We start from the raw sequence: 54,550 nt of genomic DNA on the forward strand, positions 1-54,550 counted from the left end.
GGCGCAACGCCCGCCGCGCCTATCCGGTGCCGCCGCACGTGCTGGACGATCAGGTACGCCGGTACGTCCCGCCATATCCAGGTCAGGCCCATCACACCTGGTACGTCGGAGCGTCCGGGACCGTCGACGACGTGGACGGCGCCTTGGAAGGGGAAGAGGCGTGATGCGTACCAGCGAGGAGATCTACCACTGGGTCCGCTGGGACCCCCGCTTCGACCCCTCGCGTTTCGTGCTCGGCGTCGGCCAGCGGGACGCCGCCCCCAAGCGCATCCCGCTGCCCACTTTCGTACCCGGCGGCGACGTCCCGTGGCACCGGGTGCTGTTCGTCGAGGCGGACGGCGAGCTGATCTGGGACCGCGCCACCGGACTGGACCGGATCGACACCTGCGACGCGGGCCGGGTACGCGCCCCGCGCCGCCTGCGCGCGCCCGTCTTCAGCGCCAGAACCCCGCACACGTGGGACCCGGCCGCCGGCTGGCGGCCCGGCTCGGGGCAGGAAGCGGCGCGGGCGTCCACAGGTGCGGCCGTGCGCGTCCTGACCTGGAACACCCTGTGGGACCGCTACGACAGCGACCGCATCGACACCGCGCGGCGCCGTCCCCTGCTGCTGGCGGCGCTGGAAGCGGCCGACGCCGACGTCATCGCGCTGCAGGAAGTCGAGCCCGCGCTGCTGTCGCTCCTGCTGGCCGCCCCGTGGGTGCGGGCCCGCTACACCGTCGGCACCGACCCGGGCGGCGAGGACATCGCCGACAGCGGGTTGCTGCTGCTCAGCCGACTGCCCGTACGGGAGGCGGCCTGGCACCGGCTCGGCCCGCACAAGGCGGTCGCCGCCCTCGCGACCGAGACGGCCGCCGGCCCGCTCGTCGTCGCCACCACCCATCTGACCAGCGACCACACCGCCGACGGCGCGGCGCGGCGGCGGGCCGAGCTCGCCCGGATCGCCGAAGGGCTGGCCGGCGTCGAGGGTGACCTGGTCCTGATGGGCGATTTCAACGACGGCACGGACGTTTCCGCGTCGGCGCTGGGGCTGCGCGACGCCTGGAGGGAGGCGTACGGGTCCGGCGACGACACGCCCACCTTCGACCCGCGCGCCAACCCGCTGGCGGCGCTGTCCTCGCTGTCGGGGCGGGCCGCCCGGCTGGACCGCGTGCTGGTGCGCGGCCGCTCCCGGACCGTCGCGGCCGTCCTGCGCGGAGACAGTCCCGATCCCGGTGGGCTGTACGTCTCCGACCACTACGGGGTGGAGGCCGTCCTTGACGTCACGGGCAGCGCGCCCGCCGGGGTGCTGGACATGGCGCCGACCGCGCGTACGGCGGTGGCCTGGATTCCGCCGGAGGAGCTGTGGGCACCCATTCAGGCGGTGCGCCGGACGCACGATCCGCAGGTGCACCGGTGGCCGCCGCACGTCAACCTGCTCTTCGGGTTCGTACCGGAGTCGGCCTTCGACGCGGCGGCGCCGCTGCTGGCCGCGGCGGCCGCTGAGGTCCAGCCGTTCGCGGTACGGCTGGAGGGGATCCGCTCCTTCCGGCACCGCCAGGACGCGACCGTCTGGCTCGACCCGGCCGCCGCCGACCCCGCCCCATGGGCCCGCCTGCGCCAGGTCCTCCACCAGCGCTTCCCCCGCTGCGTGGGCCGCGCGGAGGGCTTCACACCGCACCTGACCCTGGGCCGCGTGAACGCGCCCGACCATGCGGGCATCCGGCTCGACGCGATGACCGCCCGCGTCGGGGCCGTCGTGCTGCTGTCGCGGCGCGGGGACGAACCCATGCGCCCGCGCGCGGTGATCACCCTGGGCACGGGCGAACTCCGCTGGCTGCCCGAGCCCACCGTCCCCGAGCGCACTGCCGCCGCGCCCGCGCTGGTACCCGAACCCACCTCGCCCGAGCCTGCTGCTGCCGCGCCCCAACTCGTACCCGAGCCCACCTCCACCCCGTCCGCGCTCGACCCCGAGCCTGTTCCGGACCTGGACGGCCTGGCCGATCGCGTCACTCGCCGACTGGCGGAGGCGCTGCGCCCCGGGATCGTGCACGTCGCGGGCTCCCGACGTATGGGCTGCGCGCTCCCCGCAGCCGACTTGGACCTGGTGGCGGCACTCCCCGACGGGGAAGAGCCCGGCCTGGACGTGGCGGCGCGGGTGCGGGCGGCGCTGCCTGAGGCCGTCCGGCTGCGGCAGGTGGTCGGCGCACGGGTGCCGGGCCTGCGCCTGCGAGTGTCCGGCCTGGACGTGGACCTGATCGTGGTGGCAACCGGCCAGTTCCCTCCGGCGCAGCTGGTGTCCCGCCGCGCCGAACTGGGTGAGGCGGCGGCCATCGCCCTGAGCGCCGTCAGCGACGCGGACGCGATCCGCGCCGCGGTGGGCGCCGCGCACGAGCGTTTCGCCCGCCTCGCCCGCCGGGTGAAGGCGTGGGCTCGGGCGAAGGGCCTGGACGCGGCCCCGTTCGGTGGCTTGCCCGGTCTGGCTTGGACGGTGCTGGCCGCCCGCACCGTCCTCGATGCCGCAGACGGATACGACACCGATCTCCTACGTCACTTCTTCAGCACGTGGGCCGCCTGGGACTGGCACGAACCGGTCACCCTCACCCCCGCCGCCAACCCGCCGACCCCCACCACGATGATGGTGATGACGCCCAGCGCTCCCGTACGCAACTGCGCCCGCCACGTCACCTCCGGCGGCCTGGACCTGCTCACCCGGGAGCTCTACCAGGCATGGGAGCTCACGGAGAGCGGCCGGTTCACGGAGTTGCCCGCCCCGCCGCCCCTTCACCGCCGTCACGTGGCCTGGGCGGTGCTGACCGTACGCTCCGACCGCCCCGAGGAGCTCGACGCGGTGCTCGGCCGCGTCAGAGGGCGCATGCTGGAGTTGCTCACCTGCCTGGAAGAGGCCGGGGTGCCGGACGTACACGCCTGGCCGCGCCCGTTCGAGCGCGGCCCCCGACAGGCCCGCTACGCGATCGGCCTGGGCCACACGCCTCCGCAGGCCACCCAGCTCAGCGAGATCACCGGCCGATGGGCCAGGCACATGTCCGGCGTCACGGTCGAACGGGCCGAGGGCGGCGCCGTACCGACCCTGAGCTAGAGGCCCGCATCTGCCCCCATGCGGGCCTCGACACTCACGTCAGGCCGGGACGTCCCCCAGGCGGTCGGCCCAGCCCATCCGCTCCAGCGCCACCCGCAGGAGCGGCTGCCCCTTCTCCACGACCTCGTACTGCAGCAGCTCGGCGGTGTCCTCATTGATGATCATCTGGAACTCCACCCCGTCGTCCCCCGCCGTCGAGAGGGCGACCCCGGTACGCCCCACCGCGTCGGTGACCCGGCCCCGAGAGGTGATGCCGTCCTGGCCGGCCAGCACCTTGAACAGGGCGGAGCGGGTGCCGGGCGTGATCGGCGCGGTCATCAGGTCCACGCCCGTCTGCCACAGGTAGACGCCTCTGTCGAGCCGGGCGCTGTTGGGGCTCTGCTTGAACAGGGTGTCCAGGCGGCGCCGCAACGCGTTCTCGTCGGTGGGCAGCCGCGCGATGTTCTGGATCGTCAGAGTCGGGTTGTCGATCGACAGGATCCGCTCGCTGCTGTCGTCGCGAGTGGTGGGCCGCTTCTCCGTCAGGGCGGGTGAGCCGGCGGCCTTCCAGTCGGCCTCGTCCTGCGGGGAGCCGAAGGTGACGCTCACGTCCGGGTCTCGTACGAAGCGGCTGGCCGCGCCCGGCTTCATCGCGCGCCAGGTGTCCTGTGTGTCGGTGGTGAACGCCAGGTACGGAAGCTCGGACTGCTTGAGCTCAGTGATCTTCCCGGTGATCTCCTTGCGCAGGGCGGCGAGCTCGCCCGGCTTGTCCTTGAGCTCTTTCTCCTTCCGCTGCTGCTCGGCCAGCAGGGCCTTGACCTGGGTCAGGTAATCGCCCGGCACGACGTGCACCTTCGCGAAGGTGCGCTCGCGGAGGTACCAGTAGCGGCCGGACGTGGCCGGCTCACGCACCGCGGTCGCGGCCGCCGCGAGCAGGAACGTGCGGGCGTCCACCGGTTTGTCCGCGATCGCGGTCCGCGCGGTGCGCGGCAGGGTGGGAGATGTGGTGGCGGTCGGGGGCGCGGTGCTTGAGCCGGTCACGACGATCACGGCCGCCGCGGCCACTCCGGCCGCGGCCGTGCCCGCGACCAGCAGGAACGGGGCCCGGATCCGGCGCCGGGACGGGCGCGCGGAGCGGGGCGTCCGGAAGGCGGCGGCCAGGTCGGCCGCGCGGCGCCGCCGGTGGGCCTCTTCTGTCATCTCGTCCAGGTCCATCGGCTTGAGCTGGGCGAACAAGCGGTCGGTCATATCATTCTCCGATCAGGTCTCTGGGTGCTCTTGGAACCGGCCACCGGCCGTACGGGTCGCAGAGGTCGTACGGCCTTGCGGGCGCGTGCCGCCCGGCTCCAGGCGCAGCGCGGTGGCGAGCCGTTTGCGCGCGCGATGGAGCCGCACGTTGTACGTCCGGACCGAACAGCCCATGACCGCGGCCGCCTGCTCGGGCGGCAGGCCGTACCAGGTGGCGAACACCATCGCCTCCACGTCCTGCTCCGGCAGGGCCGACAGCGCGGCCAGCGCGCTCTCCCTGTCGATGACGTGGTCGGCCACGTCCCAGCCGACATGGTCGCGCGAGGTGGTCAGCGCCGTGATCCGGTCGACCAGAGCCTGCCGGCGATGGCGTGAGTCGCGCTGCTTGGCCAGCAGGTTGCGCGCCACGCCGAGCAGCCACGGCAGCGGCGGCTCGGGCAGGTCGTCCAGCCGCCGCCAGGCGACGAGGAACGTCTCACTGGAGACGTCCTCGGCCGCATCACGCTCGGCGCGCAGCAGCGCGTAGCCGAGCACGCTCCGGTAGTGCCGGTCGTAGAGGTCGGTGAATCGTTCTTGAGGATCGTCCACACCCAGTAGTCCCTCCGGCCGCTCCCGGATTACCGCACCCCACCCGAAATCTCGTCACCCACCCGCTTTGCGGGCCCAGAACAAGGCGTGCCCGCTGTCTCCTTCCGGGACGAACGCCTCCGAGGTGACCTCCAGCCCAGCCTCCCGCAGCCAGGTCCGGTAGGTGGCCGCGTCCGCGTGACTCCACCACATCGTCGTGGCGCCGCCGAGCCAGCCGTCCTCGGTACCGGTCCAGGACTCCCAGCCGGTGGTGACCAGGAACCGGCCCGAGGGCCGCAGCCAGGCGGCGACGCGCCCGATGAGCGCGGGCTGGCGCTCCAGCGGCATGTGGATGAGGGCGTACAGGCACACGACCGCGTCGAAGGAGGCATCCGGCAGGTCGAGGGCCGTGGCGTCGCCCCGGACGAAGGTGGCGGCGGGCACGAGACGCCGGGCCCGCTCGATCTGGACGTCACTGAGGTCGACGCCCGTCACGTCGTGCCCGGCCGCGGCCAGCGAGCGGGCGACGGGAACCCCACAGCCGCAGCCGAGATCCAGCACGCGGGCCCGTGGCGGCAGCCGGGAATGGAGCTCTTCGAGCCACGGCGCGTACTGGCCGTCGCCGTCCTCGTCGCCCCGGTAGCGGTAGGACAGCGCGTCGTAGCCGCGCCGGACCAGATCGGTTTCCTCGCTCATGCGGGTCAGGCTATGAGTGGATCACATGCCAGGGGTGGAGAACGGCCGGCCGTCGCAGCGGCGCCTGGTCGTCTCGCAGGTAGGCGGTGGCGGCGGCGCTCGCCTCCCGGCCGGAGGACTGACCCACCTGGTACTTCGGAGCTACGCCAAGGGTGCACTCCCCAGAGGGAAGCCGACCACAAGGGGCGATCCGTAGCTTCGCCGCCATGTCATCCTCCCAGCTCATCCAGCGGATCGAGGCGTCGACACCGGCCGGCCGCGACCGGGGTGTCGACGCGCTGCGCGCCCTGGCGATCCTCGGGGTGGTGCTCGGCCACTGGCTGGTGACCGCCGTGGTCGTCGGCGACGGAACGGTGCGCGCCGCCAGCCCGCTCAAGCACCTGCCCGAGCTCACCCCCGTCTCCTGGGTGCTCCAGACGCTGGCGGTGTTCTTCCTGGTGGGTGGACAGGTGGGGGCGAAGGGTTACACGAGCGCCCGCGCTCGCGGCATGACGTATGGACGCTGGCTCGGCGGGCGGATGGCCCGGCTGTTCCGGCCGGTCGTGGCCGTGCTGGTGGTGTGGGCCGTGGTCGCGGGCGCGCTGCTGGCCTCCGGGGTCGCCCTGGACACCGTGCGCGTGCTGGTCAAGCTGGTGCTGTCGCCGATGTGGTTCCTGCTGGTGTTCGCGGTGCTGACGGCGCTGACCCCGCTGGTGGCCCGGCTGCGTCCGTTGTGGCCGCTCGCCGCCGTCCTGCTCGTCGACCTGATCCTGTACTGCCTGGACGGGCCGGCCTGGCTCGGCTGGGTCAACGTGGTGGCCGGGTGGCTGGTGCCGTACTGCCTCGGCGCGGCCTGGGCCCGCGGCGACCTAAGCGGCCGTGGGATGGGCTGGGCGCTGCTGCTCGGCGGCGCGGCCACCGCGGCCGGGCTCGTCCTGTGGGCGGGGTATCCGGCCGCCATGGTCGGAGTGCCCGGCGCCCCGGTCTCCAACCTCGACCCGCCCTCCCTCGCGGCCGTCTGCTTCGGTCTGGCCCAGTGCGGGGCGGCCCTGCTGCTGCTCGGCCCGCTACGGCGGGCGTTGCGCCGCCCGGCTGCCTGGGCGGCGGTGGCGCTGGTGAACCAGTCGGCGATGACGATCTTCCTATGGCACCAGACCGCGCTGATCACGGTCACCGTGGCCGGGCTGTTCGTGAGCGACGCGCTGCCCGGTCTGCACACCGCCCCTGACGGCTTCGGCTGGGTGCTCGCCCGGCTGGGCTGGCTGCCGGTGTTCGGGGCGGCGTTGCTGGTGTGCTGGGCCGTGGCCCGTACCTACGAGCAGAGGTGACGCGGTCACACGGGTACGGGCTGCCGCAGCCCGGGGGCCAACGTCAGGGTGACCGCGACCGAGGCCGCCGCCAGCACCGTTATCGCCGTCGCGGGCGAGGTCAGCTGCGCGACGGCACCCGCGAGCGCAGCGGCCACGCCCTGCATGGTGACCATCCCCGAGGAGTGCAGCCCCAGGGCGTGCCCGCTCAGCTCCTCCGGGGTCAGTGCCATCAGGCGCTCCTGGAGCAGCAGGCTCGCCGAGTACCCCGCCGAGGCGAGCACGATGGCCGCCACCGCGACGGGCAGCGCCGGGCGCAGGACGAAAATCAGGTACGGCAGGGCGAGCAGCAGGCACAGCGGCACCCGGAGCCGCTCCCTCCACAGCGGCGGCACGAACCGGCCGGCCACGACGTCGCCGGCCAGCATGCCGAGCGCGGCACACGCGAACAGGAGTCCCGCCTGCTCAGGCGCGTACGGCACGAAAAGGGACTCGCAGCCGACGATCAACCCGTTGGGCACCCACATGGCGAGGTAGACGTAGCGGCGCGGTTTGGCCGACCACAGCCGGGCGTTGTCCCGCCAGGTGTCGGTGATCGACGGCCGTCCGGCGGCCCGCGGCGGCCGGCGGCTGAGGCCGAAGCGGGCCACGGCCGCCGCGGTGAGGTACAGGGCCGCGCCGGTCAGGAGCGCGCCGCGCGGCGACAGGAGGGCCACGAGCACGCCGCCCAGCGCGTACCCGCAGATCTGCACGGCGCCGTCGGACATGTTGAACATCGAGCGGCCGAGCAGGTACCCCTCCCGTGTGAGGATCTCGTTGAGCAGCCCGTAGCGCACTCCCCCGCCCAGCGAGGCGATCAACCCCTGCCCCAGCAGCAGCGCGAAGACGGCCCACACCGCCAGCCCCGGAACAGCCTGCGCGGCGGTGACCAGGCCGAAGACCAGCGCCAGACCCGTCAGCGCGGCCCGCGGCGGTAACCGGTCGGCCGCCGACAGCAGCGTGGCCGCCCCGATCACCTGAACCAGGGCCGGGCCGAACATGGCCAGAGCCGACAGCAGCGGCGACCCGGTCGCCGAGTAGATCAGCGTTCCCCGGGCCAGCCCGCTCACCGTGTGGCCGGCCCCCTGCGCGGCGGCGGTCAGGAACAGCGGCGTGAACTCGGGCGTCCGGAAAAGATCGCGATAGGTGCGCATGGCGGAAAGTGTCGGGGGCTCCCCCGGCGAGGCGTTAATGTTTCGCAGGGGGGCGAAACCATGGGCTGGTGGCAGGTCAACGCGGACACGCTGGCGGGCAGCCGGTTCGTCGTCTCACCCCTGGCCGAGGCCACCGCGAGCCTGAAGACCCTGGAGCGGGGCACGGCCGCGCATCCGGGCGAGCGCGCGTGGCTCGACGCCCACCTGCCCGCCTACCGCGCCCGGCAGGCCCGCGACCCGATCACCGCGCTGCTCATCCGGGCCGCCCTGGGCCGCAACTGGAACGCCGACTTCCTCACCCCCACCCCCTCCGACGACGCCGAGCCCGTCTTCGAACAGGAGCTCGCGCGCATCCGCGACACACCGCCCGAGGCCGCCCGCGCGGACCTGACCGTGTCGCTCGGCGGTCCCCTGCCCGCCCGGCTCCACCGCGCCGACCTGCCGCGACGCACCGCCGACGTGCTGGAGTGGGTGTGGAGGCAAACGGTGCTCCCCTACTGGCCGCGCCGCCGGCGGATCATCGAGGCCGACGTCATCGCCCGCACCGCGCGGCTGAGCCAGGGCGGCTGGGCGGCGACCCTCGACGACATGCGCCCCGGGATGCGCTGGCTCGGCGAGAGCCGGCTGCAGATCAGCACCTACGACTACCCGCCGCGCGAGCTGTCCGGAGCGCGGCTGATGTTCGTCCCCGTCACTCCGAGCCAGACCTGGGTCTCGTGGGACACGGCGCACCGGCACGCCGTGGTGTACCCGTGCTCTGGGGCGCTGGCCGAAGCCGGTGGCGCGCCGGTGCCCGAGGCGCTGGGCAGGCTGCTCGGGCCCGCGCGGGCCAATGTCCTGATGCTGCTCGACACCCCGAAGAGCACGACCCAGCTCGTCGCGCTGACCGGTCAGGGCCTGGGCTCGGTGGGCCGTCATCTCAAGGTCCTGCTCGACTCGCGGCTGGTCCGGCGCCGGCGGGCCGGACGGTCGGTGTTCTATGGCCGTACGGACGCCGGGCAGGCGCTGGTGAGCGCGCAGTCAGGCGGCTGAGTCGTTTGCCGTTGTGGCAAGGTGGATTTCATGGACGATGACGGGCCGGCCTTGGACGATGTTCTGCATGCCGTCGGGCCGCGGCTGCGGACCCTGCGCCAGCAGCGCGGAGCCACCCTGACCGAGCTGTCGGACTCGACCGGCATCTCGATCAGCACGTTGTCGCGGCTGGAGTCCGGGCAGCGCCGGCCGACCCTGGAGCTGCTGCTGCCCTTGGCGCGCGCCCATCAGGTGACACTGGACGAGCTCGTCGACGCGCCGCCCACCGGGGACCCGCGCGTGCAGCTGCGCTCGTTCCAGCGCTTCGGCTCCACCTTCATCCCGCTCACCCGCCGGCCCGGCGGGCTTCAGGCGTTCAAGCAGGTCATGCCGCCGAACTGGCCCGGCACCGAGCCCGATCCCCGCGTACACGAGGGCTATGAGTGGCTCTACGTCCTGGCCGGGCGGCTGCGCCTGGTCCTCGGCGAGCACGACGTGATCCTGACGCCCGGCGAGGTGGCCGAGTTCGACACGCGTATCCCGCACTGGTTCGGCAACGCCGGCCCCGAGCCGGTCGAGCTGCTGTCCCTCTTCGGCCCGCAGGGCGAACGCCTCCACGTCCGCGCCCAGCCCACCGGGAAGTGAACGGTCTGCGTCATGTGCTCGCGGCGCGCTGCTTCGCCGCGAGCGTCTTGCGCCAGTGCTCGGCCAGCTGAACCATGTCCTCACTCGTGTGCTTGAGGAACTGGCCCACATACTCTGACCGGGAGCCGGCGGGTGTGGTGGCGCCCAGGATCTCGGCTCCCTCCAGGGCGGTGTTGGCCAGCGTGAGGTTTCTCTGCGCGCTCATCAGGAACGCCTGGTACCAGACGTCGTCGTCGATGATGTAGCGCTCACGCCGCCGCCGGGCGTCGCGCTCGCGCCTGATCAGCCCCTGCTCCTCGAGGTAGGCGACGGCCATGGAGACCGACGCCGGGCTGACCCGTAGCCGCTGGACCAGCTCGGCGGCGGTGAGGCTGCCGCTGTCGGTGATGTACAGGCAGCTCAGCACTCTGGCGATCATTCGCGGGAGTCCCTGCTGGACCAGCAGCGCCGTGACGCGTTCGGTGAAGTCGTGCACCGCTTTGGGGTCGCGTCCGTATGCGGCGGTGGCGGCGGGCGCGGCCGGCGCCGAGGGGGTCCGGCGACGGCGCGCGCGCCCTTCGGTCGCCTGATGCGCCTGATCGGCCCGGTAGCCGCCCGACCCGCCGTTGCGCATGACCTCCCGCGTGATGGTCGACGTCGGCCGGCCGAGGCTCCTGGCGATCTCGGCGTAGGTGAGCCCATCGGCCAGTCCCGCGGCGATCTGCCGGCGGTCCTGGTTGGTCAGCCTGCCTCCTGGCATCTGTCTTCGCCTCCTGCGGCTCGATCCGGTGGACATTATTGCGTTCGCCTCCACTCCATTGCAACTTAGTAGTTGCATTCAGGCGCAGATCCATTGCAACTCTTGTCGCCTTTCACCAGTACGAACGCCAAAATTCCCGGTGGAACACATTGACATTTATATGAATGCAACGTAGCTTTTGGCGAGTTCTGAAGGCGTACTATCGCGACTTGAAGGAGTAAAGATGACCGACCTGGCAGGGCTTCCCATGGCGCGCCCCGCAGGCTGTCCCTTCGACCCGCCCGAGGCGCTGACGCGGCGGCAGCCGCTGAGCCGGCTGGCCTTCCCCGACGGGCACATCGGCTGGCTGGTCACGGGCCACGCCCTGGTCCGCGCGGTGCTGGCCGACCCCCGCTTCAGCTCACGGCACGAGCTCATGCGCTCCCCGATGCCCGAAGCGGGCACCATGGACCAGCCCCCGGCCGCGCCGCCTGGGATGTTCATCGGGATGGACCCGCCCGAGCACACCCGCTACCGCGGCCTGCTCACCGCGAAGTTCACCGTCCGCCGGATGCGCCTGCTCACCGAGCGCGTCGAGCAGATCACCGCCGAGCTCCTGGACGCCATGGAGCAACAAGGCCCGCCGGTGGACCTGGTGACGGCGTACGCGCAACCCATCCCCGCGCTGATGATCTGCGAGCTGCTCGGCGTCCCCTCTGCCGGTCGCGAGTCCTTCCAGCGTCACGCGGCGACGGTGAACGACAACGACACCACGCTGGAAGAGCGCTACGGCGCCTTCGCCGCGCTGCAGGAGACCCTGCGCGAGCTCGTACTCGCCAAGCGCGCCGAACCCACCGACGACCTGCTCAGCGACCTGACCACCGGCGACCTCACCGATGAGGAGCTCACCAACATCGGGGCGCTGCTGCTGGGCGCAGGTCTCGACACCACCGCCAACATGCTCGCCCTGGGCACCTTCGCCCTGCTGTCCCACCCCGGCCAGCTCGCCGCCCTGCGCGCCGACCCGGGCATCACCGACCAGGCCGTCGAGGAACTGTTGCGCTACCTGAGCATCGTCCACAGCGGGATGCGGACGGCGCTGGAAGACGTCGAGCTGGACGGTCACCTGATCAAGGCGGGTGACACGATCGTCGTCTCGGCTCTGGCCGCCAACCGCGACCCGGCGAAGTTCGCCGACCCCGACCTCCTCGACCTGCGCCGGGACGCCGCCGGGCACACCTCCTTCGGCCACGGCGTCCACCAGTGCCTCGGTCAGCAACTGGCCCGCGTCGAGATGCGGGTCGCCTTCCCCGCGCTGGTCACCCGCTTCCCGACGCTGCGCCTGGCCATCCCGCCGGAGGACGTGCCGCTGCGCGACCACTCTGATGTGTACGGCGTGCACCGGCTACCGGTCACCTGGGACGAGGCCTGACCGATGGAAAAGATCTTCTCGCTCACCCGCACGGCCCGCGTGATCGTCGGCATGGCGACAGTAGCGGCGAGCATCATGGCGGCCCCCGAGGCGTCCTCAGCGGCCATCGCCCCCGGCCATGCCGAGGTCCAGCGTGCGCTCGACCGGGCCGTGACCGAAGGCGGTCTTCCCGGCATCCTCGCCGAGGTCCGTGACGGCCACCGGTCCTGGTTCGGCTCGGCGGGGGTGGCCGATACCCGAACCGGTCGAAAGCGCCTGCCGCAGGAGCGGTTCCGCATCGGAAGCGCCAGCAAGGCGTTCACGGCGACGGTGATCCTGCAACTCTCGGCCGAACACAGACTGAGCCTCGACGACACGGTCGAGAAGTGGCTGCCCGGGGTGGTGAAAGGCAACGGCAACGACGGCGGCGAGATCACCATCAGACAGCTGCTCAACCACTCCAGCGGGATCTTCAACTACGGCAATGACGAGGAAGCGTTCGCCAAATTCGTGGGTCCGGAGTTCTTCAAGCACCGCTACGAGAAGTACCGTCCGGAACAACTCGTGGAGATCGCCATGTCCCATCCGCCCTACTTCGGGCCGGGCCAGGGCTTCGGGTACTCCAACACCAACTACATCCTCGCCGGGATGATCATTGAACGGGTGACCGGCCGGACGCTCGCCGGCGAGATCTCGCGGCGGATCGTCCGCCCGCTGGCTCTGACCGGGACGTACTTGCCGGGCGACGACACGGTGATCCGCGGGCCACACGCGCGGCACTACTCGACGCTGTTCGTCACCGGCCCCGACGCCAAGGTCTACGACGTGACCGAGATGAACGCGTCCACGGGCTGGGCGGCCGGCGGCATGGTGTCGACGGTCGGGGATCTCGACCGGTTCGTCAGCGCGCTGCTGCGCGGCCGGCTTCTCGCGCCCGCCGAGCAGCGGGAGATGTTCACCACCGTCTCGACAGGGGGCGGATGGATCCCCAACACGACGTATGGGCTCGGCGTCTTCTCGCAGAAGCTGTCGTGCGGCGTGACGGTGTGGGGTGCCGCGGGCGCCATCAGCGGCTCGTATTCGTACGCGATGGGCAGCCGCGACGGCAAGCGCATGGTGGCGAGCAACGTGAACGGCGACTGGAACAATCCGATCGGCACACTCACCGACGTGCTTCAGTCGGAGTTCTGCCCAGCCGATCCGGCCTGAGCGGCTTCGCGAGGCGTTGACGTCCTGAGCGAGGTGGCGCCCAAGGGCCAGGTACAGGTGGACGAGCACCTCGTGGCGCTTCGGCTTCGCCATCGACGACACCGCGCTGCGGCCGCCCGAGCCGGACAGCACCGAGGCCGCCTTCGCCCCCAACCTCACCCTGCACACCGACCAGGGCATGACCAGCGTCGCCAACCTCCTGCACCCTGCCCGGCCGATCCTGCTCGACCACGCCGACCGCCCCGAACTCCGCGAAACCGCCCAGGACTGGCGGCAACGCGTCGACATCCACACCGCCAAGACCGATCAGAGACCCGTCGATGTCCTGCTGATCCGGCCGGACGCCCACATCGCCTGGGCCGCGACCCTCGACGAACCCGCCGGCGACGCCGTTCCCGCGCTGCGCGAAGCACTATCCGGCTGGTTCGGCGCACCCTGAATTCGGCCGCGCCGCCGCCCTTGGGCTGCCCTCTATCGGGGTGCGTGGTCGCCGGTGGCGATGAGGGCGGACAAGGCGGTGGTGAGGGTGGCGGTGTCGAGGGGCTGGTCGTGGATGAGAGCGTGGAGGAGGACGCCGTCGATGAAGGCGGCGATGGCCTGGGCGGTGGCATGACCGGTGCGGGGGGCGAGCAGGTCGGTCAGGCCGTCGAACCACAGGCGGGCGGCGGGCCGGAGTTCGGGCCGGTGGCTGGCGGCCAGATACAGCTCGTCTTGGATGCGGTGGCGCTGGGGCGCGGCGAGGTAGGCGGTGGTGAGCTCGGCCAGGGCGGCGGCCAGATCGGTGGCCTCCCGCAGGTCACCGGCCATCTCCTCCAGGCCCTGGCGAGAAAGGGCGGCGATGTGTTCCAGAGCCGCTTGGACGAGGTCGGCCAAGTCGGTGAAGTAGTAGGTGGTAGAGCCCAGGGGGACCTCGGCGGCCGCGGCGACCTTGCGATGGGTGAGGCCGCTGACGCCTTCCCCGGCGATGAGTCCGGCGGCGGCCTCGACGATGGCGCGACGCCGGCCGGATGGATCGCGGCGGCTCGACGTGCCGCTCCCGGTTTCGCTCAATGCGCCCCTCCCAGGTTCAGCGTGACCACTCCGGCGATCACCAGCGCGACTCCGAGCACCTTGGTCGCCGAGATCGGCTCACCCAGGAGCAGTACGCCGATCATCACGATCAGCGCCGTGCCCAGCCCGGCCCACACCGCGTAGGCCACTCCGATCTGCAGCCCTCGCGCGATCCCCTGCGCCAGGGCCACGAACGACACCGCATAGCCGGCCAGGCAGGCCACCGTCGGCCACAGCCGGGTGAACCCTTCCGTGCTCTTCAGCAGGCTGGTGGCCACCACCTCCGCCGCGATCGCCAACGCCAGGAACGCGTACATCACCATGATCAGACGCCTTTCGTGTACGTTTGTACATGTACAAACGTACACGAAGCTCGGCGGCGGCCTTCCCTCAGGGCAAGGCAGGAGAAGGGCTGCCGGAAGGAGATCGTCATCAGGGAGATCGGCGTTGTGCGTCGAGGCGGGCTCTGTCCAGCTCGCAGAACTGGGCGCCCTCATACGCCTGAGAGCGGCGATAACCGTAGGGCAGGCCCCGGGCTCGGCCAAGACGTTGGGAGGGTTGTTGGGATAGGTCAGAATGCCTGATGTGATTGTGGACAAAGCGATCTACTGCAACGGCGTGCGCGAGACCATCAGCGGCGACATCAGCGATGCTTTTGGTGACGCCCGAGCCAGAGGCGACTGCTTCTTGTGGATCGGCCTGCACGAGCCCACCCAGGAGGAGTTCGACCTCATCACCCGCGAGGTGAAGCTGCATCCGCTGGCCGTGGAAGACGCCATCCACGCCCACCAGCGGCCCAAGCTCGAACGCTATGACGACACCCTGTTCGTGGTGCTCAAGCCGCTGCTGTACGTGGAGGAGAGCTCTGACATCGAGGTCGGCGAGATCAACCTGTTCCTGGGGAGCGACTTCGTCATCAGCGTCCGCCACGGCAAGGCCAACCCGCTGGCCGGGGTGCGCCGGCGCATCGAATCCGATCCCGAACTGCTGGCCGCCGGACCCTCCGGGGTGCTCTACGCGATCTGCGACCAGGTCGTGGACACCTACTCACAGATCTCCCACGAGATAGAACACGACCTCATCGTCCTGGAGCGACGTGTCTTCAGCGGCGAGCAGGCCGATGTCACCGAGGACATCTACTCCCTCAAGCGCGAGGTGCTGGAGTTCCGCACCGCCCAAGATCCGCTGGTGCCGGTGCTGGAGGAGATCGTCAAAGGCCGGGTGGAGTTGTGCACCGCCGTCCGCGACCAATTCCGTGATGTCCTGGACCACCTGCTCCGCGTGGACGCCCAGGTCGACGAGCACAATGAACTGCTCACCAGCGCCCTGAGCGCGCATCTCGCCCTGGTGAGCCGGGAGCAGAGCGCGGCGGCCATTCAGCAGAACATCGACATGCGCAAGATCTCCTCGTGGGCGGCCCTCATCGCCGTCCCGACCATGATCGCCGGGATCTACGGCATGAACTTCGACCACATGCCCGAGCTGCACTGGCTGCTCGGCTACCCGCTCAGCCTGAGCCTCATGGTCATCGCCACGTTCATCGTCCACCGGTTGCTGCGCAAGAGCGGGTGGCTGTGAAACCCGCCAGCTTCTCGCTGGGCCGGCTCCTCACGCCGCGGTTCTCGCCTGGATCGTCTTGCAGACCATCATCGTCTTGCTCGACCCCCGCGGCTCCGGTCCTGTGCTCTGATCAGGGCGCCCAGCCGGCGCGACGGGCGAGGTCTCCGCGGCCTGGCATCGCCTGTCGGCATAGAGGTGAGGGGTTGGCGACCAGGTCGCAGCGATGCCCGTCATCCCCGAGGTGCGGGCCCGCCCAACGGCGCGAGCGGGCCCGCATCCACGGCGAGAAACGCATCCTAGGCAGGGCGGTCGATCGGCAGGCCGAAGGAGGGGAACAGGTCTGCCCGGTGGAATGCGAGCACTGAGGAGACTCCCGCCTTGGTCAGCGTCAGCACCTGCAAGTAGCGCGCGTGAAAGCCACCGTCGCGACCGCGGGCGTACAGGGCGAACGCGGGCTGGCCGTTCGCCGATGTCTCCACCATGATCCGCAGCCCCTCGCCAGGAGCCACTTTCGCCGCAAGCAGGCGCAGTACGTTCTCGCGGCCGTTGAACCAGGTGGGGATCGGGGGCATCTCCCACCTGATGTCCTGAGTCAGGAGGCCTTCCAGAGCGACCAGATCCGCCTGCTCGAAGGCTTTGGCGTACTGGTCGAGCAGAGCACGGCGCCCGGGCTCATCTGGCTCGCTGAACTGGTCTTCGGCGGGTGTGATCTTGGCGAGCTCCGCACGTGCGCGCTGCAGCGAGCTGTTGACCGCCGCAGTTGTCGTGTCGAGCAGCGCGGCCACCTCCGACGCCTGCCAGGCAAGGACATCACGGAGAATCAGGACTGCGCGCTGTCGCGGCGGGAGGTGCTGCAACGCGGCGACCATCGCCAGCCTCAGGCTCTGCCGAGTCCCGACGACCAGAGCCGGGTCAGTGCTCAGCAGGTGATCCGGGAACGGCTCGAGCCAGCTCGTCTCCAGCGCCGGCGCGTCCACATCGTCCGGATCGGTGCCGGGAGCACCCAGCGCTGAGGGCACCAGGCGGCGACTGCTGTGCCGCAAGGCGTTCAGGCAGAGCCGTGTGGCGATCCTGTAGAGCCACGTCTTGACCGACGAGCGCTGCTCGAACTCCGCGAATCCCTTCCAGGCGCGCAGGTATGTCTCCTGTAGTACGTCCTCTGCGTCGTGCAGCGAGCCGAGCATCCGGTAGCAGTGCGCGACCAGCTCACTTCGGTATTGCGCGAACTCGTCCTCCAGGTTCACACCGGCTCCTCGACTGGCTCCGGCCGAGCGCTCGGAGCGCCGGGTTCTACGCTACGTCGCACCCAGCGCTGCTCGACGGTCGTCCGACTCTTGCAGCTCACGAGAGGTCCTCCAGAAAGTCGCTGTCACAAGTACTGACAACGGCGAAGGCCCCGGCTCATCGCGGCGATTAGTTGTCGGCGCCCGTGTTGTCCACACCAGTGACAGCGAACCAATCGAGGAGAGCCTGATGAGCTCAGCAGTGATCCGCTACCAGACCAAGCCGGAATCGGCCGAGGAAAACCAGCGACTGATCGAGAACGTCTTCGCCGAACTGGCCACCGCGGCGCCGGCCGGGCTGCGCTACACCAGCTTCCGGCTGGCCGACGGAGTCACCTTCGTCCATGTCGTGAACGGCGAAGGCCTGCCTGAGCTGGCCTCCTTCGAGGAGTTCCAGCGTGAGCTCGGCTACCGGCTGGCCGACAACGTCACCCGCGAGGAGGCCACCCTGATCGGCTCGTACGCCGGCGCGGTGGTGACCGCCCGCACCCAGGGGTCGTCTTAAAGATCGTTAGATGACCGCCATTTCAGCCGGCCGGGAACGAGGCAGGTCACGACTCCAGGAAACGCAGCACGGCCAGCACGCGGCGGCTGTAGCCGGTGTGGTGAGACAGGCCGAGCTTGTCGAAGAGCGAATTGACGTGCTTTTCCACAGCGCTCTGTGACACGTGCATGGCGTGGGCGATCGAGGCGTTCGTCAGGCCCTGGGCCATGCGTTCGAGCACGTCTCGCTCCCGAGGGGTGAGCCGGGCGAGCGGATCGAGCTGGGTGGTGCGGGCCAGCAGTTGGCGTACGACCTCGGGATCGAACGCCGCTCCCCCGGCGCCCACCCGGTCGAGCGCGTCGAGGAAGTCGGCCACCTGCGCCACCCGGTCTTTGAGCAGGTAGCCGACGCCTTCCACGTCGCCGCTCATCAGCTCCGTCGCGTATTTCTTCTCCACGTACTGCGAAAGGACCAGGACCTTGACGGCGGGCCAGCGGCGCCTGATCTCCAGTGCGGCGCGCAGGCCCTCGTCGGTGTGGGTCGGCGGCATCCGTACGTCGACCACCACGATGTCGGGTTCGTGCGCGGCCACCGCTTCGACCAGAGCGGGGCCGTCGCCCACGGCGGCGGGCACCTCGTGGCCCTCCTCCACGAGCAGCCGGAGCAGGCCCTCGCGCAGCAGCGTCGAGTCTTCGGCCAGGATCACCCGCACGGCAGCTCCGCCACGATCGTCGTCGGGCCGCCCGCCGGGCTGACCAGCTCGAACCTGCCGTCGAGCGCCGCCACCCGGCGCGCCAGGCCCGACAGCCCGCTTCCCGAGGCGGTCGCGCCGCCCCGGCCGTCATCTTCGACCCGCACGACGATCATTGTGCCCTCCCGGTGCACGTCAACGGTGATGAGCGTGGCTCCCGCGTGCTTGGCGGCGTTGGTCACCGCCTCGCAGACGACGAAGTAGGCGGCCGTCTCCACCCCCATCGGCGGGCGCGCGGCCAGCTCGCAGGACACCTTGACCGGCACGCTCGATCGCTCGGCCACCCCCGCCAGCGCCTCGCCGAGGCCGAGGGAGTCGAGGCCGCTCGGGTAGACCCGCCAGGCCACCTCGCGCAGCTCGGCCAGCGCCTGCTGCGCTTCCTCGTGAGCCTGGTGCAGCAGCTCGGGACGGCCGCGCCGGGATCGGCCGATCAACATCGACAGGGCGACCAGGCGCTGCTGGAGGCCGTCGTGCAGGTCGCGTTCGATCCGGCGGCGCTCGGAGTCGACGGCCGCCACGATCCCGGCCCGGCTCTCGGCCAGCTCGACGATCCTGCGTTCGAGTCTCTCGGTGGGGTCGGGGCCGAGCACGCGCTGGGCCAGCCGCCGTTCGAGCGAGTAAACGCCCACCAGGCCCGACAGGTTCAGGAAGAGCAGCAGGATCCCGGCCAGGGTGAAATAGAGCAGGATCGGCAGCGTGGGTGCGATGCCGTCGAAGGTGTCGCCGCTCGCCCAGGCCCAGGCGAGCCGGCCGACCATCACCACCCCGAGCAGGAGCAGCCCCACGACCAGCCCGCCCAGCAAGCCCGCCGGAACGCGAAGCGCCAGATAGCGTGGGGCCCGCCCGCTCACGTCGAACTCCGTCGCGTCCAGGCGCAGGCGCCGTGTCTCCAGCAGGACCAGCCGCCTGGCCGCCGCCCGCGTGTTGGGAGTGCCCAGGAAGGGCAGCGCCACCACCAGGAACACCATGTCGACCAGGGCGGTGGCGGCGCCCAGCGACACCGCCGCCAGCAGCCGCAGGCCCTCAGCGACGGGACGCATGCCGCCCCTTGCGGCGCTCCGCCACTCGCACGCCGATGAACACGAGCACCGCCAGCACGACCACGCCGATCACGACGTTGGTGCCGACTTCTACGTATGCCTCCACCAGTGACCAGTTTTCGCCCAGGTAGTAGCCGGCGAGCACGAACACGGTGTTCCAGATGAGGCTGCCGACGGTCGTCAGCAAGGTGAACGTGAGCAGCGGCATCCGTTCCACCCCCGCCGGGATGGAGATCAGGCTGCGGAAGATGGGGATCATGCGCCCGAAAAAGACCGCTTTTTGGCCGTGCTTGAGGAACCACGCCTCGGTCTTCTCGATGTCGGAGACCTTCACCAGCGGCAGCTTGGCGGCGATGGCCAGCGTGCGGCGGCGGCCGAGCAGCGCGCCCACCCAGTAGAGCGCCAGCGCGCCGGACACCGACCCCGCCGTGGTCCACACCAGCACCTCGAGCAGGTCCATCTGGCCCCTGCTGGCGGTGAAGCCCGCCAGCGGCAGGATCACCTCGCTGGGCAGCGGCGGGAACAGGTTTTCCAGCGCGATCGCCAGGCCCGCCCCAGGGGCGCCCAGAGTCTCCATCAGCGCGATGAGCCATTCAGTCATGCTGTAGAGGCTAATCAAGATCCAAAGTGGTGGTAATGAGGTGGGCGGCAGATCTGGGCTGTGGTAAACCACAGGGTGATTCGTACCGTACACTGTACGGCCGTGAGCCCAATGACGGATCTGGTACGGCAAGCGGTCGTCTTCGAGCCCGGCGACCCACCCAGGCAGGGGCGGATAGCCTTCCTCGACCCGGACGGGGACGCCACGGTGACCGTGGTCGAGGAGCATGGCGGTGAGCTGCGGGTTCTGGAGGCCCGGGCCACTCGCGTCCCGGTCGCCGACGCCGTGGCCGGGCTGGCCAGAGCCAGGAGCTACGCGGGCGCCGATCCGGCGGCGCGCTTCTGGGGCGCGGTGGCGCTGGTCGCGCTGCAACTGGTCGCCAGGGGGCGGATCCTGCCGGGGGTTTCGGCGGGCGACTTCGACTCGTGGCGGGCGGGGCCGTTCGACGCGGCCGATGTACAGCGGATCCGAGAGCTGGCGGACGCCATGCCCGCCGCCGCACGGTCCGTACCTCTAGAAGACCGGACCACCGAGAACGGCGGGCAGACCGTCCAAGGCGGCGGACATGGCGCGGGGGAAGCGACGCCGAGGGACGCGGAGTCGCGGCGACGCGACGGACGCGGCACGGATGAGGTGCGGCTGAGGGACGCGGAGTCGCTGGTGCGGGCGTTCCTGGACGCGGTGGCCGACGCGATGCCGCGCTCCCCCGGCGCCGTCCGTGCCACCGGCACCTCGGCGTTCGCGGCCGTCAAACCGGTCAAAGTGCCCCGGCTGCGTGCCTGGGCCGACGAGGTGTCGGCGGGGCTGGACTCCGGTGTACGCCTGTCGCTGCGTCTGGAGGCCGACAGTCTGGAGCAGGCGGAGTTCCGGGCGGTGGTCCAGCTGCACAGCCTGGCCGACCCGTCCCTGGTGGTGGACGCCGCCGACCTGTGGGCGGGCACGGACCCGGGGTTCGGCCCCCGGGCCAGGATCGACGCCACGCTGGCCATCAGGCGGGCCGCCCGCGCCTGGGCCCGGCTGGAACGCCTGCTCGACAGCGCCGTCCCCGACGAGCTGACCCTGTCAGGCGAGGACGTGGAGGACCTGCTGGCCGGGGCCGCGGAACGGCTGGGCGCGGCCGGTGTCGAGGTCCACTGGCCAAGGGAGCTCGTACGCGGCCTGAGCGCCCGCGCCGTCGTCGGCGAGCGTGACAGTGCTCCGTCCGACCTGCCATCCTTCCTCGGCGGCCATCACCTGACCAGCTTCGACTGGCAGCTCGCCCTGGGCGGCGAGCGGCTGACCGCGGCCGAGATGGACCGGCTCGCCGAGGCGCACCGGCCCGTCGTACGACTGCGCGACCAGTGGGTGCTCATCGAGCCGGACCTGGCCCGCAAGGCTCGGCAGCGCGATCTCAAGCCGCTGATCGGCCTCGACGCCCTCGGCGCCGCGCTGACCGGCACTGTGGAGGTCGATGGCGAGCAGGTGCCGATCGAGCCGAGCGCCTGGCTGCGGGAGCTGCGCGACCGGCTGTCGGAGCCCGAGGAGATCACCGTGCCCGCCGGTCTGGACGCGCGGCTGCGCGACTACCAGCTGCAGGGCCTGCGCTGGCTGGCCAGGATGACCTCGCTCGGGCTCGGCGCCTGCCTGGCCGACGACATGGGCCTGGGCAAGACGATCACCCTGATCGCCCTGCACCTGCACCGGGGCGGCGGTCCCACGCTGGTCGTCTGCCCCGCCTCGCTGCTGGGGAACTGGGAGCGGGAGATCTCCAGGTTCGCACCGGGCGTCCCTGTCCGCCGATTTCATGGAAATAGCCGGACATTGGTCGATGAGGGCTTCGTACTGACGACATATGGCACCATGCGGATGGATGCGGCGCGGCTCGCCGAGCACCCGTGGGGGCTGCTGGTGGCCGACGAGGCACAGCACGTCAAGAACCCCTCTTCCGGTACGGCCAAGGCGCTGCGCGAGATCCCGGCGGCCGCCCGCGTCGCGCTGACCGGCACCCCGGTGGAGAACAACCTCGCGGAGCTGTGGGCCATCCTCGACTGGACGACGCCGGGGCTGCTCGGCTCGCTGGGCAGGTTCCGCTCGCGCTGGGCCAAACCGGTCGAGTCCGGCGACACCGTGGCGGCCGAGCGGCTGGCCAGGCTCGTGGGGCCGTTCCTGCTGCGGCGCCGCAAGTCCGATCCCGGCATCGCGCCCGAGTTGCCGCCCAAGACCGAGACCGACCGCCCGGTGGCGCTGACCACCGAGCAGGCCGGACTGTACGAGGCGGTGGTCCGGGAGAGCATGCGGCAGATCGAGAGCGCCCAGGGCATGGCCAGGCGCGGCCTGATCGTCAAGCTGCTGACCGGGCTCAAGCAGATCTGCAACCATCCGGCCCATTACCTGCACGAGGCCGCGCCCAGGCTGACCGGCCGGTCCGGCAAGCTCGAACTGCTCGACGAACTCGTCGACACCATCGTCGCCGAGGACGGCGCGGTGCTGGTCTTCACCCAGTACGTGGCCATGGCGCGGCTGCTCGACCGGCACCTCACGGATCGGGGCGTCGCCACCCAGTTCCTGCACGGCGGCACCTCGGTGCCGAAGCGGGAGGAGATGGTGCGGCGCTTCCAGGAGGGGGCGGCGCCGGTGTTCCTGCTGTCGCTCAAGGCGGCCGGCACCGGCCTGAACCTCACCCGCGCCGACCACGTCATCCACTACGACCGCTGGTGGAACCCGGCCGTCGAAGACCAGGCCACCGACCGCGCCTACCGCATCGGCCAGGACAAACCCGTCCAGGTGCACCGGCTGATCGCGGAGGGAACGATCGAGGACCGCATCGCCGAAATGCTGGCGGCCAAGCGCTCGCTGGCCGACGCCGTACTGGCCGGAGGCGACGCCGCCTTCACCGAACTGACCGACGCGGAACTCGCCGCACTCGTGGAGCTACGATGAACGCCGTCCGAGGATTCCCCGCGTTCCCCGCGCAACGGGCCGGTGCCCGCTTCGCCACCTCCTGGTGGGGCGGGGCCTGGATCCAGGCCATGGAGGACACCTCCCTCGACCACACGCTCCTGCGCAAGGGCCGCACCTACGCCAAGAGTGGCCAGGTCGGCCCCATCACGGTCAGCCCGGGCCGCATCGCCGCCGTCACCGAGAGCGAGTACGACACCGTCGTCCACGTCGAACAGCTCGCCGCCCCCGACTGGGAACGCTTCCTCGATCAGGTCGCCGCCAAGGCGGGGCACATCGCGGCGCTGCTCGACCGCGACATGCCGCACGACCTGGTAGAGGCCGCCGAGGACGCCGGAGTCCCGCTGCTGCCGACGGTCGGCGACCTCGAACCGGAGTGCACCTGCCCCGACTGGGGGCACCCGTGCAAGCACGCCGCCGCCCTGTGCTACCAGGCGTCGTGGCTGCTCGACGCCGATCCGTTCGTCCTGCTGCTCATGCGCGGCCGGGGCGAGCAGGAGCTGATCGAGGCGCTCCAGGGCCGTGACGTCCCCGCCCCGGCCGAGACCGGTACGTCCGCCGCGGTGGCGTTCAGCCTGGGCGTGCCGCCGTTGCCCGGTCCGCCGCCGCTCGACGTCGCGTACACGCCGCTCGGGCTGGAGCCCGCGCCCGGGGTCGACGTGGCCGCCCTGGAGGTGCTCGCCGCCTCGGCCGCCGACCGGGCCCGCGAGCTGCTGCTCACCGGGCGGCTGGCCGTACTGACCGAATATCAGGACCGGGTACGCCTGGCCGCCGCGCACGACCTCGACCTCGGCCTGGAGGCGGCCGTACAGGCCTGGCGGTACGGCGGCGCCGACGGGCTGGAGGCGCTCGAAACGGCCTGGACCCCGCCCAGGAAGGACCTGGCCAGAGCCGGGGCACTCCTGCGGGCCGGCTGGGAGGGCGAGCGCCCACCGGAGGTCGAGGCATGGCGCAACCGCTGGACCATCGGCGGCCGGCAGCTGCGGTACGGCCGCGACGGCCGCTGGTACCCCTTCACCGACCGCGACGGCCAGTGGTGGCCCGCCGGCCCACCGGAACGCGACCCGTCGGCGCTGGTGAGCTAACCGGCCCGGGACGACTCGGCGCTGGGCGTCTGCTGGATCAGGATCGTGGTGGCGCGTTCGAGGAGCGCGCACAACGCGTCGCGCTCGGCCGGGGTGAAAGCCGCGCCGAGGGCACGCTCCAGCACGATGACCTCTCGGTACGCGCCGTCCAGCACGTGCCGCCCCTGTTCGGTGAGCGAGGCGATGAGGACCTTGGAATGTACGGGCGAGGCCTCGCGGGCGATGAGTTCCTTGTTCTGGAGGCCGGTCAGGACGGAGGCCATGGTCTGCTGGGTGACGCCACAGGAGCGGGCGAGTTGCGCACCGGACATACCGTCCTCGCGCGACAGCGTCAGCAACACGGTGTACTGCGTCATGGTCAGGCCGTAGCCGCGCAGAACAGCCTCATGGTGACCCATCAGAGCCTGCTCGGTGCGGCGGATGCGCGTACAGAGGTATTCCTCGGCGGGGACGTCGGTCATCAATCAACAGCTCCCTGTGTTGACTCAGGTATCTGATACTCATAAGGTCCTCGGTATCAGGATACTGAGTCAACACAGGGAGCTGTAACTATGAAGGCCGTGGTTTTCGACACCGACGACCGCTTCACCCTCGCCGACATCGACGAGCCCGTCCCGGCCGCGGGGCAGGTCGCGATCCGGGTGGAATACGCCGGAATCCAGTACGGTGACGTGCTCGTCCGCAGCGGCCACTTCCCGGTGCCGCGCCCCTTCGTGCCCGGCTTCGAGGCCGCCGGCCGCGTCGTCGCGGTCGGCGAAGGCGTGGACGCGGGCCGCGTCGGGCAGCGCGTGACCGCCCTGACCAGCGCCGGGGCATACGCCGAGGTCGTGGTGGCGCCAGACCTCCTCGCCTTCGACGCCGCCGGTGTGGACCCTCGGACGGCAGCCGGGTTCGGCTGGGTCACCCCGACCGCCTACGACCTGATCAACACGGTCGGCCGGGTACGTCCCGGTGACAGCGTGCTCGTCCACGCGGCGGCGGGAGGCGTCGGCACGCTCGCGGCCCAGTTCGCCAAGGCCGCCGGAGCCGCCCGCATCGTGGGAGTGGTCGGCGGCACCGCCCAGGCCGAATACGCCACGCGCTTCGGCTACGACCTGCTGCTCACACGCGAGGACTTCCCCGGCGCCCTCGCCGACGAGCGGTTCGACGTGATCCTGGACCCCATCGGCGGGCCGACCCGCCTGGCCAACCTGGAGCGGCTCGCGCCGCACGGCCGCCTGGCGATCTATGGCAACATCGCCACCTTCGAACCTGTCGAGATCAACGCCAACGACCTGCTCATGAGCGGAAAGTCAGCCCTGACCTACAACAGCAACCTCCTCAGCCAAACCCACCCGCAACGCTTGGCCGACAGCGCCACCAGGGCACTGCGGCTGCTGGCCGACCAGACGGTCCGGGTGGACGTCACCGCCGAGTATGAGATGGCCGACCTTGACACCGCCATCCAGCGGCTGGCCAACGGCGACACCCACGGCAAGAGCATCGTCCGCATCGCCTGACCATAAGCCGGCCGGCTTCCATCGTGCCCCCGATCAAACAGCAGGCCAGGGCCTCCACCGCGCGGGCACGGATGCTCAGGCAGGCGGGGCGTAGAAGGCGCTGGTGTTGTCCGCGGCGGCTTTCGCCTGGTCGGCGGGGGCGCCCGCCGCCTCGTGAGCCTCCCCCCACAACCGGCTGCACGTCTTGCTGTAAGTACGGCCCTCCTCGCTCCCCTGCCAGGCGATCGGATCGCCGATGGATCCGCCAGTCAGGTGGAGGGCCAGGCCGAGCAGCCCCTGGTCCCAGCCGACGCCCACGGCGCCCGGTCCGAACCGGTCCCACATCTCGGGCGGCATGGCAGCGGTGTGCCGGAGCTCGAACAGCGTGCGCTCGGCGCCGTCGGCCGACAGCCGTACCTCGACCTCGGAGAGCCCGGGGGCGTCGCCGAAGATCCAGGAGACCTTGAAGCGGTGCGGCGGCTCGCATTCCAGCACCTCTCCACCGGCGTTGCCTTCGAGCTGGTAGTGGCCGCCGAGCCGAAGGTCCCCCTTGACGGGCAGGAACCAGCGGCTGATGCGCTCCGCGGACGTGCAGGCGTCCCACAGGTCCTCGATGTCGGCGTCGTAGTGGCGGCGCAGCACGACGGTCTTGAGCTCGTCGCCGTCTTCCAGCTGCCGGTGGACGTATTCGATCTGCTTGATGATGTCGATCATGTGTGCTCGTTTCTCGATGATGGGCCGGGAGCGCGGCGTTCCCGCTTGCCCCGAGCCAGTTCGGTGGCCAGCGCGTCCAGCCGCTGCTCCCAGAACCCGCGAAAGCGTTCCAGCCAGAGGTCGACCTCCCGCAGCGGCCCGGGCTCGACGGCGTAGAGCCGCCGGGTGCCCTCGGCTCGCACGCTGGCGAACCCGTTGTCCCGCAGCACCCGTAGATGCTGTGAGACGGCCGGTTGGGAGATGCCGTGCTCGCGCTGGATGACCGCGGTGACCTCGCCGGAGCTCAGCTCGCCATCGGCCAGCAGCTCCAGGATCCGGCGCCGGACGGGGTCTCCGAGGACGTCAAATGCATGCACATGACGGAGTATTTCAAGCTGGACTTATATAAGTCAATCTTGATATTCAGGTTGGTCGCCGGGCGGATGGGACCGGAGGGGGATGACCCATCCGCCCGGCGGGTCTGAGTGTCACCGCGCCAGGTAGGCGCGGATGACCGTCACTGTCCCATGGAGGCGGGGATGACCGTCACCGTGTCGCGTACGCGCGGATGGCCTCCTGGGAGAAGGTGTTGCCGTCGACGTCGGCGGCCTTGAGCCGCAGCGAGACGAAGCTCCCGGGCCGTCGGTCCAGCGTGGCCTCGTAGGAGTCCGTGCCGCCCTTCGCGCGCAGGCGGGTCGCCCGCCACGTGGCGCCGTCGTCGTAGGACACCTCCAGGGACACCTCCTTCAGCGCGCTCCGCGCCGCCCCCTCCTGGCGATGGAAGGACACGCCGAGCTTGGCCGAGCGGGCCTGGTTCTTCAGGTCGACGGGCGCGTCGATCCCGGCCAGGATCAGCGGGATCACCGTGGCGACCCCCGCGTCCACATGCTCCGAGCCGAACGTCCACACCGACCGGATACGCGTCGACAGCTTCGCCCAGGTGGCCTCGTTACGCACGTCGTACTCGATCCGGTACGTGGACTTCTCCACCGGCAGGGTCACGCTGCCCGAAGGCAGGTAGTTGGTCTGCTGGAGCAGTGAGTCGCCCTGGTAGAGGCGGAAATCGGTTTTCATGCCGTGCTCGAACGTGCTGGTGTAGGTGTCGCCGTAGTTGCCGCTCGCGTCGACGAAGCCCTGCATGGAGATACGCAGTTTGTCGCCCTCCCTGCGCAGCGGATTGCGCGGGTTGACGCCCGGCAGCAGCGGCTGCTTGAACCAGCTGCGCTCCACCCGCTCCCCCGCTTCATAGCTGCGGAACTCCGGTGACGACAGAGCGATGCGTGGAGTGTCCACGTGCGGCCACATCGTGTTGTAGTGCCGCTCGGGACTGCCCGCCGAGGAGCTCCAGCGCAGGTCGGGGTCGGGAGTGAAGTACTGGACCTGGGTACGCGGCGTCTTGGCCAGTGGCCGGTTCGTGGAGATCGACGAGGTGTCCCACGGCTCGAACACGAACCGCGCCTCGTTCACCGTCACGTCGTCGGCGAGCTGGCTGTGATAGCCCGCCTCGGTCCTGGCCAGGGACCGGTCGCGCACCAAGTACCGCAGCGAGTCCGGCACCCGGCCCTTCTCGCGCAGGTACAGGTCGTACACATAGGGGCTGGCCACGATCCCCTTGGCCAGGACGGGCACGGGCAGCCGCCGCAGCCGCTCGACCAGCTTCAGGCCCTCCTCCTGCGTCAGCCGGACGGTCGGGACCGTGAGCTTGACGCCGGTGCCGCCCGAGGTGATGTCCGCCCCCGGACGGTCGCTGTAGATCGCCACCATCCTGGCTCCCGCGGCCGCCGCCGCGTTGGACTGGGCCGAGACGGGCACGCCGTCGGTACGGCGGATGACCGCCAGCTTGCCGCGCAGGTCGCGGGCCTTGATCTCCTCGGGCGTGCCACGTCCGGCGTCGACCGCCGAGAGCAGAGCGGTGCCGTCCAGCTTCGGGTATTCCGTGGCGTAGTCGCTGAAGGAGACCGGGTCATAGTACTGGGGGTTCAGGTCGAGGCCCGGAGCCGTCAGGGTGATCGCGGGTGCCTCCAGCCGCCAGCGGGTGGCGACGGTGAAGGTGCCCTTGGTGACCTTCCTGGTCGGCTGGATGAACAGCCGCTCCTCGACCTGCCCGCCGGGCGAGATGTTGGTGCCGCCGCGCAGCGCCGTTCCCTTCTCGCCGGCGCGGTACCAGGCGAGCTGCGCCGCGGCGCCCATGTTCCGCTTGGTCTTGTGGTCGGGGGTCCGGATCTCGACCTCGACGGCCTTGCGGGCGTCGAGCACGATCTCGGTGTCCCCGGTGATCTTCATCTCGGGATCGCCGACGAGGCTCTCGTTCAGCGGCTTGCCCGTCGCCGTGCTGTCCTGGGTGGCGGGCATGGTGAAGATGTGGCCGAGCACGGAGTAGGTGCCGGGCTTGACCAGCAGGCAGGTGCCGGTGCCGGACTTCTGCTCGGTGCACGGCTGGGCCGGGTCGCCGGGCAGGACGCGCCCGACCAGGGTGCCCTCGTCCAGGTTCAGTACCGTGAACCCGCCACGCGCGTTGCGGCCGTCCCTGGCCACCCCGCGTACCCGCAGCTCGACGAGCCGCTGCTCGACGCTCGCGGTCAGCAGGGTCCGTACGGTGGCCCCGCCGCGAACGCTCGCCGACAACTCCTCCCGCAACCGGCCGGAGGGCGCGCCCTTGAGTGTCACCTTCACCTCGGCCTGCCCGGCGGCGGGCACGGTCACCTCGCCGGGTTCGGCGGTGAACGGGCCGCCGGCCTTCAGGTCCAGCTCGACGGGCTCCTTGCCGAGGTTGCGGTACGTCATCGTGACGCTCTTGTCGGCGCCTTCCACGAGGCCGCCGAAGTTCACCGAGCCGGCCGAGGCGACGACGGCGCCCTTCAGCGCCGCGCCGACGTCGATCCGGCCGGTGCCCCGCGCGTCGGCGGGCGTGCCCGGCATGGGCTTGGCGCTCTCCATCAGCAAGGACTTCAGCTCGGGCCCGGTGATGCCGGGCCGGGCCTGCCGCAGCAGCGCCGCGGCGCCCGCGACGTGCGGGGTGGCCATCGAGGTGCCCGACATCGTGACGTAGCCGCCGCCCGCCTTGGCGGCGGTGATCTCCACGCCCGGCGCGGTGACGTCGGGCTTGACCGAGCCGTCCACGGCGATCGGGCCCCTGCTGGAGAAGGTGGCCAGCTGGTCGGCGCGGTCGACCGCGCCGACGGTCAGCGCGTCGGCGGAGTCGCCGGGGGCTCCGACGCAGCCGTCGCAGCCGTCGTTGCCCGCCGCCACCACGAACAACGTGCCGTACTGCTGGGACAGCCGCGACACGGCCGAGGAGAGCGGCCCGCCCGCGACGCGGCTGCCCAGGCTCATGTTGACGACCTGTGCGTGCTTCTCTCCCGCCGCCCACTCCATGCCGTCGATGATCCAGGAGAGCTGGCCCTTGCCGTCGCCGCCCAGAACCCGGCCGTTCAGCAGCCCCGCCCCGGGCGCCACGCCCTTGCGGCGGCCGTCCGAGGCGGCGCCGGAGCCCGCGATGGTGCTCGCGACGTGGGTGCCGTGGCCGTTGGGGTCGCCGGTCGCGTTCTCGCCGGTGAAGTCGCGCTGGTCGGTCACCTTTCCGGCCAGGTCGGCATGGGTGGCGTCTATGCCGGTGTCGAGCACCGCCACGGTCGTGCCCGTGCCGTCGAACCCGGCCGCCCACGCCTCGGGCGCGCCGATCTGGGGCACGCTGTTCTCCAGCACCGGCTCCACCTTGCGGTCGAGCCAGATCTTCGACACCCCGGCCAGCGGGCTCGCCGCGCGGGCTGCGGTTCCGGCGGCGAGCCCGGCCAGCGCGGCGCCGAAACGGGCCGCGTCATGGGTGGCGATCGACACCCCCGCGCCGCCGATGCTCTCCAGCGTGCGGAGCTGCTTGACGGCCGGGATGGCGGACTTGGTGGTGTTGCCCTCGTAGGTGAGGATGAGCGGGATCGCGGCGTCGTACCCGTCCTCGGCCAGCTCCGAGACGTCGAACAGCGCCGCGTCAAGACGCTGCGGGACCAGGGCGGCGACGTCGTCGGGGATGACGCTCAGCTGTCCGTCGGCCTCCAGCACCTGGAAGTTCGGTACGGAGCCGTCCGCGCGTGGGGCCGGAGTGATCGTCACCGCCTGGTGGCCGCCGTCGACGGCGCGCAGGTGCACCTGGTCGCCGGTGATGAGGGTGATCTCACCGCCGGCCGTACCGACCGCGAGTCCGCCGGACGTACCCACCGCGAGCCCTGGGGCCGCCACCTCGGCGCCGGCCTGGGCACCGGGCACCGACAGCGCGGAGACGGCCAGCACCGCCACGACGGTGGCCACCGCCCTTCGCCCACGCAGCCCACGCAGCATTGACGACCTCCAGCGAATCGGTAAGAGAAGCTACCGAATTCCTAGTGGTCATGATCTAGCGTTGTCCATGCGAAAGGTGTGGCCAGATCCCGACTTGTCGTGAACTCGCCAGCCCTAAGGAGCGCTCACTCCCCGAACTCGGCGGCCTGCTCGGCAACCCACTCGGCGAAGGCGGGCCACCGCGCGCGGGGCTCGATCAGGGGGCGTGCGACGAGGCCGGTGGCGCCGGTTACTAAGATCATGAGATGTCCCATCGATGTTGAGCGGTTTCCGAGCCAAGAGCGGTGCCGGGCCCCGGAGTGTGACGCGCTCTCGGATTCTCGGCTGCGGAGCTGGGGTAATGTTCGGAGACTCGGTGCCCCAGAAGGAGACCTCTGCTCTTGTCCGAATCCCTGAAAGCCGATTGCGAGACCTGCTTCGGGCTGTGCTGCGTGGCGCTGCCCTTCGCCGCCTCGGCCGACTTCGCGATCGACAAGGACGCCGGACGGCCGTGCCCCAACCTGGAGGCGGACTTCCGCTGCGGCATCCACCGCGATCTCAGGGAGCGCGGCTTCCCGGGCTGCACGGTCTATGACTGCTTCGGCGCGGGGCAGAAGGTCTCCCAGGTCACCTTCGCCGGGCAGGACTGGCGGCGGGCTCCGGAGACGGCGACGCGGATGTTCGCGGTGTTCCCGGTGGTGCGCCAGCTCCACGAGTTGCTGTGGTACCTGACCGAGGCGCTGACCCTCGACCCGGCCCGTGAGCTCCACGACGACCTCCGCGCAGCGCTCGACGAGACCGGGCGGCTCAGCCGCGCCGACGCCGACGCCCTGCTGCTCGTGGACGTGCCCGCGCACCGGCAGAGCGTCAACACCCTGCTGCTGCGTACGAGTGAGCTGGTCCGGGGCGAGACCTCGCGCCGGAAGAACCGCAGGGGCGCCGACCTCATCGGGGCCAAGCTCAAGGGCGCCGATCTCCGAGGCGCCGATCTACGCGGGGCCTACCTCATCGGCGCCGATCTGCGCGGCGCGGACCTGCGGCTGGCCGACCTGATCGGCGCCGACCTCCGAGGCGCCGAGCTGGCCGGCGCCGATCTCACGGGCAGCATCTTCCTCACCCAGCCGCAGCTCAACGCGGCCAGAGGCGACAGCGCCACCAAGCTGCCGTCCGCGCTCACGCGCCCGGCCCACTGGTCGGCCCCGGACCGGCCACGACGGGGTGCTCGGCCGCGCCGATGACGCGCCCCGGCGCCGCGTGCGGCGCTGACACCGGAGCGCCTGAAGAGCTGAAGGCGCAGGGCGGCAGGGGTTTCATGTTCGGTACGAGCCGCACCCACTCCTGCGGCTGGGGCACGGAGGCGATGTCGCAGGCGTGGCGCAGCGCCGCCCCCTCGTCCAGATCCCACCAGCGCACCGTGCCGAGCGCTCCGGTGACGGCCAGGCGGCCATGGCCGGAGGCGAAGCCCAGCGCCCGGACGGAGCCCTGACGGGTGGACAGGGCGAACAGCTCGCGGCGCCCCTGGACCTGCCAGAGCCGCACCGTGCCGTCATCGGAGCCGATCGCCAGCACGGTGCCGTCCGCGCTGTAGGCGAGCGCCGTGATCGGCGCGGTGGCGACCATGAGGAGCCGTCGCGAGGCGGGATCGCCCAGTCGCCGCACGTATACGGACCGGTCCTCGCCTGTCGTCAGCGTCCCCGCGCCGGGGTCGAACGCGAGCGTGCCCACTGTCCCGCTCGCCGTCCACTTGTCCACTCTGCCGACTTGACCCGTGGTGATGTGCCACACCAGGATCTCGTTGCCATAGCCGCCCGCCACGAGGTCGCCTTCGGGATCGACGGCGACACCGTGCTGGTCTCCGGCTCCGGAGTCGAGCCGGTAGAGCTCGGCGCGGCGCCGGAGACTCCAGACGCGAATCCGTCCCCTGTCACCGCCGGCCACCAGCAGGTCTCCGTCCTTCCCGCCCCTGGCCAGCGCGCGGATGCGTGGGTAGGGCAGGGACAGCTGCTCGCACTGCCCGGTCGCGGCGGCGGGTCCGCCGTAGCGAACGACGCCGTCGGCGGCACCCGTCACCAGCCCCCAGGGGCCCCATGTCGCCGCGACCGTCTCCGGCTCGGGACAGCCGCGGATCTCCCAGCCCGCGGTGTCCCAGATGGCTCCGGTGGTGTCGGCGGCGGCGCTGACCAGCAGCGTCCCGCTGCGCGGGAAGGCGACCGCGTGCACGGGGGCACTGTGGCCGGTCAGCTCGGCGACCTGGCGGCTCGCCGCCACGTCCCACAGCAGGATCCGCTGGTCCTCACCCGCCGTGGCGAGCAGCTGGCCGTCACCGCGGAAGTCGAGATCCCACACGGCGCCGCGATGCCCGGTGAGCACGCCCGACGGGTGCCAGTCGGAGGTACGCCAGAGTCGTACGGCGCCATCGTCACCGGCGGCGGCCAGCCGCGTGCCGTCCGGGCTGAAGGCGACGTCGTGCAACGCGTGCGCGCCCGCTGAGAGAGCCGGCGGCGGTCCGCTCGCGCCGTCGGTGCGCCAGAGCCGCAGCTTCCCGTCGTGGCCGGCGGCGGCCAGCAGCCTGCCATCGGGGCTGAACGCGGCACCTTCGATCGCATCGGACCCCCACGGCGGAGCAGGCAGCGCCCGCAGGTCGCTCACCCGCCACAACACGACCCCGGTCCCGGCCACGGCCAGGATCGAGCCCTTCTGATCGAAGGAGAGACCGCCCATCGCCGTGCCGCCCGGCAGCTCGCGCGTCGCCAGTCTCTTGCCGGTCCCGGCGTCCCACATCCGCAGCCGCCTGTCGTCGCCCGCCCCGGCGACCAGGCGCCCGTCCGGGCTGACGGCGATGGCGGTGAGGCGGGCGGAGAGGTCTTCCAGCGTATGGGTCACGGTCCGGCGGCGGGCGTCCCACAGCAGGGCGCGGCCGCCGTGGTCGACGGTGGCGAGCGTCGAGCCGTCGGCGCTGAAGGACGCTCCCCACAGCGCCGCCCCGTGCCCGGCCAGGCGCCCGGCGAACCCTCCTGCCTGCGTGCTCATCAGCGCGCCGAGCGACTGCGGAGTGCGGTCCTGCTCGACGGCCGCCGCGGCGAGCAGCGCAGACACCTCCGGCCGGTGGCCGGCCAGCCGGGCCGCCTCGACCGACAGCCGCCCGGCCAGGGAGCTCCGTTCCTGCCGGTGCGCCTCCGCCGCCTGCCTGACCGCCACCACCGTGCCGACCGCGGTCAGCGCCAGCGTGATTCCGAGGCAGCGGACCAGGCGGCGTAGCCGGCGGTTACGCCGCACCGTCTCCACTTGCTCGGCCTCACCGCATTGCCGGCTGGCGCTCAGGAAGGCGCACTCGGCGGGGGTGAGGTTGACGGCGAGTGCCGCGTCGGCCCATTCGCGCAGCATGGTCAGCTGGGGACCGCGCAGCAGCAGGCCGTCGTCGCGGCCCGCGCGTTCCCACGCCTCGGCGGCGTCGGCGAGCCGCCGCCGGATCCGCAGCCCCGCCCGGTCGGCGTCGATCCAGCCTTTCAGCCGGGGCCAGGCGTCGAACAGGACCTCATGGCTGATCTCCACCCATGCGGCGTTGGCCGTCAGCAGCCGGGCCCGGATGAACGCCTCCAGGACGGCCTCGTCCCCGTCGTCGGTCAGTGCCTGGCGGGCGAGCCGGCGGCGGGTGTCGGCCGTCCCGTCGCCGACCTGGATCAGGCGCAGCAGCATGTGCCGGGCCACCTGCTGCTGCGCCGGGTCGAGCTCCGCGTACGCCTGCTCGGCCGTGACCTCGATCGCCCCCCGGATGCCGCCCGTACGCTCGTAACCCGCGACGGTGAGCAGATTGCCGGTCCGCTTCTGCCAGGTCGCCCGCAGCGCATGGGACAGCAGGGGCAGCGCCCCGGCGTCGCAGGCGCCGCTGGTCCGGGCGCCCACGTCGCGCAGCAGCAGCTCGACCAGGCCGGCTTCGATGTCCAGCTGCGCCACGGCGGCCGGCTCGCTGATCGCCTGGCGCAGCTGCCCGGCCGCCATCGGGCCGAGCGGCAGGCAACGCGCCCGCAGCGCCGCCAGCAGCGGCGGGTGGGCCACGCACTGGCCGTAGAAATCGGCGCGTACGCCCAGGACCACCGCGAGGCCCGCGGCCGCCCGGTGGCACAGCTCGGCGATGAACGCCTGCCGGGCGGCCTCGTCGCCGCACAGCGTGAACAGCTCCTCGAACTGGTCGACGATCACCAGCGTGCGGGAGTCGACGCCGCCCAGCTCGCGCATCGGCTGGGCGGTCGGCGTCAGGTACGCCACACTCGGCCGGCCCGGCCGGCGACCGGGGAGCGCGCCCCGCAGCACGGCCGGGGCCAGACCGGCGCGCAGCAGCGAGGACTTGCCCACTCCCGACGGGCCGATCACGATCGCCGGATGACCCGCCGTATCGGGGTCGGCGAGCAGGGCCACCAGATCGGCCACGGCCCGCTCGCGGCCGAAGAACAAGCGCGCGTCCCCGGTGCGGAAGGACGTCAGCCCCGGATAGGGGCAGCCGGCCGCGGGCCGGGACCGCGAACGGCCCGTCTCGACCCGTCGCCGCGGCTCGGCTCCGAACTCGGCCTCACGAGAATCCGCTGCGTTCGCCACACGGGAAATCTACCGTCACCCAACGTGATGGGACATGGACTCTTCGTATATCAGGAGATGCTGGTGGCCCTCATGGTCGGGGTAACCCGTAGGTGCCGTCGTTCGGCCAGCTCCTCCGCGCTGACCATGGTCAGAATCGGGGTGCCCGGCAGCGCGAACATGGTCACCACCATCTGCGACCGCGCGTCCGGAAGGTTGTTGGCGCCCTGGAGGTGGATCACGTCGCCACCGGGCTCGAACAGGGCGTCACCGGCCTTCAGCACCCGGGGCGGCTGCCCCTCCAACTCGAAGAGGATCTCGCCCTCGGTCACGTAGCCGAAGATCGGCCCGGGGTGCCGGTGCGGCGGCGCGCCGGGGTCGCCGGGCGGCAGGGTGATCCGGACGGTCCTGGCCTCGGCGCCGGCCGGGATCCGGGCCGCCGCCTCCGGCAGGGTCGCGATCACCTCAACGCCTGGGGGCAGGTGTGCGCTCATGTGTTCCTCCATCCAAACGGGGATTGTCCGGAGTGAGGACAAGACGGCCGCCCCATTTGTGACAGCCCTATGGGGCGGTTGTGGTGTGTTCAGACGGTCGGCTCCAGGTACCGGCTCAGCACCTCGGCCTCCGCGCGGAGCCGCTCGGCGTGGTCGTCGTGGCCCAGCCGCTCGTACTCCCGCGCGGCGACCGAGCGCTCCCGCACTTCCTTCTCGACGATCGACAGCAGATCGGCCTCGGTGAGGAGACGACGTTCCACGTCGGCGGCGCCCAGGCCGGCGGTCGATCCTGCGAAGTGCTCGTTGTACTGCGGGCCGCCGGGCGACGGGGAGTCGACTGGGACGGCTTCGGCGTTCTCGATCGCCGCCAGAGCGGAGCGGAGTGCGGTGATCGCGACGCGGTCGCGGGCCTTGAGGGCGGTTTTCAGGTCGTCGCGCAGGTTGGCGCGCATGTGCCGAACTCCTGATCCGGGGTGAGGGTAACAATACGGCGGTACGATAGCGGGGTGCCGCGGGTTGCCGATCACGACCAGCGTCGTGTCCAGATCGCACGGGCATTCCAGCGCTTGCTCGCCGCGGAGGGGTTGGCCGGCGTCTCGTTCTCGCGCGTGGCGGCGGAGGCCGGGGTTTCGGTCGGGCTCATCCAGCACTACTTCGCCGGCAAGGACGAACTGCTCCGCTTCGCCTACGACGACGCCGTGCGTCGCATGAGCGAGCGGGTGGGGGCGCGTGTCCGTGAGGGTTCGGACGCCGGTCTCCAGGTCGCGCGGGTGCTGCTCGACAGTCTTGTCGAGCTGTTGCCGCTGGACGAGGAGCGGGAGATCGAGTATCGCGTCCGGCAGTGCCTTTCGGCTCAGGCGCCATATCACCCCGGTCTCGCCGAGGTTGCCCGGCGGGCGGGCGGTGACCTGCTCGGATACGTCACGATGGCGGTCGAGGACGGCAGGAAGCGCGGTGAGGTCGATTCCGGCGTGGACGCCGTGCTCGCCGCCCGCATGATCCTCGCGACCTTGCAGGGCCTGGCCGATCAGGTCGCGCTCTCGGGTGCGGACGCGTTCTCGGCGCGCGACGTGTTGCGCCTGGTCGTCGCCACGGTGTTCGCCGGGCGTCACGATCGCTCACTCGCCTGACTGCGGCACTTTTCCCCCGCAATATGGTCATACTATTATCGTAGCAATATGAACATATTGCTACGGAAGCCCGGTGGGCCTGCGCCACTTCCAGAACCCGCGACGCGCACACTGACCACGGAGTTCGCACCATGACCCAGCACGTGACCGTACGGCTGAGCAGCGGTGCCGTCCGTGGCCGCCGGCTCGACGGCCATCTCTCGTTCCAGGGGATCCCTTATGCCGCGGCTCCGATCGGAGACCGGCGATGGCGGCCGCCCGCGCCGGTCGAGCCGTGGACCGGGATCCGGGACGCGATCGTGCCCGGAAACCCGGCGCCGCAGCTGGCCCAGTCGTTCGCGGACGTCACCTCCGTGGACGAGGACTGTCTGACGCTCGACATCACCGTGCCGGAGGCCGCCCAGGGCACCGGGCACCCGGTGCTGGTATGGCTGCACGGCGGCGGCGGGACGAACGGCAGTGCCGCTGCCTACAATGCTCAGCGGCTGGCCGTCGCCGGCGACGTCGTCGTCGTGGCACCGAACTTCCGGCTCGGCGTGTTCGGGTGCTTCGGCCACCCGGGTCTCGCCGACGGCGGCACCTTCGGTCTGCGGGATCAACAGGCGGTACTTCGCTGGGTGCGGCGGGAGATCGCGCGGTTCGGCGGCGACCCGGCGAATGTGACCCTGGCCGGAGAGTCGTACGGGGCCCTCATGATCGCCGCGCACCTCGTGTCACCCGCGTCGGCGGGGTTGTTCCACCGAGCGATCCTGCAGAGCGCGTTCTCGGTACTGGGCACGACGCCGACGCACACCTTCATTCCCGGTGTTCCGGAGCTCCCACCGAGATGGGCCCCAGTGGCCGAGCTGGAGCAGTTCGGCGCCGCGGTCGCGGCCGAGCGCGGCTGGGTCACGCCGGGCGTCGATCCCGAGTCGGCGCTCGCGCAGCTCCGGCGGGTCCCGGCGACAGATCTGCTCCAGGCGTCGGACTCCTTCATCCGGCCCGCTTTCGGCGGGATCACCCTGCCTGAGTCGCCCTCGACGGCGATACCCGCCGGACGCTTTCACCGGATACCGCTGATGCTGGGCGCCATGCGCGACGAGGCGCGTTTCTTCGTCGGGCTCTTCGCCGACCTCGTCGGCAACCCGGTCACAGCCGAGAGCTACCCGCGACTGGTGGCCGAGGCGTTCGGTGACTCGGCCGATCAGGTCGCCGCCCGCTACCCTCTCGACGGCTTCCCGACACCGAGCCTCGCCTGGGCCCAGATCGCCACGGACCGGGCCTGGGCGCGACCGGCCTGGGAGCTGGGCCGCGCCTTCGCCGCGCACACCGCCACCTGGTTCTACGAGTTCGCCGATCGGGCCGCCCCATCGCTCGTACCTCTCCCGGGGTTCCCGGCCGGCGCCCAGCATTCGAGCGCTCTCGCGTACCAATTCGACTTTCCCGGCGGCGGTACGTCGCTGTCGGCGGCACAACGTGAGTTCGCCGACCGGATGAACCAGTACTGGACGACCTTCGCCCGCCACGGTGATCCCGCCCGCGCGGACCTGCCGGACTGGCCCGACGTCAGCACCGGTTACGTTCAATCCCTGGCACCCGAACGGATCGGTGGTACGGACTACGTGGCCGAGCACGGCCTCGACTTCTGGGGACGAATGCCCTGAACCTCCCCTTCGTCCACGCAGTGACCTGGGAAAGGACGGTCGATGGAGACCACCGCGGAGGGGTTGCCGGCCGCGGCCCAGGCCGGGGATCAGAGTGCCTTCGGCCGGCTGGTGGGGCCGTTGCGGGGCGAACTGCACGCGCACTGCTACCGGATGCTCGGCTCCGTTCACGACGCCGACGACGCCGTGCAGGAGACGCTTGATCGTGCCTGGCGCAACCTGGCGAGGTTCGAGGACCGAGGGGGCATCCGGCCGTGGCTGTACAAAATCGCTACCAATCGGGCCTTAACCCTCATCGAGCGTCGGGGCCGGCGCGAACTGCCCACTGACCTGAGCGGGCCGTCGGCCGAGGTGGCGTGGCTGGAGCCGTACCCAGACCGGCTGGTGGGCTGGACGGCCGAGATGTCGCCCGAGGCCCGGGCGGTGACGCGGGAGAGCGTGGAGTTGGCGTTCGTGGCGGCGCTGCAGCATCTGTCGGCCCAGCAGCGGGCCGTGCTGTTGCTGCGTGATGTCCTCGGCTACGCCGCCCGTGATGCCGCTGACCTGCTGTCGACCACCGTTCCGGCGGTCAACAGCGCGCTCCAGCGGGCCAGGAAGGCCCTGGCCGGCCTCCTCCCCGAGGCCACCCGGCCGAGCGAGGCGGAGCAGCGGCAGGTGGCGCTCCGGTACGCGGCCGCCTGGGAGAGCGGTGATGTCGAGGCCATCGTGGCGATGCTGACCGAGGACGCGAAGTACTCGATGCCGCCGCTGACCGCCTGGTACGCGGGCCACGAAGCCATCCGGGCCTTCCTGCTCGAGGGGCCGCTCAAGCGGCGGTGGCGGTTGCTGCCCGCGCGGGCGAACGGGCAGCTCGCCTTCGGCACGTACATGTGGGAAGAGCACAGAGCCGCCTACGTTCCGGCCGGCCTGGATCTGCTCGTCCTACGCGGCTCGCTGGTCGCGCAGGTGGTCTCGTTCCTGGATGCCGATTTCGCCATGTTCGGGCTCGAGCCGATGATTTTCGCCGATGGCTCGGGTTGTAGTCCTGACGGATACATCTGAACCCGAAGGGCAGCCTCCATGTCGATCAACGAAGAGCGGATTCGCGGCCTGATCGAGGCCTGGGCCGAGGCCGTGCACCGTGGTGAGCTGGCGGCCGTTGTCGCCGACCACGCCGAGGACATCGTGATGTTCGACGTGCCCGGGGAGGTGCGCGGCATCGAGACGTACCGGAAGGCGTGGCCGCCGTTCTTCGAGTGGCAGGCGCAAGGAGCGCTGTTCGAGATCGAGACGCTGGAGGTCACCGCCGGTGACGACGTCGCCTTCGCCCACGCCCTGCTTCGCTGCGGCATGCCCGAGGACGTGGCGCGGCACCGGCTGCGGCTGACGCTCGGCCTGCGCAAGAAGGACGGGCGATGGGTCGTGGCGCACGAGCACCACTCGTTCCCCCTCGCCGACCACAGTGCGGGCGAGCAGGAGGGCTGAGGCCTCTCCGGGTAAGGCTCAGCGGAGCTCGCCGGTGATGATCCACAAGTGGCCGAATGGGTCACGGACGCGGCCCGAGCGCTTGCCGTAGGGCCGGTTCTCGATCGGCACGAGCACCTCGGCGCCGTGGGCGACCATGCGTTCGCCGGCCGCGTCCGGGTCCCCGACCTCGATCTCCAGGAGTACCGCGGAGCCGCCGAGATCGCTTGGTGAGAGCCAGCCCCACGAGGTGACGGCCGGCGAGACACGGAAGGACGAACCACCGATGCGGTGGTCGACGACGGCGGGCCGTCCGTCGTCGCCCTGCGGAGCACGGAACACTTGCTCGGCGCCCAGGGCGTCCCGGTAGAACGCCGACGCGCGGTCCGGGTCGGGCACGATGAGACGAGGGGTGATGCGGATATCTGGCGTCATGTGCCCATGGTGCGGTCGGGCGGGCGTAGGGGTCTTGAACATACGGGAAGGAACGCGCCCGCATCGGTCGTCACCTGGACGCGCGCTCCTGGCCCGGCAGCCGGTTCGACGCGCGCTCCTCGCCCGGTGGCCGGTCGCGGGCGGGCGAATCCCGTACGGCCAGGCTTTCGGCCCGCAGCCACTCGGTGGGCGTGCACCCGGCCATGGCCCGCCACTCCCGGGTGAAGTGCGCCTGATCGGCGAATCCCGACGCGGCGGCCACCGCCGCCAGGCCGTCCCCTCCCCCACCGGCGGCGGCCACGAGCCGGCCCCGGGCGGCCTCGAAGCGGACGAGCCGTTGGTACTCCTTCGGCGTCACCCCGAACTCGGTGCGAACCGTGCTGCTCAGCTGCCGCCGGGAGCACCCGAGCAGCCGAGCCGCCTCCTGTACCCGGGTGGTCCCGGACAGGACCGCGAGAGTGGCCCGCAGCTCGCGACTGTTGGCGCGTTCGCCGTGCCGGGCCAGGCCGGTGAGCAGCGAGCGTTCGACGAGGGCGCGACGTTGCGGCCAGGACCGGCAGGTCGCCAAGCGCTCCGGCAGGTCCGCCATCGCCGGGACGACGTCGGCGAGATCGGCGATGTCCCCGGCCACCGCCGACGAGGGAAGTCCCAGCAGCGCGCCGGCACCCAGCGGGCTGAGCGTCAGCCACACGCCGCGCGTGCACCCCTCTTGCCGCAGCTCGGCCGCGCTCAGATGGAGTCCGGCCACCACGGCCCGGAGCCGTCTGCGTGAACCGGGCCGCCCGACCCAGGCGATCTCCAGCGGGTCCTCCTCGGGGATCGTGATCGACACCGTGGACGAGGGAAGCCCGCGATGAACGCCGCCCGAACCCGGCCCGAGATCGTACGCGGCCAGTGTCGCCACGAACGGCGCCAAGGCGGTGGAGATCTGATCGGCAGGAACGGTCACCTTGTCACACTACGGCGGACAAGCTCCACGGCTACTGGCCGCCATCGCTACCGAGACCCCCGAGAGGCGCTCGCCGCGCGATGATCTTGCGGTGGCTGATCCGCCACCCCTGGTCGCCGTGCGAGATGACGTCGTCGTAGGTCGCGCTTCCGCAGGTGCCGCCCGCCATGATGGAGATCGCCTTGGACCGGGCGCGCACCTTGCCGTCGGCGAGTTCGGTGAGCACGACGTTGGTCACGTGATGGCCCACGGGGTTTCGCGCGCCCAGCGTGAGCGCGGCGTCCAGAATCGCCGCCACGCCCTCCAGCGATCCGACGCCGTAGTCAGTGGCGTCGTAGACGACGTCGGGGGTGAACAGCTCGTCCAGCCGATCCAACTCGCCGTTGTCGAACAGGTGCCCGTGCAGGGAGATCAGCTCTGTGATGGCCGCGCGGTCGTCGGCGCTCAGTGTCATGCCGGTCAGACTAAGTGGGGAAGTCCCCATTTAGCAACCGACGCCGCTTCGCTGATTCCGCTAGCTCGCGCACCCGATCCTGAACGACCTGTTTGAGAGGTACGGCCACACGGACCACGACTTACGGCTTACGGCTTATGGTGCGGTTCCTTCGGTGATCCATCGGGCGAAGAGATCGACCTGCTCGGCGGACCAGGCACCGTCGCACGGCATGGTGCCCTGGCGGAGCCGGTGCAGGATCGCGTCGGCGTGCTGGGCGACGTCCTCCCGCGACCACAGGTCGAAGGCGAAACTCATCGATTTGCGGTCCACCTCCCGGAACAGCGGCTTGACGTGGTCGGCGAAACCGACCGGCTCACCAGGCGCCGGAAGCCGCACCCGCGCCGGTCGCGCGGGTGGTGCCAGGGCAGAGGCGCGGGAGCCGGGCTTGGCCTCGCACACCCCCCACCATTGGGGCACCGGCATGTGCGGCGGCGGCGTGGCGCCTCGCCCAGGAGGCGGGCGCCAGCCGCCCGGCCCTGTATCGCAGGTGGCCGGGCAAGGCCGAACTCGCCGCCGCCCCGCTGGCCAGAGCGGACCGCGGTCCTCGTCTGGCACGCCCTCGGCGGCCACTGACCGCCACGTACGTTCGGATCCCCTACCTCGGCCCGGCCATGGAGAAGCGCACCGGCATGTGCTTGATGCCGTTGATGAAATCCGACCGCATCCTCTTGACCGGCCCCGCGTGCTCCGCCTCGGGGAAGCGGCGCAGCAGCTCCCTGATCATGCAGTTGATCTGCAGCCGGGCCAGGTTGGCGCCCAGGCAGAAGTGCGGGCCGCCGCCGCCGAACGTCATGTGGTCGTTGGGGCTGCGGCGGATGTCGAAGGTGTACGGGTCGGCGAAGACGTCCTCGTCATGGTTGCCGGACATGTAGAACGTCACCACCTTCTCCCCTTCGGCGATCTTCTGGCCGCGGAGTTCGGTGTCTCGCGTGGCCGTACGCCGGAAGTTGTGGATCGAGGAGCCCCAGCGCAGGAACTCCTCGGTGGCGCTGCGCCACAGGGCCTCGTCGTCGAGGCCGGCCGCCAGGTCGCGGTAGCTGTCCGGGTGGAGGATGAGGGCGTTCATGGCGTGGGCGATGAGGTTGCGGGTGGTCTCGTTCCCGGCGACGCAGAGGATCACGAAGAAGGAGTCGATCTCTTCCCTGGTCAGCCGGTCGCCGTCGACCTCCCCCTCCACCAGCGCGGTGAGGATGTCGTCACGCGGGTTGCGGCGGCGGTCGTCGACCAGGCCGTCGCAGTAGGAGAAGATCTCGGCCCCGGCGATCTCGCCGTCCTCGGGCGTCGTGCGGAAGTCGGGATCCTGGAAGCCGACCATGCGGTTGGACCACTCGAAGATCAGGTGGTGGTCCTCCTCGGGTACGCCGATCAGGTCGCAGATCATCTGCAGCGGCAGGTATTCGGCCACGTCGGTCACGAACTCGACCTCGCCGTCCCGCTCCCGTACGGCTTCCGCGATCTTCTCGGCGCGCCGTTGGATGGTGCCCCGCAGCCGGGCGATCGTCCTGGGCGTGAAGCCCGCGCTCACCAGCCGGCGGTAGCGGGTCTGCTTGGGCGGGTCCATGTTCAGCAGCATCATGCTGGCGATCTCGATGAACTCCGGCGTCTGGGTACGGATGAACGCGGTCCCGATCTCGGTCGACCAGGTCTGTACGTCCCGGCTGATCGCCTTTATGTCCTGATATTTCGTGACGGCCCAGAAGCCGGTGTCGTCGGGGACGTCGTGCCAGTGGACGGGCGCGTTCCGGCGCAGGTAGGCGAACTGGTCGTGCGGAACTTCGCGTTCCCACGTTTCTTCGAGCAGGTTGATCCGCATGGGCTCCCTTTCGGCGCGAGAATCTAGGAGTCGAGCAGGTCGAGCGGTCGGGACGGCCCGGGGCCCGGGACGTCGAAGGACTCAGGGGTCGGGCAGTCCGAGCAGGTCGCGCAGGCTCTCCACGACGGCGCGGTCCTCGACCGCGGCGGGATCGAGCCGGTGCTGGACCGCGCAGCCGATCAGCACCCCGAGCACGGCCGTGGCCGTCCGCTCCGGCGATCGGCGCAGCGGTACGCCCGCCGTCTCGGCCCAGTCGGACAGCCCGCCGGCGAGCCGGGCACGGATGTCGGCATAACGCCTGGCCAGTGGCTCGGCGATGACGGGATCGCGCGCGCCGTGCAGCCACAGCTCCAGCTCGAGCAGGAGCCATGACGCACCGCGATCCTCGTCCTTACGTGTCAGCGCTTCGAACAGGGCGGCCAGCCGCTCGTCGAGTTCGGTGACCTCCTCGAACCCGGCGAGCAGCTCGGCCGCGGTCTGGTCCTTCCACACCTCCAGCAGCGCGAGCAGCAGCCCTTCCTTGCCGCCGAAGTGGTTGTACAGCGCGCCGGTCGTGCGATCGGCCGCATCGGCCACCGCCTCGGCGGACACCGCGTGGAACCCCTTGCGGGCGAACAGGTCAGCGGCCGCGTCGATCAGCCGGGCCCGGGTCTCGGCTCGCCGCTGATCCTGGGTACGCGCCACTGGGGTGCTCCCGTCTGATATCGGGTCTACTACATATGTTTACCTCTCGATATATATGCCCGAACGAGCGCTAGGTCAACTGCCGGGCGGGCTCGGTCGCCGGCTTCTTGCGCGGGCTGAACAGCAGACAGGACAGGACGGCGACCACCAGGACCACGGCGCACATCACGAGGGTGGTCTGCATGGCGTGGACGAAGCCGGTGGCGAACGTGTCGGCGGTGACGCGTTCGTACAGGCTCCTCGTGGCGGGGCTCAGGCCGCCGGGCGGCATGGGTGGGCTGTAGTCGTGCGCGGCGGTGGCGCTGTCGTCGATGAACTGGGCGCGCAGGTTCTCCGGCAGCTGACCGGCGCGCTTCTCGGCCTCGTCACGCAGGGTCGAGGAGAGGCGGGCCGACAGCAGGACGCCCAGCACAGCGGTGCCGAGGACGCCACCGATCTGCCGGGTGGTGCTGGACACGCCGGAGGCCGCCCCGGCCAGCCGGGGATCGACACCGTCCATGGTGGCCTGCAGCAGGGGTACGAACGTGCCACCGCTGGCGATCCCGATGATGGTCAAACCGGGTTGCAGGCTCCACGCACCGCCGGCGGGTCCGGCCATGGCGACCAGCACCAGCAGTCCGACGGCCAGCAGCGTCAGGCCGGCCGTCAGGATGTACTTGCCGCCGAACCTGTCCGACAGCCGCCCGGCATACGCTGAGCCGACCGCGGTGAGCACGGCGCTCGGCAGCACCACCAGTCCGGTCTCCAGCGCCGAATACCCCCGCGCCATCTGCAGGTACAGCACCACCACGAACATGATGCCGATCATGCCGAGCTGGAAGACGAACCCGACCCAGTTACCGACCGCGAAGTTGCGCGCGCCGAACAGGGCCGGCGGCATCAGGGGCTCGTCCCGCTGCCGGTGCTGCCACAGGACGAACACCACCAGCGACGCGACGCCCGCGACGATCACCGAGGCGATGCTGATCGGCCCGGTGATGGTGCCCCAGCCGTAGCGTTCCCCCTCGATCAGGCCGAACACGATGCCGCTCAGCCCGGCGGTGGCCAGTGCGACGCCGACCAGGTCGAGCCGGTGCTGACGGCCCGCGCGCATGGGCGGCGCGAAGGCCAGCGCCAGCATGGCGGTGATGATCCCGATCGGGACGTTGATGAAGAAGATCCAGCGCCAGTTGAGGTGGGCGAGCAGGAAGCCGCCGATGACCGGTCCGACGATCGGGGCGAAGCCGACGATCGACCCGAACAGCCCGAACGCGCGGCCGCGCAGCCGTGGCGGGAAGATCGTCAGGATCGACGAGATGACCTGCGGGAACAGCAGCGCCCCGCCCAGTCCCTGCAGCAGCCAGGCGGCCAGCAACTGGGGCGATGAGTCGGCCAGCCCGCACAGCGCCGAGGCGATGGTGAAGGTGCTGATGCCGATCACGTACAGCCGGCGGTATCCGAAGATGTCCCCCAGTCGCCCGGTGGTGATCAGCAGCACCGAGAAGACGAGCAGGTAGCCGTCGATGACCCACAGCACCTGGTCGTAGGAGGCGTCGATGCCATGGATCAGTGTGGGGATGGCGACGTTGACGATGGATCCGTCGAGCAACGACATGAAGAAGCCGACGCACATGATCGCGAGAACCAGCCACGGACGCCGCGTGACCGGTTGTTCGGTGGATTTGATTTCCGGCATTCCGGAGACCTCTCTGAGGGCAACCGTCTGCTGGGTGGTGACACGCGCCACTGATGCCAGAACGGCGCAAACCTCGGAGGAGACCAGAAGGGCCGCCGCGCGTCGCCACCATGCAGAACACCCTTGTCCAGGATGTGGTGAGCGACTTCCACCTTCCCCGTGTCATCGGGACCCGGGTGAAGCTGGTAAGCGGGGCGGAAAGCCCAACGGTGAGAAGTCGGCTCGTAGCTTAGCGCCGCGCGTGGCGGATCTTCAACCGTCCTGTCCCCATGGCCCCGGAGATCCGGATTCGCGGCCCGCCGGGGCGTACGCGTCGCCGGGTCTTGTAGAGCGGGGCCTTCCACCCGGCGCGCAAGCCCTCGACGTCGACGAGCGCGTCGCGAGGCACCGTGATCTCGGCACTGCCGGTGCCGAGGTGCAACTCGATGTCGACCACCGGGTGGTCGATGATCGCCCGGGACAGGTCCAGACACACCCTTCCGAGTGCGGTCTCGACCTTGAGGGTCCGAGGTACGCGCCATGCGCCGCGCCGCTGGATCCGTCCGCTGACGGCGGCGATCGTGGTCGTGGTGTCCGCGTCCTCCTCCGGGAGCGAGGCCAGAGCCGGCCCGAGTTCGCTGTGCGTGTTGGCGGTGAGCACCTGGTGGAGGCGTTCGTCCAGTTCCTCGTACGAGAGGTGCCCTTCGGCGTACGCCTCCTGAAGGCGCCGCACGGCCGTGTCGCGGTCGTCTTCGCTGACCACGATCGGATCCATGGTCCCTCCATTGGGTACTTCGTACGCAGTTGCGATGGCCAGGCTAAGTCACTGGGTACTATGTACGCAAGTTGGGGGTGGAACGGTGAGCGACGCCGAGTACGTCAACATCTGGATGCGGCCCGAGCGCCCGGCCCGCGGGCCGAAGCCGGCCTACAGCCGCGCCCAGATCACCGAGGCGGCGATCCGGATCGCCGACGCCGAGGGGCTGGAGGCCGCCACCATGCGGCGGATCGCCGCCGACATCGGCGCGGGCGCGATGTCCCTCTACCGCTACGTCCCCAGCCGCGATGACCTGATCGAGCTCGTAGCCGACCGGCTGCAGGGCGAGATCGACGTCGAGGGCATGCCCTCCGGCGACTGGCGCGCGGACCTGACCCGCTACGCCGACGGGATGCGCGCCATGTGGCTGCGGCACCCGTGGATCGCCACCGTCCACCGGTCACTCCCCGGTTTTGGCCCCAACCAGCTGCGCCTGATCGAACGGGTGATGGGCGCCCTCGACGCCTACGTCTCCATCGACGAGAATCTCGGTCTTATGGCCATTCTGAACGGCTACATCGACAGCGCCGTCCGCGACGAGGTCAGCTGGGCCGAGGAGGTGCGCCGCAGCGGGCTCACCGAGCCGCAGTGGCTGGCGCGGACCTACCCGTACGTCGAGCAGCTGCTCAAGGGCGGCCAGTACCCGATCTTCACCAAGATCGCGACGCAGGCCCGCCAGACGCACCTGAGCCGTGACGAGCGGTTCCGGTACGGGCTGGAGCGCGTCCTCAACTGCATCGCGGCGGCCCTCCCGTCAACGGCCGAGCCTCCGAAGACGCGTCAGTAGTGGCTGGGCTCGATCATCATGTCGTCGTCTGGCCTGAGGCTGTGTCGATCACTTCGTCCAGGACGTCGCGCGAGCGGACCAAGTCGATGATCATCCGATTGATGCGGTCCCGTTCGGTGGCGAGCTCGGTGACCAGCCGTGGAGTGGCGATCTCGGACGGACCGCCGTCCGCGTCCGCATGCAGGGCAGCAGTTGGGCGATCTTCTCGCCGTGCAGGCCCGCGGCGAAGAGCTCCTGGATGCGCTGCGCGGCTCTGCTGGCGGCGCTTCCGCTCCTGCCCGCCGACCCGGCCCGAACCGTCGCGGCCGGAGACGGCACCGCTCAAGACGGCGCGGCTCAAGACGGTGCCGCGGCACGGGGACGCCGCTTCGACCTGCCCGGGGCGCTGACCGCGACCGCCGGGATCACGCTGCTGGTGTTCGTCCTGGCGCAGGGCCCCGAGTGGGGCTGGACCTCTCCGTCCATCCTCGCCGCCTTCGGTCTCGGCGCCGCGCTGCTCGTGGCGTTCGCGGTGATCGAATCCCGTAGCCGTGATCCGCTCATGCCGCTGCGCATGTTCGCCAATCGCAGCCTGGTCGCGGCCATGGCGATCACGGCGGTGTTCGGGGCGGGCCTGGGCGCGCACTACTACCTGCTCACCGTCTACCTCCAGGACATCCTCGCCTACGATCCGTTGCGGGCGGGCCTGGCCTACCTGCCGCTGACGCTGCTCAACATCGTCGGCACCAAGGTCGCCGAGCGCCCGGTCACCCGCGCGGGCATGCGCGCCGCCCTCTCCACCGGCCTGCTGATCGGTACGGCCGGCATGATCCTGCTGGCCGTCGCCGTCTCCGCCCACTCCCCCTTCATCGCCGTGGTCGCCGCCCTAGCCCTCGGTCGCCGGCTTGTCCAGCTCGGCGAGCTCCCTGTCGGAGAGTGAGACTCGCGTGCCGGCGACGTTCTCGCGCAGGTGCGCCGGCGACGAGGTGCCAGGAATCAGCAGGATGTTCGGCGAGCGCCGCAGCAGCCAGGCCAGGGCGACAGCCTTCGGCGTCGTGTCCAGCCGGGTGGCCACGGTCGAGAGCGCCGCGGACTGGAGCGGGCTGAAGCCGCCGAGGGGAAAGAAGGGCACGTAGGCGATGCCCGCTTCGGCGAGCGTGTCGATCAGGCCGTCGTCTTGGCGATAGGCGAGGTTGTACATGTTCTGCACGCACACGATCGGCGCGATCGCCCGTGCCTCGGCGACCTGTTCCGCGGTCGCGTTGCTCACTCCGAGGTGCCGGATCAGGCCCTGCCGCTGGAGTTCGACGAGCGTCTCGAACGGCTCGGCGAGCGAGCCGGGTTGGGGTCCCTCGGCGTTGCCGAGCCGGAGGTTGACCAGGTCGAGCACCTCGAGGCCGAGGGTCTTCAGGTTCTCGTGGACGGAGCGGCGCAGCTCGTCGGGCTGTCGGGCCGGGGGCCAGCCGCCCTGCTGGTCCCGGATCGCGCCGACCTTGGTAACGATGTGCAGCGATTCGGGGTAGGGGTGCAGAGCTTCACGGATCAGCTGGTTGGTGACGTGCGGCCCGTAGGCGTCGCTGGTGTCGATGTGGGTGATTCCGAGGTCGACGGCCTCGCGGAGGACGGCGAGTGCGCTGTCGTGGTCGGCGGGCGGCCCCATGACCCCGGGGCCCGCGAGCTGCATGGCGCCGTAGCCGAACCGGGTGACGCTCAGGTCGCCCAGCGTCCAGGTGCCGCCAGGGAGTGAAGTGGAGAGAATCCTCATGCCTCTATATATGGGGATGTAACTTCCTGATAGGAAGTAGGCACCTCAAAGTGCGTAAGTCGCCCACGGGTGAGAGGAGCGGTCGATGGCGACCAAGACGGTGGCCCAGAAGAAGGCACAGGCCAAGGCGGAATATGACGCTTTCCTGGCGGCGTGTCCTAGCCGCAAGCTGCTCGATCGCATCTCCGACAAGTGGGTCGCGCTGATCCTGGCCGCGCTGGGCAGCGACGGCCCGCATCCGTTCGGCGCCGACTGCGCCGGTGAGCCCAGGTCGATGCGCTACTCGGAGCTGTCCCGCCTGCTGGCCGGCGTCAGCCAGAAGATGCTCACTCAGACGCTGCGCTCCTTGGAGCGTGACGGCCTCATCACCCGCACGGTGACGCCGACCGTACCCGTCACGGTCACCTACGAGCTGACCGACCTCGGTCTCTCACTGCAGGAAATGATGCGCGGCCTCAAGTCCTGGGCCGAGGCGCACATGGACGATGTGCTCGCCAACCGCGCGACGTACGACACCCACGTCGCCTGAACCGGGGCCACGCCGCGAGCTACGTGAGCTGTCAGGCGTGGAAGCCGCGGCGGGCGGCTTCGATGCGACCGAAGTACTGGTGGGTCCAGTCGCAGATCAGGTCGACCGTCGCTCGCAAGGCTTGACCCGGCTCGGTAAGGGTGTACTCGACCCGTGGCGGCACAGTGGGGTGCACCTTTCGCTCTGCCAGGCCGTTGCGCTCCAGCATGCGCAGGTTCTGGGTGAGCATCTTGTGGCTGATGCCCTCGACCTCGTCCCGCAGCTCGCTGAAGCGCAGGGTGCGCTGGCCGAGGGCCTCGATGATCAGCAACGCCCACTTGTTGGCGACATCCGAGAAGATCTCCCGCGCGAGGGAGTCCGCGCGCCGCAGATCGGCTTCGTCGGACGAGTCGCTGAGCTGCTTGGTCACCATCTGGTTCCCCAGTCACTAAAAAGTTCGTTCTTCCACGTCAGCGCACACTCTCTTATGGTTTCTGAGTAACCGCAAGAGACCACAGGAAGGTCAACTCGTCTGTCGCCTTCGCGCTCACCCGACCGAACGAAAGACTGATAGGAGATCTCATGACCGTCTCGCTCATCAACCCTGACAAGCATGTCCAAGTCCCGCTCCACCACCACGTCGCGGTGGCGACGGGTAGCAGGCAGGTCCACATCGCGGGACAGGTCGCCTGGGACGAGAACGGCGAACTCGTGGCACCGGGCGACCTCGCCGGACAGGTCGCCCAGGTCTACCGAAACGTCGCCAAGGCGCTCGACGCGGCAGGAGCGACGTTCCACGACGTCGTCCGCTTCACGTGGTACGCCGCGGGCTGGAAGAGAGAGATGTACGACGCCTTCAGCGCGGGAATCGACCAGGCGGCCCGCGAGTTCGATCTCGCTACGCCGCCCGCCGCGCTGATCGGGGTCGACGTCCTCTTCGAGCCCGGCATCCTCGTTGAAGCCGAGGTCACCGCGATCATCGACTAAGGCTTCGTCATCGCTCACCGGAATTTCCGGCCGGTCAGTACGGGGCGCGAATGGTCAGAGTTCAGTGGCGGACGAGACCAGCAGTACGCCTTCCGCGCGGCCGCCGGCTGGGGGGACACCGCCGTCATGCTCGCCTGGACGCTGCACACCTACTACGACGACTTAGAGATCCTGCGGCGCCAGTATCCATCCATGTGCGCATGGGTAGACAGCATCGCCCGCATCGCGGCAGAGTCCTCGGGACTCGTGCGCCGATTCGGCCGACGCGCCGGCCACCTGGAGTGCTACGTCGTCGACACGGGAATGCACTTCGGAGAGTGGTTGCGGCCCGGTGAGAACATGGTCGCGCAGATGATGCGCAACAAAGTACGCCCGCCCGCAGAAGTCGCCACCGCTTATTTCGCTCACTCCTCCCGCCTTCTCGCGCGCGCCGCCCAACAGCTGGATCACCACAGCGACGCGGAGCTCGCGGAGCAAGCGCGAAGCGCCTACCGAGCCGCTTTCGTCCAGGAGGACGGAGTTCGGATCGGCGCCGACAGGCAGGACGACTACGTCCGCGCTCTCGCGTTCGGCCTCCTCGAACCCGTCGAACAACCCCGCGCCGCCGCACGCCTGGCCGCGCTCATCGAGGAGAACGGCGGACACCTCGCGACGGGCTTTCTCAGCACACCGATGCTGTTGTCCGTATGTGCCTTCCTGTACCGCCGGCGAAACCGGAGCCGGGTCCGGTTATAGTGAGGCTAACCGGAGCCGAGTCCGGTTAATCCTGCGTGGAGGAACATAACATGATCACCATTGCCTTCGGGCCGGCCACGACCGCTGAGGAAACCGTCGAGGGCGTCGACCTGTCCGCCAAGAAGGCCATCGTGACGGGAGCGTCGTCGGGAATCGGCGTGGAGACCGCGCGGGCGCTCGCCAAGGCCGGCGCCGACGTCACCCTCGCGGTCCGCGACACCGCCGCGGGCGAGAAGGTCGCCGCCGACATCGTGGCGTCCACCGGCAATGCGCGGGTACAGGTGGCCTTTATGGATCTATCGGTCCGCGACTCGATCGACGCCTTCGTCGCCTCATGGCGGGGACCGCTCGACATCCTGGTCGACAACGCCGGCATCATGGCCACCCCCGAGCGGCGTACCGCCGAGGGCTGGGAGATGCAGTTCGCCACCAATCATCTTGGCCATTTCGCCCTCACTACCGGACTGCACGACGCCCTCGCGGCGGCCGGGGGCGCGCGGGTCGTCGTCGTGAGCTCCGTGGGCCACCTCAATGGGGACATCATCTGGGACGACATCAACTTCGAGCGCCACCCGTACGACGAGTGGAAGGCTTACAGCCAGTCCAAGACCGCGAACATCCTGTTCGCCGTCGAAGCCGCCAGGCGCTGGGCCGGCGACGGCATCACGGTCAACGCGCTCAACCCCGGCCGTATCTGGAGCACCGGCCTGTCGCGGCACATGACCGCCCCACCGGCATCGTTCGAGCCCGAATCCAGCGACGGTGTGACGGTCAAGGACATCCCGCAGGGCGCGGCCACCTCGACCCTGCTGGCCGCCTCGCCGCTCGTCGAAGGCGTGACCGGACAGTACTTCGAGGACTGCCAACCAGCAGTCCCGCACACACCCGGACTCCGGCGCGGCTTCGCGGCCTACGCTGTCGACCCCGACGCCGCCGCCCGCCTCTGGCAGGTGTCCCTCGACATGATCGGCAAGGCATCCAGCTAAAGGACCTTGAGCAGCCGTTCGGCCAGGACGGCCGCCGACGCGGGGTTCTGCCCGGTGAACAGGTTGCGGTCCACCACCGTGTAAGGCTTCCACATCTCGCCCTTGGTGAAGTCGACGCCCAGGTCGATGAGCTCGTCCTCCAGCAACCAGCGGGCCTTCGAGGCGAGCCCGACCGCGTTCTCTTCCTCGTTGGTGAACGCGGTGATCTGGTAACCGGCGAAAGGCGACACGCCATGGATCCTGGTCGCCAGCATCGCGGCCGGGGCGTGACAGACGATCGCGAGGGGCTTGCCGGAGGCGAGCGCCGCGGTCAGCAGCCGGCCGGCGTCCGCGTCGATGTACAGGTCTTCCATGGGGCCGTGGCCGCCTGGGCAGTAGACGGCGTCGTAGTCCTCCAGGCGGGCGTCCGCCAAGTGGATCGGCCGCCGCATCACCTCCGCGGAACGGATGATCGCCTCCAGATCGAGAGCGATCTGCGCGCTCCCCGCCATCTCGGGGCGCAGGCTCATCATGTCCACGGTCGGGACCACCCCATTGGGGGTGGCGACCACGACCTCGTGGCCGGCCTCCGTGAGCGCCTTGTACGGGGCCGCGAACTCCTCGGCCCAGTAACCCGTCGCATGCCTGGTGCCGTCCTTGAGCGTCCAGTACGCCGTGCCGGTCATCACGAAAAGTAGCTTCGCCATCGGGCAACCGCCCCCCGTCTCCATCTGATGCGGTTGGCTCAGGCCCTTCCTCGAAGCAGCCTATGTCGAGTGTTGTCGAGGCCATGTGGCGGGGTGCACGCCGTGCCGCAGACGTCCCGTCGCCTACTCGACCGTCAGCGCATCAGCGCGGCCCCCAGGCGGCGGATCGTCTCGGCCTCGCCGGGGTCGGCGGCTGTCGTCATGCGGCGACGTCACGAGGCGTCGGGATCAAAGGGAATCAAGCCGGACCGCTGAGGGAGGTGTCGAGGAGGGCGAAGCGCTGGGCGAACGCGGACATCTGATCGCGTTGGCGGTCCAGGTCGGCGGCGGTGGGGTTCACGACGAGGCGGGTCACGCCTTGCGCGGCAAGGGCTTCGACCTGCTCGGCGGACATGTCGATCGACCCCCATCTCGTGTACTCCAGCGCTTCCGGGCTACGCCCCGCCTCGACGGCGGTCGAGCGGGCGAGGTCCAGCTGGAGGGCGCGCTCTTCCGGACCGAGCGCGCCGCCGGGGAAGTAGCCGTCGCCGCGTCGCCCGGCGCGGCGGGCGGCCGCCCGGCTCGATCCGCCGATGTGGATCGGCAGGTGGGTGACACCGACGGGCTTGGGGAATTGGCACAGGTCGTCGAAGGTGAAGAACTCCCCCGCGAAGCTGACGCCGTCCTCGCCACCGGCCCAGAGCAGGCGCATGACATCGATCGCCTCGTCGGCGCGCCGGCCGCGGGTGCTGAAGTCGACGCCCACCGCCCGCGCCTCGCCCGGCAGGGAGCCGAGCCCCACGGTCAGCAGCCGCATCCGCCCCTTGGACAGCACGTCGATCGTCGCCAGGCGCTTGGCGAGGACCACCGGATGGTGGTACGGCAGCAGCAGCACACCCGTTCCGAGCTGGATCCGCTCCGTGGCCGCGGCGACGAAGCTCAGGCAGTCGAGCGGATCGGCGTAAGGCAGCGACGGCGGGAGCTCCATGGTCCCGACCGTGGCACCGGGATACAGCGCGATGTGCTCCGGTAGGTACAGCGACTCGAAGCCGCTGTCCTCGGCATGCCGGGCGAAGGCCATGATCCTTTCGGGGTCGACGCCGAAATAGGCCGTGTTGTAGCTGATCCCGAACTTCATCGTCACTCCTCCGATCGGCGCACGGAGGATCGGCATGCGCCCCCCGCCTGTCGCCGACACACTAGAACGTTGCCGCCAGCGTCAAGGCAAGTCTTGGGGGCCGCAAGGTTCAGCGAGGCTCGAGCTTACGGGTCGTGGCTCGCACCTCGGGCGCCACCATGGCGTCGATGTAGGTCGGACCGTAGCGGCCGTACTTGGCGCGGTAGGCGGCGTCGATCTGGTTGCCGATGTCAGGATCGGTTTCCGCCTCGATGGTGACGTCCTTGTCGACGCCGCCGGCCCGGATATGGCCTTCGTGGGTCTCCTGGACCGTGCGGAACCAGGCACCCGCGCCCGCCTTGTAGGAGCGGACATAGAGGTGGTCGCCATGGCGGACGACCCAGATCGGCACCGGCTTGCCCAGCGTGCCGTCGCCGCGCCGGGGCTCGATCCGCAACTCGTCGGCCGCTTCGATCCTGCTGAGCTCGTCGCTCGTCCACGTAGTCATCGGCTTGTCTCCTTCGTCATATCGGTGATCGCCGCAGTCTCAAGTGCCGCGGCCGCATCGTCGATACCCAA

General features: G+C 70.6%; 54 protein-coding genes and 2 pseudogenes (1 of these 56 running past the window's edge). 25 read left to right on the forward strand and 31 right to left on the reverse strand.

The genetic code is table 11. The features are described 5' to 3' along the window. Window positions 1-164 carry the end of an RNA ligase family protein gene (locus AB0C30_RS47885; protein ID WP_357956949.1) on the forward strand. Its footprint begins 1,594 nt before the window's first position, so 164 of the gene's 1,758 nt are visible here — the last part of the coding sequence; its start codon lies off the left edge, out of view; it ends in the stop codon at window positions 162-164. Continuing rightward, window positions 164-3,076 (forward strand): poly(A) polymerase, encoded by a 2,913-nt coding sequence (locus AB0C30_RS47890; protein ID WP_357957087.1) that lies wholly within the window; start codon window positions 164-166, stop codon window positions 3,074-3,076. Before AB0C30_RS47885 ends, AB0C30_RS47890 begins: the two co-directional genes overlap by 1 nt. Before the next feature lie 39 nt (window positions 3,077-3,115). Here AB0C30_RS47890 and AB0C30_RS47895 read toward each other — a convergent pair whose 3' ends face one another. The 3 genes from AB0C30_RS47895 to AB0C30_RS47905 are packed head-to-tail and all read right to left on the reverse strand — an operon-like array spanning window position 3,116 to window position 5,566. Then, the gene (locus tag AB0C30_RS47895) at window positions 3,116-4,303 is read right to left on the reverse strand and encodes a CU044_5270 family protein (protein ID WP_357956951.1); all 1,188 of its coding nucleotides are present in this window, start codon (window positions 4,301-4,303) and stop codon (window positions 3,116-3,118) included. 12 nt (window positions 4,304-4,315) lie between these two features. Further along, window positions 4,316-4,891, reverse strand: a complete 576-nt coding sequence (locus tag AB0C30_RS47900) for a sigma-70 family RNA polymerase sigma factor (protein WP_357956953.1) — start codon at window positions 4,889-4,891, stop codon at window positions 4,316-4,318. 54 nt (window positions 4,892-4,945) lie between these two features. Next, window positions 4,946-5,566, reverse strand: coding sequence for a class I SAM-dependent methyltransferase (locus AB0C30_RS47905; RefSeq protein ID WP_357956955.1), 621 nt, complete (start codon window positions 5,564-5,566; stop codon window positions 4,946-4,948). Window positions 5,567-5,772: 206 nt separating this feature from the next. Here AB0C30_RS47905 and AB0C30_RS47910 point away from each other — a divergent pair, with 206 nt between their 5' ends. Next, complete coding sequence (locus AB0C30_RS47910) at window positions 5,773-6,873, forward strand: acyltransferase (protein ID WP_357956957.1); 1,101 nt, start codon at window positions 5,773-5,775, stop codon at window positions 6,871-6,873. A 5-nt stretch (window positions 6,874-6,878) separates the two neighbouring features. Here AB0C30_RS47910 and AB0C30_RS47915 read toward each other — a convergent pair whose 3' ends face one another. Beyond that, window positions 6,879-8,045 carry an MFS transporter gene (locus AB0C30_RS47915; RefSeq protein WP_357956959.1) on the reverse strand — a complete coding sequence of 389 codons (1,167 nt, stop codon included), beginning with the start codon at window positions 8,043-8,045 and terminating at the stop codon, window positions 6,879-6,881. Window positions 8,046-8,105: 60 nt separating this feature from the next. Between AB0C30_RS47915 and AB0C30_RS47920 the strand changes: the two genes are divergently transcribed. Both AB0C30_RS47920 and AB0C30_RS47925 read left to right on the forward strand, forming a co-directional pair. After that, the gene (locus AB0C30_RS47920) at window positions 8,106-9,077 is read left to right on the forward strand and encodes a transcriptional regulator (RefSeq protein ID WP_357956961.1); all 972 of its coding nucleotides are present in this window, start codon (window positions 8,106-8,108) and stop codon (window positions 9,075-9,077) included. Window positions 9,078-9,107: 30 nt separating this feature from the next. Further along, on the forward strand, window positions 9,108-9,701 hold the full coding sequence (locus AB0C30_RS47925; protein WP_357956963.1) for a helix-turn-helix transcriptional regulator: 594 nt from the start codon (window positions 9,108-9,110) through the stop codon (window positions 9,699-9,701). Between the two features lie 10 nt (window positions 9,702-9,711). On the opposite strand, the gene AB0C30_RS47930 is transcribed toward AB0C30_RS47925, so the two are convergent. Then, window positions 9,712-10,440 (reverse strand): MarR family transcriptional regulator, encoded by a 729-nt coding sequence (locus AB0C30_RS47930; protein WP_357956965.1) that lies wholly within the window; start codon window positions 10,438-10,440, stop codon window positions 9,712-9,714. Window positions 10,441-10,663: 223 nt separating this feature from the next. Here AB0C30_RS47930 and AB0C30_RS47935 point away from each other — a divergent pair, with 223 nt between their 5' ends. The 3 genes from AB0C30_RS47935 to AB0C30_RS47945 all read left to right on the forward strand — a co-directional run bounded on the left by AB0C30_RS47935 (window position 10,664) and on the right by AB0C30_RS47945 (window position 13,478). Next, a complete protein-coding gene (locus tag AB0C30_RS47935; protein ID WP_357956967.1) occupies window positions 10,664-11,851 on the forward strand; it encodes a cytochrome P450 in 1,188 nt (395 codons plus the stop codon). A gap of 3 nt (window positions 11,852-11,854) precedes the next feature. Then, window positions 11,855-13,039, forward strand: a complete 1,185-nt coding sequence (locus tag AB0C30_RS47940; protein WP_357956969.1) for a serine hydrolase domain-containing protein — start codon at window positions 11,855-11,857, stop codon at window positions 13,037-13,039. Between the two features lie 106 nt (window positions 13,040-13,145). Next, on the forward strand, window positions 13,146-13,478 hold the full coding sequence (locus AB0C30_RS47945; RefSeq protein WP_357957089.1) for a hypothetical protein: 333 nt from the start codon (window positions 13,146-13,148) through the stop codon (window positions 13,476-13,478). Between the two features lie 32 nt (window positions 13,479-13,510). On the opposite strand, the gene AB0C30_RS47950 is transcribed toward AB0C30_RS47945, so the two are convergent. Together AB0C30_RS47950 and AB0C30_RS47955 are read right to left on the reverse strand one after the other, a co-directional pair. Continuing rightward, complete coding sequence (locus AB0C30_RS47950; RefSeq protein ID WP_357956971.1) at window positions 13,511-14,089, reverse strand: TetR family transcriptional regulator; 579 nt, start codon at window positions 14,087-14,089, stop codon at window positions 13,511-13,513. Then, complete coding sequence (locus AB0C30_RS47955; protein WP_357956973.1) at window positions 14,086-14,412, reverse strand: multidrug efflux SMR transporter; 327 nt, start codon at window positions 14,410-14,412, stop codon at window positions 14,086-14,088. Before AB0C30_RS47955 ends, AB0C30_RS47950 begins: the two co-directional genes overlap by 4 nt. A gap of 253 nt (window positions 14,413-14,665) precedes the next feature. On the opposite strand from AB0C30_RS47955, the gene AB0C30_RS47960 reads away from it, so the two are divergent. Continuing rightward, the gene (locus tag AB0C30_RS47960; protein ID WP_357956975.1) at window positions 14,666-15,667 is read left to right on the forward strand and encodes a magnesium and cobalt transport protein CorA; all 1,002 of its coding nucleotides are present in this window, start codon (window positions 14,666-14,668) and stop codon (window positions 15,665-15,667) included. A gap of 278 nt (window positions 15,668-15,945) precedes the next feature. Here AB0C30_RS47960 and AB0C30_RS47965 read toward each other — a convergent pair. After that, window positions 15,946-16,914: pseudogene (locus tag AB0C30_RS47965) on the reverse strand (sigma-70 family RNA polymerase sigma factor); the annotation flags it as partial. Between the two features lie 208 nt (window positions 16,915-17,122). Between AB0C30_RS47965 and AB0C30_RS47970 the strand changes: the two are divergent. Next, entirely contained in the window at window positions 17,123-17,437 is a 315-nt protein-coding gene (locus AB0C30_RS47970; protein WP_357956976.1) for a hypothetical protein, read from the forward strand. A gap of 46 nt (window positions 17,438-17,483) precedes the next feature. Here AB0C30_RS47970 and AB0C30_RS47975 read toward each other — a convergent pair whose 3' ends face one another. From AB0C30_RS47975 to AB0C30_RS47985, 3 genes are read right to left on the reverse strand one after another with little or no spacing between them, the layout of a single operon-like run. Then, window positions 17,484-18,128 (reverse strand): response regulator transcription factor, encoded by a 645-nt coding sequence (locus AB0C30_RS47975; RefSeq protein ID WP_357956978.1) that lies wholly within the window; start codon window positions 18,126-18,128, stop codon window positions 17,484-17,486. Continuing rightward, window positions 18,119-19,207 carry a histidine kinase gene (locus AB0C30_RS47980; protein WP_357956980.1) on the reverse strand — a complete coding sequence of 363 codons (1,089 nt, stop codon included), beginning with the start codon at window positions 19,205-19,207 and terminating at the stop codon, window positions 18,119-18,121. Before AB0C30_RS47980 ends, AB0C30_RS47975 begins: the two co-directional genes overlap by 10 nt. Next, window positions 19,191-19,808 (reverse strand): DedA family protein, encoded by a 618-nt coding sequence (locus AB0C30_RS47985; protein WP_357956982.1) that lies wholly within the window; start codon window positions 19,806-19,808, stop codon window positions 19,191-19,193. Before AB0C30_RS47985 ends, AB0C30_RS47980 begins: the two co-directional genes overlap by 17 nt. A 111-nt stretch (window positions 19,809-19,919) precedes the next feature. On the opposite strand from AB0C30_RS47985, the gene AB0C30_RS47990 reads away from it, so the two are divergent. Both AB0C30_RS47990 and AB0C30_RS47995 read left to right on the forward strand, forming a co-directional pair. Beyond that, window positions 19,920-22,727: a DEAD/DEAH box helicase gene (locus AB0C30_RS47990; RefSeq protein WP_357957091.1), complete on the forward strand. Its 2,808-nt coding sequence runs from the start codon at window positions 19,920-19,922 to the stop codon at window positions 22,725-22,727. Then, the gene (locus tag AB0C30_RS47995; protein WP_357956984.1) at window positions 22,724-23,830 is read left to right on the forward strand and encodes an SWIM zinc finger family protein; all 1,107 of its coding nucleotides are present in this window, start codon (window positions 22,724-22,726) and stop codon (window positions 23,828-23,830) included. Before AB0C30_RS47990 ends, AB0C30_RS47995 begins: the two co-directional genes overlap by 4 nt. Here the strand turns inward: AB0C30_RS47995 and AB0C30_RS48000 are convergent. Next, on the reverse strand, window positions 23,827-24,291 hold the full coding sequence (locus tag AB0C30_RS48000; protein WP_357956987.1) for a MarR family transcriptional regulator: 465 nt from the start codon (window positions 24,289-24,291) through the stop codon (window positions 23,827-23,829). The two genes, AB0C30_RS47995 and AB0C30_RS48000, sit on opposite strands and share 4 nt — an antisense overlap. A 90-nt stretch (window positions 24,292-24,381) precedes the next feature. Between AB0C30_RS48000 and AB0C30_RS48005 the strand changes: the two genes are divergently transcribed. Continuing rightward, on the forward strand, window positions 24,382-25,329 hold the full coding sequence (locus AB0C30_RS48005; protein ID WP_357956989.1) for a zinc-binding alcohol dehydrogenase family protein: 948 nt from the start codon (window positions 24,382-24,384) through the stop codon (window positions 25,327-25,329). 75 nt (window positions 25,330-25,404) lie between these two features. Here the strand turns inward: AB0C30_RS48005 and AB0C30_RS48010 are convergent, their stop codons facing one another. From AB0C30_RS48010 to AB0C30_RS48020, 3 genes are all read right to left on the reverse strand, one after another. Further along, complete coding sequence (locus AB0C30_RS48010; protein WP_357956991.1) at window positions 25,405-26,022, reverse strand: SRPBCC family protein; 618 nt, start codon at window positions 26,020-26,022, stop codon at window positions 25,405-25,407. Next, window positions 26,019-26,378, reverse strand: coding sequence for a metalloregulator ArsR/SmtB family transcription factor (locus AB0C30_RS48015; RefSeq protein WP_357956993.1), 360 nt, complete (start codon window positions 26,376-26,378; stop codon window positions 26,019-26,021). Before AB0C30_RS48015 ends, AB0C30_RS48010 begins: the two co-directional genes overlap by 4 nt. A gap of 169 nt (window positions 26,379-26,547) precedes the next feature. Next, on the reverse strand, window positions 26,548-30,333 hold the full coding sequence (locus AB0C30_RS48020; RefSeq protein ID WP_357956995.1) for a S8 family serine peptidase: 3,786 nt from the start codon (window positions 30,331-30,333) through the stop codon (window positions 26,548-26,550). A gap of 380 nt (window positions 30,334-30,713) precedes the next feature. On the opposite strand from AB0C30_RS48020, the gene AB0C30_RS48025 reads away from it, so the two are divergent. Further along, a complete protein-coding gene (locus tag AB0C30_RS48025; RefSeq protein ID WP_357956996.1) occupies window positions 30,714-31,550 on the forward strand; it encodes a pentapeptide repeat-containing protein in 837 nt (278 codons plus the stop codon). Here the strand turns inward: AB0C30_RS48025 and AB0C30_RS48030 are convergent. The 3 genes from AB0C30_RS48030 to AB0C30_RS48040 all read right to left on the reverse strand — a co-directional run bounded on the left by AB0C30_RS48030 (window position 31,486) and on the right by AB0C30_RS48040 (window position 35,830). Then, a complete protein-coding gene (locus AB0C30_RS48030; RefSeq protein WP_357956998.1) occupies window positions 31,486-34,905 on the reverse strand; it encodes a hypothetical protein in 3,420 nt (1,139 codons plus the stop codon). The genes AB0C30_RS48025 and AB0C30_RS48030 overlap by 65 nt on opposite strands. A gap of 50 nt (window positions 34,906-34,955) precedes the next feature. Then, window positions 34,956-35,378, reverse strand: coding sequence for a cupin domain-containing protein (locus tag AB0C30_RS48035; RefSeq protein ID WP_357957000.1), 423 nt, complete (start codon window positions 35,376-35,378; stop codon window positions 34,956-34,958). 89 nt (window positions 35,379-35,467) lie between these two features. Further along, entirely contained in the window at window positions 35,468-35,830 is a 363-nt protein-coding gene (locus tag AB0C30_RS48040) for a GatB/YqeY domain-containing protein (RefSeq protein ID WP_357957002.1), read from the reverse strand. 54 nt (window positions 35,831-35,884) lie between these two features. On the opposite strand from AB0C30_RS48040, the gene AB0C30_RS48045 reads away from it, so the two are divergent. The 4 genes from AB0C30_RS48045 (at window position 35,885) to AB0C30_RS48060 (ending at window position 39,615) form a co-directional block, all read left to right on the forward strand. Continuing rightward, window positions 35,885-36,508 carry a TetR/AcrR family transcriptional regulator gene (locus tag AB0C30_RS48045; protein ID WP_357957004.1) on the forward strand — a complete coding sequence of 208 codons (624 nt, stop codon included), beginning with the start codon at window positions 35,885-35,887 and terminating at the stop codon, window positions 36,506-36,508. A 131-nt stretch (window positions 36,509-36,639) separates the two neighbouring features. Then, window positions 36,640-38,151 (forward strand): carboxylesterase family protein, encoded by a 1,512-nt coding sequence (locus AB0C30_RS48050; protein ID WP_357957007.1) that lies wholly within the window; start codon window positions 36,640-36,642, stop codon window positions 38,149-38,151. A gap of 42 nt (window positions 38,152-38,193) precedes the next feature. Next, window positions 38,194-39,192, forward strand: a complete 999-nt coding sequence (locus AB0C30_RS48055; protein WP_357957009.1) for a sigma-70 family RNA polymerase sigma factor — start codon at window positions 38,194-38,196, stop codon at window positions 39,190-39,192. 18 nt (window positions 39,193-39,210) lie between these two features. After that, window positions 39,211-39,615 (forward strand): SgcJ/EcaC family oxidoreductase, encoded by a 405-nt coding sequence (locus AB0C30_RS48060; RefSeq protein ID WP_357957011.1) that lies wholly within the window; start codon window positions 39,211-39,213, stop codon window positions 39,613-39,615. A gap of 18 nt (window positions 39,616-39,633) precedes the next feature. On the opposite strand, the gene AB0C30_RS48065 is transcribed toward AB0C30_RS48060, so the two are convergent. The 4 genes from AB0C30_RS48065 to AB0C30_RS48080 all read right to left on the reverse strand — a co-directional run bounded on the left by AB0C30_RS48065 (window position 39,634) and on the right by AB0C30_RS48080 (window position 41,897). Then, a complete protein-coding gene (locus AB0C30_RS48065) occupies window positions 39,634-40,029 on the reverse strand; it encodes a VOC family protein (RefSeq protein WP_357957013.1) in 396 nt (131 codons plus the stop codon). A gap of 70 nt (window positions 40,030-40,099) precedes the next feature. After that, window positions 40,100-40,978 carry a helix-turn-helix domain-containing protein gene (locus AB0C30_RS48070; protein WP_357957015.1) on the reverse strand — a complete coding sequence of 293 codons (879 nt, stop codon included), beginning with the start codon at window positions 40,976-40,978 and terminating at the stop codon, window positions 40,100-40,102. A gap of 31 nt (window positions 40,979-41,009) precedes the next feature. Beyond that, window positions 41,010-41,432, reverse strand: a complete 423-nt coding sequence (locus AB0C30_RS48075) for a nuclear transport factor 2 family protein (protein WP_357957018.1) — start codon at window positions 41,430-41,432, stop codon at window positions 41,010-41,012. Window positions 41,433-41,567: 135 nt separating this feature from the next. Next, on the reverse strand, window positions 41,568-41,897 hold the full coding sequence (locus tag AB0C30_RS48080) for a hypothetical protein (protein WP_357957096.1): 330 nt from the start codon (window positions 41,895-41,897) through the stop codon (window positions 41,568-41,570). On the opposite strand from AB0C30_RS48080, the pseudogene AB0C30_RS48085 reads away from it, so the two are divergent. Then, a pseudogene (locus AB0C30_RS48085) lies at window positions 41,831-41,980 on the forward strand (hypothetical protein); the annotation flags it as partial. The gene AB0C30_RS48080 and the pseudogene AB0C30_RS48085 overlap by 67 nt on opposite strands. An 89-nt stretch (window positions 41,981-42,069) precedes the next feature. Here the strand turns inward: AB0C30_RS48085 and AB0C30_RS48090 are convergent. From AB0C30_RS48090 to AB0C30_RS48105, 4 genes are all read right to left on the reverse strand, one after another. Beyond that, on the reverse strand, window positions 42,070-43,287 hold the full coding sequence (locus tag AB0C30_RS48090; protein WP_357957020.1) for a cytochrome P450: 1,218 nt from the start codon (window positions 43,285-43,287) through the stop codon (window positions 42,070-42,072). Window positions 43,288-43,368: 81 nt separating this feature from the next. Then, complete coding sequence (locus tag AB0C30_RS48095) at window positions 43,369-43,971, reverse strand: TetR/AcrR family transcriptional regulator (protein WP_357957022.1); 603 nt, start codon at window positions 43,969-43,971, stop codon at window positions 43,369-43,371. Window positions 43,972-44,041: 70 nt separating this feature from the next. Further along, window positions 44,042-45,646: a DHA2 family efflux MFS transporter permease subunit gene (locus AB0C30_RS48100; RefSeq protein ID WP_357957023.1), complete on the reverse strand. Its 1,605-nt coding sequence runs from the start codon at window positions 45,644-45,646 to the stop codon at window positions 44,042-44,044. A gap of 229 nt (window positions 45,647-45,875) precedes the next feature. Then, on the reverse strand, window positions 45,876-46,400 hold the full coding sequence (locus tag AB0C30_RS48105) for a DUF1707 domain-containing protein (RefSeq protein WP_357957025.1): 525 nt from the start codon (window positions 46,398-46,400) through the stop codon (window positions 45,876-45,878). Window positions 46,401-46,485: 85 nt separating this feature from the next. Here AB0C30_RS48105 and AB0C30_RS48110 point away from each other — a divergent pair, with 85 nt between their 5' ends. Next, window positions 46,486-47,229: a TetR/AcrR family transcriptional regulator gene (locus tag AB0C30_RS48110; RefSeq protein ID WP_357957027.1), complete on the forward strand. Its 744-nt coding sequence runs from the start codon at window positions 46,486-46,488 to the stop codon at window positions 47,227-47,229. A 238-nt stretch (window positions 47,230-47,467) separates the two neighbouring features. Then, complete coding sequence (locus tag AB0C30_RS48115; protein ID WP_357957029.1) at window positions 47,468-48,148, forward strand: hypothetical protein; 681 nt, start codon at window positions 47,468-47,470, stop codon at window positions 48,146-48,148. Here the strand turns inward: AB0C30_RS48115 and AB0C30_RS48120 are convergent. After that, entirely contained in the window at window positions 48,095-48,973 is an 879-nt protein-coding gene (locus AB0C30_RS48120) for an aldo/keto reductase family oxidoreductase (protein WP_357957031.1), read from the reverse strand. The genes AB0C30_RS48115 and AB0C30_RS48120 overlap by 54 nt on opposite strands. A gap of 85 nt (window positions 48,974-49,058) precedes the next feature. On the opposite strand from AB0C30_RS48120, the gene AB0C30_RS48125 reads away from it, so the two are divergent. Beyond that, complete coding sequence (locus AB0C30_RS48125) at window positions 49,059-49,502, forward strand: helix-turn-helix domain-containing protein (protein WP_357957033.1); 444 nt, start codon at window positions 49,059-49,061, stop codon at window positions 49,500-49,502. Between the two features lie 31 nt (window positions 49,503-49,533). On the opposite strand, the gene AB0C30_RS48130 is transcribed toward AB0C30_RS48125, so the two are convergent. After that, complete coding sequence (locus AB0C30_RS48130) at window positions 49,534-49,914, reverse strand: helix-turn-helix domain-containing protein (RefSeq protein ID WP_357957035.1); 381 nt, start codon at window positions 49,912-49,914, stop codon at window positions 49,534-49,536. Window positions 49,915-50,063: 149 nt separating this feature from the next. Between AB0C30_RS48130 and AB0C30_RS48135 the strand changes: the two genes are divergently transcribed. From AB0C30_RS48135 to AB0C30_RS48145, 3 genes are read left to right on the forward strand one after another with little or no spacing between them, the layout of a single operon-like run. Next, a complete protein-coding gene (locus AB0C30_RS48135; protein ID WP_357957036.1) occupies window positions 50,064-50,468 on the forward strand; it encodes a RidA family protein in 405 nt (134 codons plus the stop codon). A 9-nt stretch (window positions 50,469-50,477) separates the two neighbouring features. Then, entirely contained in the window at window positions 50,478-51,203 is a 726-nt protein-coding gene (locus AB0C30_RS48140; RefSeq protein WP_357957094.1) for a hypothetical protein, read from the forward strand. 50 nt (window positions 51,204-51,253) lie between these two features. Next, the gene (locus tag AB0C30_RS48145; protein WP_357957038.1) at window positions 51,254-52,189 is read left to right on the forward strand and encodes an SDR family NAD(P)-dependent oxidoreductase; all 936 of its coding nucleotides are present in this window, start codon (window positions 51,254-51,256) and stop codon (window positions 52,187-52,189) included. Here AB0C30_RS48145 and AB0C30_RS48150 read toward each other — a convergent pair. The 3 genes from AB0C30_RS48150 to AB0C30_RS48160 form a co-directional block, all read right to left on the reverse strand. Further along, window positions 52,186-52,875: a type 1 glutamine amidotransferase domain-containing protein gene (locus AB0C30_RS48150; protein ID WP_357957040.1), complete on the reverse strand. Its 690-nt coding sequence runs from the start codon at window positions 52,873-52,875 to the stop codon at window positions 52,186-52,188. The two genes, AB0C30_RS48145 and AB0C30_RS48150, sit on opposite strands and share 4 nt — an antisense overlap. A gap of 238 nt (window positions 52,876-53,113) precedes the next feature. After that, window positions 53,114-53,992 (reverse strand): TIGR03619 family F420-dependent LLM class oxidoreductase, encoded by an 879-nt coding sequence (locus AB0C30_RS48155; RefSeq protein WP_357957042.1) that lies wholly within the window; start codon window positions 53,990-53,992, stop codon window positions 53,114-53,116. Between the two features lie 109 nt (window positions 53,993-54,101). Next, a complete protein-coding gene (locus tag AB0C30_RS48160) occupies window positions 54,102-54,479 on the reverse strand; it encodes a DUF2255 family protein (RefSeq protein ID WP_357957044.1) in 378 nt (125 codons plus the stop codon). Between the last annotated feature and the right edge of the window lie 71 nt (window positions 54,480-54,550).

The sequence above is a fragment of the Nonomuraea sp. NPDC048901 genome, assembly GCF_040649695.1.
Classification (GTDB): domain Bacteria; phylum Actinomycetota; class Actinomycetes; order Streptosporangiales; family Streptosporangiaceae; genus Nonomuraea.

Excerpts from the sequence above, each read along its gene's own strand:
- AB0C30_RS47890 (WP_357957087.1), top strand. The coding sequence starts at position 164 with ATGCGTACCAGCGAGGAGATCTACCACTGGGTCCGCTGGGACCCCCGC.
- AB0C30_RS47895 (WP_357956951.1), bottom strand. The coding sequence starts at position 4,303 with ATGACCGACCGCTTGTTCGCCCAGCTCAAGCCGATGGACCTGGACGAG.
- AB0C30_RS47905 (WP_357956955.1), bottom strand. The coding sequence starts at position 5,566 with ATGAGCGAGGAAACCGATCTGGTCCGGCGCGGCTACGACGCGCTGTCC.
- AB0C30_RS47910 (WP_357956957.1), top strand. The coding sequence starts at position 5,773 with ATGTCATCCTCCCAGCTCATCCAGCGGATCGAGGCGTCGACACCGGCC.
- AB0C30_RS47915 (WP_357956959.1), bottom strand. The coding sequence starts at position 8,045 with ATGCGCACCTATCGCGATCTTTTCCGGACGCCCGAGTTCACGCCGCTG.
- AB0C30_RS47920 (WP_357956961.1), top strand. The coding sequence starts at position 8,106 with ATGGGCTGGTGGCAGGTCAACGCGGACACGCTGGCGGGCAGCCGGTTC.
- AB0C30_RS47925 (WP_357956963.1), top strand. The coding sequence starts at position 9,108 with ATGGACGATGACGGGCCGGCCTTGGACGATGTTCTGCATGCCGTCGGG.
- AB0C30_RS47930 (WP_357956965.1), bottom strand. The coding sequence starts at position 10,440 with ATGCCAGGAGGCAGGCTGACCAACCAGGACCGCCGGCAGATCGCCGCG.
- AB0C30_RS47935 (WP_357956967.1), top strand. The coding sequence starts at position 10,664 with ATGACCGACCTGGCAGGGCTTCCCATGGCGCGCCCCGCAGGCTGTCCC.
- AB0C30_RS47940 (WP_357956969.1), top strand. The coding sequence starts at position 11,855 with ATGGAAAAGATCTTCTCGCTCACCCGCACGGCCCGCGTGATCGTCGGC.
- AB0C30_RS47955 (WP_357956973.1), bottom strand. The coding sequence starts at position 14,412 with ATGGTGATGTACGCGTTCCTGGCGTTGGCGATCGCGGCGGAGGTGGTG.
- AB0C30_RS47960 (WP_357956975.1), top strand. The coding sequence starts at position 14,666 with ATGCCTGATGTGATTGTGGACAAAGCGATCTACTGCAACGGCGTGCGC.
- AB0C30_RS47970 (WP_357956976.1), top strand. The coding sequence starts at position 17,123 with ATGAGCTCAGCAGTGATCCGCTACCAGACCAAGCCGGAATCGGCCGAG.
- AB0C30_RS47980 (WP_357956980.1), bottom strand. The coding sequence starts at position 19,207 with ATGCGTCCCGTCGCTGAGGGCCTGCGGCTGCTGGCGGCGGTGTCGCTG.
- AB0C30_RS47985 (WP_357956982.1), bottom strand. The coding sequence starts at position 19,808 with ATGACTGAATGGCTCATCGCGCTGATGGAGACTCTGGGCGCCCCTGGG.
- AB0C30_RS47990 (WP_357957091.1), top strand. The coding sequence starts at position 19,920 with ATGACGGATCTGGTACGGCAAGCGGTCGTCTTCGAGCCCGGCGACCCA.
- AB0C30_RS47995 (WP_357956984.1), top strand. The coding sequence starts at position 22,724 with ATGAACGCCGTCCGAGGATTCCCCGCGTTCCCCGCGCAACGGGCCGGT.
- AB0C30_RS48000 (WP_357956987.1), bottom strand. The coding sequence starts at position 24,291 with ATGACCGACGTCCCCGCCGAGGAATACCTCTGTACGCGCATCCGCCGC.
- AB0C30_RS48005 (WP_357956989.1), top strand. The coding sequence starts at position 24,382 with ATGAAGGCCGTGGTTTTCGACACCGACGACCGCTTCACCCTCGCCGAC.
- AB0C30_RS48010 (WP_357956991.1), bottom strand. The coding sequence starts at position 26,022 with ATGATCGACATCATCAAGCAGATCGAATACGTCCACCGGCAGCTGGAA.
- AB0C30_RS48020 (WP_357956995.1), bottom strand. The coding sequence starts at position 30,333 with ATGCTGCGTGGGCTGCGTGGGCGAAGGGCGGTGGCCACCGTCGTGGCG.
- AB0C30_RS48035 (WP_357957000.1), bottom strand. The coding sequence starts at position 35,378 with ATGAGCGCACACCTGCCCCCAGGCGTTGAGGTGATCGCGACCCTGCCG.
- AB0C30_RS48040 (WP_357957002.1), bottom strand. The coding sequence starts at position 35,830 with ATGCGCGCCAACCTGCGCGACGACCTGAAAACCGCCCTCAAGGCCCGC.
- AB0C30_RS48050 (WP_357957007.1), top strand. The coding sequence starts at position 36,640 with ATGACCCAGCACGTGACCGTACGGCTGAGCAGCGGTGCCGTCCGTGGC.
- AB0C30_RS48055 (WP_357957009.1), top strand. The coding sequence starts at position 38,194 with ATGGAGACCACCGCGGAGGGGTTGCCGGCCGCGGCCCAGGCCGGGGAT.
- AB0C30_RS48060 (WP_357957011.1), top strand. The coding sequence starts at position 39,211 with ATGTCGATCAACGAAGAGCGGATTCGCGGCCTGATCGAGGCCTGGGCC.
- AB0C30_RS48065 (WP_357957013.1), bottom strand. The coding sequence starts at position 40,029 with ATGACGCCAGATATCCGCATCACCCCTCGTCTCATCGTGCCCGACCCG.
- AB0C30_RS48075 (WP_357957018.1), bottom strand. The coding sequence starts at position 41,432 with ATGACACTGAGCGCCGACGACCGCGCGGCCATCACAGAGCTGATCTCC.
- AB0C30_RS48080 (WP_357957096.1), bottom strand. The coding sequence starts at position 41,897 with ATGCCGGTGCCCCAATGGTGGGGGGTGTGCGAGGCCAAGCCCGGCTCC.
- AB0C30_RS48090 (WP_357957020.1), bottom strand. The coding sequence starts at position 43,287 with ATGCGGATCAACCTGCTCGAAGAAACGTGGGAACGCGAAGTTCCGCAC.
- AB0C30_RS48100 (WP_357957023.1), bottom strand. The coding sequence starts at position 45,646 with ATGCCGGAAATCAAATCCACCGAACAACCGGTCACGCGGCGTCCGTGG.
- AB0C30_RS48105 (WP_357957025.1), bottom strand. The coding sequence starts at position 46,400 with ATGGATCCGATCGTGGTCAGCGAAGACGACCGCGACACGGCCGTGCGG.
- AB0C30_RS48115 (WP_357957029.1), top strand. The coding sequence starts at position 47,468 with ATGCGCTGCGCGGCTCTGCTGGCGGCGCTTCCGCTCCTGCCCGCCGAC.
- AB0C30_RS48120 (WP_357957031.1), bottom strand. The coding sequence starts at position 48,973 with ATGAGGATTCTCTCCACTTCACTCCCTGGCGGCACCTGGACGCTGGGC.
- AB0C30_RS48125 (WP_357957033.1), top strand. The coding sequence starts at position 49,059 with ATGGCGACCAAGACGGTGGCCCAGAAGAAGGCACAGGCCAAGGCGGAA.
- AB0C30_RS48130 (WP_357957035.1), bottom strand. The coding sequence starts at position 49,914 with ATGGTGACCAAGCAGCTCAGCGACTCGTCCGACGAAGCCGATCTGCGG.
- AB0C30_RS48135 (WP_357957036.1), top strand. The coding sequence starts at position 50,064 with ATGACCGTCTCGCTCATCAACCCTGACAAGCATGTCCAAGTCCCGCTC.
- AB0C30_RS48145 (WP_357957038.1), top strand. The coding sequence starts at position 51,254 with ATGATCACCATTGCCTTCGGGCCGGCCACGACCGCTGAGGAAACCGTC.
- AB0C30_RS48150 (WP_357957040.1), bottom strand. The coding sequence starts at position 52,875 with ATGGCGAAGCTACTTTTCGTGATGACCGGCACGGCGTACTGGACGCTC.
- AB0C30_RS48155 (WP_357957042.1), bottom strand. The coding sequence starts at position 53,992 with ATGAAGTTCGGGATCAGCTACAACACGGCCTATTTCGGCGTCGACCCC.
- AB0C30_RS48160 (WP_357957044.1), bottom strand. The coding sequence starts at position 54,479 with ATGACTACGTGGACGAGCGACGAGCTCAGCAGGATCGAAGCGGCCGAC.